The organism is Clostridium sp. Cult1 (assembly GCF_021655095.1).
Taxonomy (GTDB): Bacteria; Bacillota; Clostridia; order Tissierellales; family Tepidimicrobiaceae; genus Schnuerera.
This window is the reverse complement of record NZ_PPXW01000001.1, coordinates 1,951,344-2,000,420: the sequence shown is the minus strand read 5'-3', so window position 1 is coordinate 2,000,420 and position 49,077 is coordinate 1,951,344. Positions and strand designations below refer to the sequence as shown.

Annotated in this window: 50 protein-coding genes, 2 tRNA genes, 1 riboswitch and 1 other annotated feature; of the genes, 17 read left to right on the top strand and 35 right to left on the bottom strand. The window is 30.8% G+C overall.

Going from position 1 to position 49,077, the window contains the following annotated elements:
* The 5 genes from C3E89_RS13525 to C3E89_RS09955 all read right to left on the bottom strand — a co-directional run.
* Window positions 1-226, bottom strand: a 226-nt coding sequence (locus tag C3E89_RS13525; protein ID WP_442870616.1) for a transposase family protein, incomplete at its 3' end; no start/stop codon positions are given.
* A gap of 389 nt (window positions 227-615) precedes the next feature.
* Window positions 616-692 (bottom strand) — tRNA-Lys (locus tag C3E89_RS09970).
* A 112-nt stretch (window positions 693-804) separates the two neighbouring features.
* Window positions 805-1,677, bottom strand: coding sequence for a DegV family protein (locus tag C3E89_RS09965; protein WP_236912633.1), 873 nt, complete (start codon window positions 1,675-1,677; stop codon window positions 805-807).
* 291 nt (window positions 1,678-1,968) lie between these two features.
* Window positions 1,969-2,148, bottom strand: a complete 180-nt coding sequence (locus C3E89_RS09960; protein ID WP_236912628.1) for an aspartyl-phosphate phosphatase Spo0E family protein — start codon at window positions 2,146-2,148, stop codon at window positions 1,969-1,971.
* Window positions 2,149-2,507: 359 nt separating this feature from the next.
* Complete coding sequence (locus C3E89_RS09955; protein WP_236912626.1) at window positions 2,508-3,656, bottom strand: baeRF3 domain-containing protein; 1,149 nt, start codon at window positions 3,654-3,656, stop codon at window positions 2,508-2,510.
* A gap of 235 nt (window positions 3,657-3,891) precedes the next feature.
* On the opposite strand from C3E89_RS09955, the gene C3E89_RS09950 reads away from it, so the two are divergent.
* The 3 genes from C3E89_RS09950 to C3E89_RS09940 are packed head-to-tail and all read left to right on the top strand — an operon-like array spanning window position 3,892 to window position 6,587.
* A complete protein-coding gene (locus C3E89_RS09950) occupies window positions 3,892-4,899 on the top strand; it encodes an ABC transporter ATP-binding protein (protein ID WP_236912622.1) in 1,008 nt (335 codons plus the stop codon).
* A gap of 12 nt (window positions 4,900-4,911) precedes the next feature.
* Window positions 4,912-5,736: an ABC transporter permease gene (locus C3E89_RS09945; protein ID WP_236912619.1), complete on the top strand. Its 825-nt coding sequence runs from the start codon at window positions 4,912-4,914 to the stop codon at window positions 5,734-5,736.
* Between the two features lie 32 nt (window positions 5,737-5,768).
* Window positions 5,769-6,587 (top strand): ABC transporter permease, encoded by an 819-nt coding sequence (locus C3E89_RS09940; protein ID WP_236913467.1) that lies wholly within the window; start codon window positions 5,769-5,771, stop codon window positions 6,585-6,587.
* Window positions 6,588-6,643: 56 nt separating this feature from the next.
* Here C3E89_RS09940 and C3E89_RS09935 read toward each other — a convergent pair whose 3' ends face one another.
* Together C3E89_RS09935 and C3E89_RS09930 are read right to left on the bottom strand one after the other, a co-directional pair.
* Window positions 6,644-7,360 (bottom strand): SIR2 family NAD-dependent protein deacylase, encoded by a 717-nt coding sequence (locus C3E89_RS09935; protein WP_236912614.1) that lies wholly within the window; start codon window positions 7,358-7,360, stop codon window positions 6,644-6,646.
* 26 nt (window positions 7,361-7,386) lie between these two features.
* Window positions 7,387-7,905 (bottom strand): cysteine hydrolase family protein, encoded by a 519-nt coding sequence (locus C3E89_RS09930; protein ID WP_236912611.1) that lies wholly within the window; start codon window positions 7,903-7,905, stop codon window positions 7,387-7,389.
* Between the two features lie 209 nt (window positions 7,906-8,114).
* Window positions 8,115-8,353, top strand: a binding site (T-box leader).
* 98 nt (window positions 8,354-8,451) lie between these two features.
* Here C3E89_RS09930 and C3E89_RS09925 point away from each other — a divergent pair.
* The 4 genes from C3E89_RS09925 to C3E89_RS09910 all read left to right on the top strand — a co-directional run bounded on the left by C3E89_RS09925 (window position 8,452) and on the right by C3E89_RS09910 (window position 11,535).
* Complete coding sequence (locus C3E89_RS09925) at window positions 8,452-9,444, top strand: ABC transporter substrate-binding protein (protein ID WP_236912609.1); 993 nt, start codon at window positions 8,452-8,454, stop codon at window positions 9,442-9,444.
* A 40-nt stretch (window positions 9,445-9,484) separates the two neighbouring features.
* Window positions 9,485-10,387, top strand: a complete 903-nt coding sequence (locus tag C3E89_RS09920; protein ID WP_236912606.1) for an ABC transporter permease — start codon at window positions 9,485-9,487, stop codon at window positions 10,385-10,387.
* Window positions 10,350-11,111 carry an ABC transporter ATP-binding protein gene (locus C3E89_RS09915; RefSeq protein ID WP_236912604.1) on the top strand — a complete coding sequence of 254 codons (762 nt, stop codon included), beginning with the start codon at window positions 10,350-10,352 and terminating at the stop codon, window positions 11,109-11,111. The genes C3E89_RS09920 and C3E89_RS09915 overlap by 38 nt, the downstream gene beginning before the upstream one ends.
* 91 nt (window positions 11,112-11,202) lie before the next feature.
* A complete protein-coding gene (locus tag C3E89_RS09910) occupies window positions 11,203-11,535 on the top strand; it encodes a 4a-hydroxytetrahydrobiopterin dehydratase (protein WP_236912601.1) in 333 nt (110 codons plus the stop codon).
* A 39-nt stretch (window positions 11,536-11,574) separates the two neighbouring features.
* Here the strand turns inward: C3E89_RS09910 and nrdG are convergent, their stop codons facing one another.
* The 5 genes from nrdG to C3E89_RS13450 all read right to left on the bottom strand — a co-directional run bounded on the left by nrdG (window position 11,575) and on the right by C3E89_RS13450 (window position 19,839).
* Complete coding sequence (nrdG, locus tag C3E89_RS09905) at window positions 11,575-12,084, bottom strand: anaerobic ribonucleoside-triphosphate reductase activating protein (RefSeq protein WP_236912599.1); 510 nt, start codon at window positions 12,082-12,084, stop codon at window positions 11,575-11,577.
* An 11-nt stretch (window positions 12,085-12,095) separates the two neighbouring features.
* A complete protein-coding gene (locus C3E89_RS09900; protein ID WP_236912597.1) occupies window positions 12,096-14,423 on the bottom strand; it encodes an anaerobic ribonucleoside triphosphate reductase in 2,328 nt (775 codons plus the stop codon).
* A gap of 246 nt (window positions 14,424-14,669) precedes the next feature.
* On the bottom strand, window positions 14,670-15,839 hold the full coding sequence (locus tag C3E89_RS09895) for a mannitol-1-phosphate 5-dehydrogenase (protein WP_236912592.1): 1,170 nt from the start codon (window positions 15,837-15,839) through the stop codon (window positions 14,670-14,672).
* Between the two features lie 27 nt (window positions 15,840-15,866).
* Window positions 15,867-17,747: a PTS mannitol transporter subunit IICBA gene (locus tag C3E89_RS09890; protein WP_236912589.1), complete on the bottom strand. Its 1,881-nt coding sequence runs from the start codon at window positions 17,745-17,747 to the stop codon at window positions 15,867-15,869.
* 13 nt (window positions 17,748-17,760) lie between these two features.
* Complete coding sequence (locus tag C3E89_RS13450) at window positions 17,761-19,839, bottom strand: BglG family transcription antiterminator (RefSeq protein WP_236912586.1); 2,079 nt, start codon at window positions 19,837-19,839, stop codon at window positions 17,761-17,763.
* 255 nt (window positions 19,840-20,094) lie between these two features.
* On the opposite strand from C3E89_RS13450, the gene C3E89_RS09880 reads away from it, so the two are divergent.
* Window positions 20,095-20,742 (top strand): HAD family hydrolase, encoded by a 648-nt coding sequence (locus tag C3E89_RS09880; protein WP_236912583.1) that lies wholly within the window; start codon window positions 20,095-20,097, stop codon window positions 20,740-20,742.
* A gap of 116 nt (window positions 20,743-20,858) precedes the next feature.
* Here C3E89_RS09880 and msrA read toward each other — a convergent pair whose 3' ends face one another.
* From msrA to C3E89_RS09800, 16 genes are all read right to left on the bottom strand, one after another.
* Entirely contained in the window at window positions 20,859-21,335 is a 477-nt protein-coding gene (gene msrA, locus C3E89_RS09875; protein ID WP_236912581.1) for a peptide-methionine (S)-S-oxide reductase MsrA, read from the bottom strand.
* Between the two features lie 26 nt (window positions 21,336-21,361).
* Entirely contained in the window at window positions 21,362-21,916 is a 555-nt protein-coding gene (gene lepB, locus C3E89_RS09870; protein WP_236912578.1) for a signal peptidase I, read from the bottom strand.
* A gap of 43 nt (window positions 21,917-21,959) precedes the next feature.
* Window positions 21,960-22,655, bottom strand: a complete 696-nt coding sequence (locus tag C3E89_RS09865) for an LrgB family protein (RefSeq protein WP_236912575.1) — start codon at window positions 22,653-22,655, stop codon at window positions 21,960-21,962.
* A gap of 3 nt (window positions 22,656-22,658) precedes the next feature.
* Window positions 22,659-23,027, bottom strand: coding sequence for a CidA/LrgA family protein (locus C3E89_RS09860; RefSeq protein ID WP_236912572.1), 369 nt, complete (start codon window positions 23,025-23,027; stop codon window positions 22,659-22,661).
* A 96-nt stretch (window positions 23,028-23,123) separates the two neighbouring features.
* A complete protein-coding gene (locus tag C3E89_RS09855; RefSeq protein WP_236912570.1) occupies window positions 23,124-23,615 on the bottom strand; it encodes a ferritin-like domain-containing protein in 492 nt (163 codons plus the stop codon).
* A 61-nt stretch (window positions 23,616-23,676) separates the two neighbouring features.
* Window positions 23,677-25,431, bottom strand: coding sequence for a DUF4153 domain-containing protein (locus tag C3E89_RS09850; protein ID WP_236912567.1), 1,755 nt, complete (start codon window positions 25,429-25,431; stop codon window positions 23,677-23,679).
* Between the two features lie 137 nt (window positions 25,432-25,568).
* On the bottom strand, window positions 25,569-26,114 hold the full coding sequence (locus C3E89_RS09845) for a TDE2712 family protein (protein WP_236912564.1): 546 nt from the start codon (window positions 26,112-26,114) through the stop codon (window positions 25,569-25,571).
* 148 nt (window positions 26,115-26,262) lie between these two features.
* Window positions 26,263-27,630 carry an MATE family efflux transporter gene (locus C3E89_RS09840; RefSeq protein ID WP_236912561.1) on the bottom strand — a complete coding sequence of 456 codons (1,368 nt, stop codon included), beginning with the start codon at window positions 27,628-27,630 and terminating at the stop codon, window positions 26,263-26,265.
* Window positions 27,631-27,771: 141 nt separating this feature from the next.
* Window positions 27,772-28,170 carry a nucleoside-diphosphate kinase gene (gene ndk, locus C3E89_RS09835; RefSeq protein WP_236912559.1) on the bottom strand — a complete coding sequence of 133 codons (399 nt, stop codon included), beginning with the start codon at window positions 28,168-28,170 and terminating at the stop codon, window positions 27,772-27,774.
* Between the two features lie 134 nt (window positions 28,171-28,304).
* Entirely contained in the window at window positions 28,305-28,472 is a 168-nt protein-coding gene (locus tag C3E89_RS09830; protein ID WP_236912556.1) for a hypothetical protein, read from the bottom strand.
* Between the two features lie 82 nt (window positions 28,473-28,554).
* Window positions 28,555-29,394, bottom strand: coding sequence for a CvfB family protein (locus C3E89_RS09825; protein WP_236912553.1), 840 nt, complete (start codon window positions 29,392-29,394; stop codon window positions 28,555-28,557).
* Window positions 29,395-29,521: 127 nt separating this feature from the next.
* The gene (locus C3E89_RS09820) at window positions 29,522-30,622 is read right to left on the bottom strand and encodes an NADH:ubiquinone reductase (Na(+)-transporting) subunit F (RefSeq protein ID WP_236912551.1); all 1,101 of its coding nucleotides are present in this window, start codon (window positions 30,620-30,622) and stop codon (window positions 29,522-29,524) included.
* Between the two features lie 10 nt (window positions 30,623-30,632).
* Window positions 30,633-31,223, bottom strand: coding sequence for an NADH:ubiquinone reductase (Na(+)-transporting) subunit E (locus tag C3E89_RS09815; RefSeq protein ID WP_236912548.1), 591 nt, complete (start codon window positions 31,221-31,223; stop codon window positions 30,633-30,635).
* The gene (locus C3E89_RS09810) at window positions 31,223-31,846 is read right to left on the bottom strand and encodes an NADH:ubiquinone reductase (Na(+)-transporting) subunit D (protein ID WP_236912545.1); all 624 of its coding nucleotides are present in this window, start codon (window positions 31,844-31,846) and stop codon (window positions 31,223-31,225) included. Before C3E89_RS09810 ends, C3E89_RS09815 begins: the two co-directional genes overlap by 1 nt.
* Window positions 31,843-32,451 carry an FMN-binding protein gene (locus tag C3E89_RS09805; protein ID WP_236912543.1) on the bottom strand — a complete coding sequence of 203 codons (609 nt, stop codon included), beginning with the start codon at window positions 32,449-32,451 and terminating at the stop codon, window positions 31,843-31,845. The genes C3E89_RS09810 and C3E89_RS09805 overlap by 4 nt, the downstream gene beginning before the upstream one ends.
* Entirely contained in the window at window positions 32,448-33,422 is a 975-nt protein-coding gene (locus C3E89_RS09800) for an RnfABCDGE type electron transport complex subunit D (RefSeq protein ID WP_236912541.1), read from the bottom strand. The genes C3E89_RS09805 and C3E89_RS09800 overlap by 4 nt, the downstream gene beginning before the upstream one ends.
* 236 nt (window positions 33,423-33,658) lie before the next feature.
* On the opposite strand from C3E89_RS09800, the gene rpsD reads away from it, so the two are divergent.
* On the top strand, window positions 33,659-34,258 hold the full coding sequence (gene rpsD / locus C3E89_RS09795) for a 30S ribosomal protein S4 (RefSeq protein ID WP_236912538.1): 600 nt from the start codon (window positions 33,659-33,661) through the stop codon (window positions 34,256-34,258).
* 38 nt (window positions 34,259-34,296) lie between these two features.
* Here rpsD and C3E89_RS09790 read toward each other — a convergent pair whose 3' ends face one another.
* Entirely contained in the window at window positions 34,297-34,791 is a 495-nt protein-coding gene (locus C3E89_RS09790) for a methylglyoxal synthase (RefSeq protein ID WP_236912535.1), read from the bottom strand.
* Between the two features lie 209 nt (window positions 34,792-35,000).
* A complete protein-coding gene (locus C3E89_RS09785) occupies window positions 35,001-36,029 on the bottom strand; it encodes a YeiH family protein (protein WP_236912533.1) in 1,029 nt (342 codons plus the stop codon).
* Window positions 36,030-36,140: 111 nt separating this feature from the next.
* On the opposite strand from C3E89_RS09785, the gene C3E89_RS09780 reads away from it, so the two are divergent.
* Window positions 36,141-37,022, top strand: a complete 882-nt coding sequence (locus C3E89_RS09780; protein WP_236912529.1) for a LysR family transcriptional regulator — start codon at window positions 36,141-36,143, stop codon at window positions 37,020-37,022.
* A gap of 18 nt (window positions 37,023-37,040) precedes the next feature.
* On the opposite strand, the gene C3E89_RS09775 is transcribed toward C3E89_RS09780, so the two are convergent.
* Window positions 37,041-37,379, bottom strand: coding sequence for a hypothetical protein (locus C3E89_RS09775; RefSeq protein ID WP_236912527.1), 339 nt, complete (start codon window positions 37,377-37,379; stop codon window positions 37,041-37,043).
* Window positions 37,380-37,517: 138 nt separating this feature from the next.
* Between C3E89_RS09775 and C3E89_RS09770 the strand changes: the two genes are divergently transcribed.
* Window positions 37,518-37,594: transfer RNA gene (locus tag C3E89_RS09770), tRNA-Val, on the top strand.
* Between the two features lie 36 nt (window positions 37,595-37,630).
* Here C3E89_RS09770 and C3E89_RS09765 read toward each other — a convergent pair.
* On the bottom strand, window positions 37,631-39,091 hold the full coding sequence (locus C3E89_RS09765; RefSeq protein ID WP_236912525.1) for a DUF445 family protein: 1,461 nt from the start codon (window positions 39,089-39,091) through the stop codon (window positions 37,631-37,633).
* Between the two features lie 207 nt (window positions 39,092-39,298).
* Window positions 39,299-41,410 (bottom strand): stalk domain-containing protein, encoded by a 2,112-nt coding sequence (locus C3E89_RS09760; protein WP_236912520.1) that lies wholly within the window; start codon window positions 41,408-41,410, stop codon window positions 39,299-39,301.
* A gap of 225 nt (window positions 41,411-41,635) precedes the next feature.
* On the opposite strand from C3E89_RS09760, the gene mnmA reads away from it, so the two are divergent.
* From mnmA to C3E89_RS09745, 3 genes are all read left to right on the top strand, one after another.
* On the top strand, window positions 41,636-42,748 hold the full coding sequence (gene mnmA / locus C3E89_RS09755) for a tRNA 2-thiouridine(34) synthase MnmA (RefSeq protein ID WP_236912518.1): 1,113 nt from the start codon (window positions 41,636-41,638) through the stop codon (window positions 42,746-42,748).
* A gap of 320 nt (window positions 42,749-43,068) precedes the next feature.
* Window positions 43,069-43,251: riboswitch (Lysine riboswitch) on the top strand.
* Between the two features lie 168 nt (window positions 43,252-43,419).
* The gene (locus C3E89_RS09750) at window positions 43,420-44,829 is read left to right on the top strand and encodes an APC family permease (RefSeq protein WP_236912516.1); all 1,410 of its coding nucleotides are present in this window, start codon (window positions 43,420-43,422) and stop codon (window positions 44,827-44,829) included.
* 12 nt (window positions 44,830-44,841) lie between these two features.
* Window positions 44,842-46,443: an amidohydrolase gene (locus tag C3E89_RS09745; RefSeq protein ID WP_236912513.1), complete on the top strand. Its 1,602-nt coding sequence runs from the start codon at window positions 44,842-44,844 to the stop codon at window positions 46,441-46,443.
* Between the two features lie 83 nt (window positions 46,444-46,526).
* Here the strand turns inward: C3E89_RS09745 and C3E89_RS09740 are convergent, their stop codons facing one another.
* A complete protein-coding gene (locus C3E89_RS09740; RefSeq protein ID WP_005587443.1) occupies window positions 46,527-46,832 on the bottom strand; it encodes a winged helix-turn-helix transcriptional regulator in 306 nt (101 codons plus the stop codon).
* A gap of 109 nt (window positions 46,833-46,941) precedes the next feature.
* On the opposite strand from C3E89_RS09740, the gene C3E89_RS09735 reads away from it, so the two are divergent.
* The gene (locus C3E89_RS09735; protein WP_005587444.1) at window positions 46,942-47,376 is read left to right on the top strand and encodes a Dps family protein; all 435 of its coding nucleotides are present in this window, start codon (window positions 46,942-46,944) and stop codon (window positions 47,374-47,376) included.
* Window positions 47,377-47,509: 133 nt separating this feature from the next.
* Window positions 47,510-47,722: a hypothetical protein gene (locus C3E89_RS09730; protein ID WP_005587446.1), complete on the top strand. Its 213-nt coding sequence runs from the start codon at window positions 47,510-47,512 to the stop codon at window positions 47,720-47,722.
* A 28-nt stretch (window positions 47,723-47,750) separates the two neighbouring features.
* Here C3E89_RS09730 and C3E89_RS09725 read toward each other — a convergent pair whose 3' ends face one another.
* Window positions 47,751-48,560, bottom strand: a complete 810-nt coding sequence (locus C3E89_RS09725) for a DUF2935 domain-containing protein (protein WP_005587448.1) — start codon at window positions 48,558-48,560, stop codon at window positions 47,751-47,753.
* 158 nt (window positions 48,561-48,718) lie between these two features.
* On the opposite strand from C3E89_RS09725, the gene C3E89_RS09720 reads away from it, so the two are divergent.
* Window positions 48,719-48,979, top strand: a complete 261-nt coding sequence (locus C3E89_RS09720; protein ID WP_005587450.1) for a hypothetical protein — start codon at window positions 48,719-48,721, stop codon at window positions 48,977-48,979.
* Window positions 48,980-49,077 lie beyond the last annotated feature (98 nt).

Genomic DNA, 49,077 nt, shown 5'->3' with positions numbered 1-49,077 from the left:
CGTTGGCCACTTTAGCTACAGAAGTTAGACTAGTTAGCTTGGTAAGCTCTTGGCAAATAAAAAATGCTAAACGGTTAGTCATGCGGTGATAGCGAGGTAGAAAGTCATAAGACTCATAAAACCTCTTTCCACAAGAGCAAGCATACCTTCTTTTTCGAAGTACAAGATATGTGTGCTTAAATTGAAAAGGTAAATCCTTAATTGTCTGTTCTCTGTAGTCATGAATTTTTTTAGTTTAGCACCACAAGCAGGGCAAGTATGCTCTTTTGGATCAGTTGTAATGTAGATTTTAACGAAAGAATCCTCATGCGATATTTTAGTTACTTTAACCCCTTTTAAATCTAATAATTGTGTGATAAAATTAGATTGCACTTGTGAATAAACCTCCTTTGTATATTTTTTTTAACCAATTAACATTTTAGCAGGTTTATTTCACGAGTGCATTTTATTTTTAGAAAAAATAAATGTTAGGGTAAATTATTTTCCACCCCAACATTTATTATAGAACCTTTAAGAAAATCCCACCCCAAATATTGACAAAGAGCCAAAAAAAAGACCTACAGAAAACCTCTGTAAGCCTTGATTTCATTTCCTCATGGAAACATATATTTACTTTGGTGCTCCTTCAGGGACTCGAACCCTGGACACCCTGATTAAGAGTCAGGTGCTCTAGCCGACTGAGCTAAAGGAGCAAAATAATACCCAATCAACATTATTTATTATACTACTATTGATTGGGTTTGTCCATACTTTTTTTAAATTATTGACATAAAAGACTCCAGACATATAGCCTGGATTCTTTTACTATTCTTTATATTTTTCATTTAGGAAAAACACTGATAATGTCCCTGGCCCTGAATGAGCGCCTATAGCACATCCTATAACATTTATAATAAAGTTAGTACAGCCAAATTTCTCTTCAATCATCCCTTTCAACTTCATAGCCCCTTCAATATCATCTCCATGATTGATTCCTATAACCTGTTTTTTTAAATCTGCATGGTCTGCCCTTTCTTCCATTATCTCAATCATCCTAGTCAAAACTTTTTTTCGTCCTCTCACCTTTTCTCTTGGCTGTAAAGTACCGTCCTCTGGTATATCTAAAATAGGTTTTATATTCAATAACCCCCCTACAAAAGCTTGAGTACGAGTAACCCTTCCTCCTCTAAATAAATATTCTATATTATCTACTGTAAATATATGTTCAATATGCCTAATATAAAAGTCTAACATTTTTAATATTTCTTCTTTACTTTTCCCTTCCTTAGCCATTTGAGCAGCTTTATGGACTAATAAACCAAAACCTACGGAAGCAGATTTGGAATCTACTATATCTATATTCATATTAGGATATTTATCTTTTAATGAATCCCTCGTTAGTACAGAAGTTTGGTAGGTGCTTGAAAGTCCTGATGAAAAAGCTATGTATATTACATCTTCACCATTTTTAGCATATTCCTCAAATTTTTCTTCAAACATTTTTGGTGGTATTTGTGCTGTTTTATAAACTTGTCCCGCTCTCATATTATCATATAAATCTTTAGGGTCAATAGTCACACCATCTAAATACTCTGTATCATCTTTTATTACTATAATTGGAAGTATATCTATATTGTATTCATCTATTATTTCTCTAGGTAAATCACAAGCGCTATCACTAAGTATCTTTACTGACATAAAAAATCCCTCCTTAAATTATTCCGTATCTATAATATATCATTATAGTACAATTATTAAAACTATAAATGCTTGCATATATTATATATATTTTAAATAGATTATAATACCATGATTAATAAGGGGTGGTTCTATTGAAATTTTTCTTCATACAGAAAAAGATATTGTACTGGATTATAGGTATATTAATAGCTTTGATTGCGCTATCAGTTCTATATTCTTTAATTTAATTATTATTAGTTGAAGCCATTAGTCCTTATGAAAAATGAGCAGATGAATATTATATACTGCTCATTTTTTATCTAGCTGGATACTATAATATTTTTCTATAAGTTTATCTAACTCTACACTAAATTTTAATACTTCATCTTTATTTATGTCTTCTACAACTAAAAGGTTTAATTCTTTTCTTTTAGTTTCAATTTCTGTTTTTAGTTCTTCTAATACCTGTTCGCTACACATCTTCCCCATTCCCTTCAGTCTTATTATTTACATAGTCAAATTAATTGACTCCCCCGTTTTCTAATAAAATTAAGAAAACACTATCATTAATTCTACCATTAGATTAACTATTTTCCAATAAATATTTTAGATTGTCTATATTAATATTTCTAATATTAATTTTATTAGAAAATTTATTTATATATTTCTCCTTCTTTATTCTATTTTATACCATAAAACTTGTCCGCAAAACATATATTATAATGAATATCTACCACTCAAAATAGGTACTAAATTATTTTTTTATAATTATTATATCAAAATAATTTCATAAAATGGGAAAATTATAGATATCAATAATTAAGAACCTTATATAGGGTTCTTAATTATTAATATCTATATATAGCAGCAGCTCCTGTAGCTGAAGGCATTCTTTCCTTTGGTAAAACTACCACTTCACCCTTTGATTTAAATACCATCTCAGCTAAGTCGTCTAAAACATCTCCCACTAGTGGATTTTCTAAATTACCTTCTTCTATCATATTTGTATCTGGATTTATTTTTCCAGGAATTATCCTATTATCCTCTACTAATATAGTTTCAACTCTATTTTCTAAAGCTGCTCTTGCTATTTGGGCTAAATCGTCTGAACCCAAAAATTGAGCTCTAGCATTTTCAAATCTATCTATTAATTTCTTTGTCTTATTTAAGTAAACCGATTCTATTTGCTCCCATGCTTTATCTCTCAATTTAGCTAAACTTAGAGAATCAAAGTCTACCTTAATACCCTCTTCCATTAAATATGGGTTATGACTTAAGTTTTTAAAAACTGTATGATATTCAGGTAAAGCAACCAGCATTAAAGGCAGTTTAGAGGGTTTAGAATACCTATCAAGTACTATTCTATCTACAGATCTAAAAAACCTTTCTATATCGATTTGGATTTCGTCCTTTTTAGAACCATGACCATGAAACATAGCTCTATCTCCTCCACCATAAGAGGCTGCTTTTAAATAGGATTCCGTATATTCATCTCCAAGAACGTCTTTTATAGTTCTAGGTATATCTGCAGGTAACTCTATCTCATCCAAGATATATCTATTACCTTCAAATAACTTAAACTCTTTCCTATTTAATCCTAATAGCTGATAACCATCTGAAGACTGAAACTTTCTTATTAAAGGTTTAATATAAAAGCTATCTGATACTAAGGCCATTTCTTCAACTTTTCTTTGTAGCTTATAGATCACACATTTGTCCTCAACCATCAATATAGCTATACCATCATAACTATGCAACCAAAATTCATTATCTTCTGCTAAGGTATATAACGGTTCCAAAATTGTCTCTATATCTCGTTTTGAATATTCTAGTTTTAGTGATTCCTCTATTTTCTTTACTAAGTTTTTAAACCTAATTATATCCTGTTTTATTTCTGAACTTTGTCTATGGGTAGGTTGATATAAAGATATATAGGGTCCATGACTTTCTGCATTTAGAATTTCATTTGGAAAATCATTAACAATTTTATATAACAATTCAATCCCCCCTAAAATTTGAAATACATCCTTAATTATCTTGTACCCAAAATATTGTTTTTGAACTAGTTTTTAATTTTTCGTAAAAACATTTCATATTTTTAATAATTATATTAAGTTTATTAATGTAATTATTAATATTTTTAAGTTTTGCTATTGACTTTTTAATTTTTTTAACTTATTATTAGATTAAATCCATTATTTAGAAAAATAAATCGATCCTAGGGGGGTTTTTATGACTAATTGTGCAATTGAAGTAAATAATCTAAGAAAAGAATTCGAAATAAAGAAAAAAAATGGTTTTTTACGACGTAATAAGGAAAAAGAAATATTCGTTGCTGTTGATAATGTAAGTTTTAATGTAGCAAAAGGAGAAATATTTGGTTTTTTAGGCCCTAATGGCGCAGGTAAAACTACTACTATTAAAATGATATCTACTTTACTTAGACCAACTTCTGGTACAGCTATTATTAATGGCATTAATTGTGTAGAAAGGCCTAAAGAAGTATTGAAAATTTTAGGTACTGTGTTAGCAGGAGAAAGGAGTACTTATTGGAAACTAACAGGAAGAGAAAACTTAGAATACTTCGCTGCCATGAACGGTATAACTGGGAAAAAAGCCAATTACAAAATAGATTATCTTTTAAAACGATTTAATCTGGATAAGAGAGCAGATGAAACAGTGGAAAAATACTCTACCGGAATGAAACAAAGGGTTGCTTTAGCAAAAGCTTTAATTTCAGATCCAGAAATATTGATTTTAGATGAGCCGACTTCAGGCTTAGATCCCCAATCTGCTCGAAACCTAAGAGAGTTAATTTTGGAAATAAAAGAAGAAGGTAGAACCATATTATTAACCACCCATTATATGGAAGAAGCAGATCAACTAAGTGATAGGATAGCTATAATAGATCATGGTAAAATCATTGCCATGGATACGCCTTATAATTTGAAAAAAAGTTTAAATAAAACTAATGTAATAGTACTAGAGTTAAAAGATTGGAATGATAATATTCAAGGAAAAATCAACGAAATCTCATCCGTTGGAAATATTCGATCAGACTTCAACGACACAACTCAAAGATGGGAGGTTAAAATCCATATTGCTAATGGTTCTGATACTATAAACGATTTAATATCTAATATCATTTCATCAGATAATAAGATTATCAATTTTAGTGTAGAAGAACCTACTTTAGAAGATGTATTTATTGATCTAACAGGAAAATCATTAAGGGAATAGGAGGAATATATTATGAATACTTTCGCCCCTATATTTGCAGTAGTAAAAAAAGAATGGAAGATAATGTTAAGATATCCATCTTGGTTTATTGCACTATTAATATGGCCTATTATATTTCCTTTTGGATATTTATTTACTGCAAAAGCATTATCCGGTGTTGAAGCCAGTTCTTTAGCCCAGTTCCAAACTGTTGCAGGTACTACGGACTATACAACTTATATGTTAATTGGAACCACAGTATGGATGTGGATTAACACTATGCTTTGGTCTTTCGGCTCTAGTTTAAGAATGGAACAAATGAGAGGTACTTTAGAATCCAATTGGCTATGTCCAATACCAAAGATTAGTATATTAATAGGTTATTCTATATCCCAGTTGTTGTCTAGTATAATTTATATGATAGCTTCAATTATAGAATTCAAAATATTTTATAATTTTAAATTCATTGGGAACCCTTTGTTAGCACTGTTCATAATATTAATATCTATACCTGCTGTATATGGAATTGGATTTATCTTTGCATCCTTAGTTTTATGGGCTAAAGAAGCTAATTCAATGGTATTTTTAGTTCGAGGAATTATGACTATATTTTGTGGAATAACCTATCCACTGGCAGTACTGCCTAATTGGATGAGAAAAGTTTCTGAATTTATTCCTGTAACCCATAGCATTAATGCTTTAAGGTCAGTTATTGCATCTGGTGCTACATTGGGGGATATTACCAAAGAAATAAATTTCTTAATAGTATCTGGAATTATCTTAATGATCTTAGGTATATTATCCTTTTTCTACACTCAGAAAAAAGCAAAAACAATTGGTTCTTTAGGACATTATTAGTTTAAGAATTGGAGGGAAATAAAGTGAAATTAATGAACTATTTAATAGCTATGAAAGCAATAATAAAGAAAGATGCAAAAATATTTTTTAGATATCCAGCCAATGCAGTGTTTATAATAGTTGAGCCTATAATGTGGATTACTCCAGTATACTTTCTTTCCAAAGCCTTTCAGATAAATGGTGAAAATATAGGGTTTAGCCAATATTCAGGCACTACGGATTATATGGCTTTCTTGGTAATTGGAAGTATTGTAAGCAGTTTTATAAGTTCAGTATTATGGGGTATGGGATTTTCTTTGAAAAATGAAATGGATGTAGGAGTAATTGAGTCTAATTGGCTTACTCCTATTCCCCTTTGGGCTCAGCTAATAGGAAGGTCTATTTTCTCATTAATTATGACCACCATAAATGCCTTAACTGTAGCCTTTTTAATTTGGATTATGTTTGGATTCAATATAGGAAATGGAATACTTCCAGCAGTATTTACACTTTTACCTATGCTAATAGCTCTATATGGTTTAGGTTTTGGGATTGCTTCTTTAGTACTTATAACTAACAATGCTAATAATATTATAGATATAACCAATTTTTCTTTGAACATGTTATCTGGTGAGTCCTTTCCTATTATAGTATTACCAAGAGTTATAATACCCATATCCTTATCTTTACCTATAACCTATGGCTATGATTCTATAAGAGGGATATTGTTGGGTACGAATACATTGCTACCAATCTATATAGAACAGCTAATTTTGGTTGGATTTATGGTAGTTGGAACATTTTTAGGATACAGAATACTGAATAAAGTAGAAGAACACTGTAGAACTGTAGGAAATATCGGTTTTCATTAATTATATTCCCTAAATATAAAGGCGGTAGGATTATATAAAGCCTACCACTTTTATATTTATAATAATATATCCTTTAATTCAGCTAGAACTTCTCCTGCCTTGCCTATTATCTCAATATCAAAATCATATCCTTTAGCCTGTTCCATATTAATATATACTGTCTTTCCTCTTGTCATATAGGGCATCTGATTTACTGGATATACTTGTAGACTTGTACCTATAACCATTAAAACATCTGAATTTTCCACATCCCTCATGGCCTTCTGCCAAGTATTAGCAGGTAACATTTCTCCAAATAATACTACTCCTGGTCTTAAAGCATTCTTTCCGCATTTATTACAGTTTTTCTTATCTAAAAACTCTTCAATAGAATGGCTCGTATTGCATTCATTGCATCTTATTTCCCTTATATTGCCATGGAGTTCATAAACATTTTTACTCCCTGCAATAGCATGTAATCCTGAAATATTTTGAGTAGCTAGGCTTTTTATATAGCCTTTTTTCTCCAGTTCTGCTAATACATAATGGCCTTCATGGGGAGTAATATTCTCCAAGTTTTTGATTCTGGCTGAATAAAATTCATGGAATAATGGATAATTTTGGTATAAGGCTTCTACAGTGGCTACTTTTTCTGGATCTACTTTATACCATAACCCATCTTTAGATCTAAAGTCTGGAATATTACTTTCCGTATCCATTCCTGCCCCAGTCATCACTACCATATTATTTGAATTATTAATAATATGGGCCAGTTTTTTTATATTATCCTTCATTGAATCAACTCCATTTTTATTCATTCTCATTTTATTATTCTACAACCTAAGGTATTTCCCATTTCCTTTAATGCAAAATTATGAGCCTCTTCATCAAAAGAAGCTACTCCCTCTTCATAAATATTTACTTTATATTCTAAATTCCTAGCATCTGCAGCTGTATAGAGAACACATATATTAGTACATACTCCTACTAAATAGATTTCATTTACTCTTTTTTCCCTTAAATAGAGGTCCAAATCCGTACCAAAAAATGAACTATACCGTCTTTTCCTTATGATTTTATCTTCATCTGTTACAGCTAAATCCTCAATTATCTGGCTACCCTTCGTATTAGCTACACAATGAGGTAAGAACATTTCAAATTCTTTATCATCTTTTTCATGGTTATCGCATATATAGATAATCGGATATCCATTTTTTCTAAATTCATCTGCTTTGGTTTTAATAAATTGGATTATTCCCTTTCCTGCTGATCCTGTAGTCAATGCTCCATCCTCATCTATGAAATCCTTCAACATATCGATGATTAATAATGCTTTCATCTACAACACCCCCATCTTTATGCTTTTAATTATCCCTAAATACAGTATACCATATTAATTATTCTATTTTTTCTCTGAAAATTTCTCTAATAATTCATATTCAATGTCAATGAATAGATTTATTACTTTAATTTTATAAAATTCCCAAAAATATTTCAAAATAAAGTATTGACATTATCCCTTTAAAGTATTATCATATTACCTAATACTAAAAAGCATCGATGGAGAAAAAAATATCCTAACTTAATTACAGAGAGTTGGATTAGGTGAAAACCAACATTAAGGGGATATGTAATATTCACTCCTGAGCTGATTCGTTAAAAGTCTAATCGAGTAGACGAATCCGAAAGCCCATCGTTATAAGGGATAGGACTGTTAGGTCTGAATGAGCGATGACTTTTTGTCATAATAAGGGTGGTACCGCGGATAATAATCTTTCGTCCCTATAAGTATAGTTTAAAGCTATATTTGTAGGAACGAAAGATTTTTTTTACCCAAAATTCAAACCTAACTCCTTTTTTAAAAAATTTTTTGAGGAGGATTTAAATGAAAAGAAGAAAAATTTGGATTTTACTAGCATTTGCATTAACATGTATAACCATCTTATCCGGGTGTAATTCTGAAGATAAAGAATCCATTAGTAGTCCACAGAAAGAAGTGTTTAAAATTGGCATCAGCCAATTAGCGGAACATCCAGCCTTAGAAGATACCAGGAAGGGATTTGAAGATAAGTTAAAGGAGCTAGGAGTAGAAGCTGAAATATATTATCAAAATGCCCAAGGTGATATACCAACTGCAACTAGTATTTCACAAAAATTTGTAAAAGACCAAGTAGATTTAATATTTGCCATTGCAACGCCAGCTGCCCAAGCTGCTAAACAAGCTACTTCAGATATACCCATACTATTTAGCGCTGTAACGGATCCAGAAAAGGCTGAAATAGTAGAAAGTTGGGAAAATGTTGGAAGTAATATAACTGGAACCTCTGACAAGGCGCCAACTGAATCCCAATTAGAAATGTTCAAACAGATTGACCCAAATATTAATACTATAGGTATATTGTATAATACTAGCGAAGCCAACTCAGAAGTTCAAGTAGAAGAAGTAAAAGATATAGCACCTAAACTAGGTTTAGAAGTAGTTACAGTTGGAGTCAGTAATGTAAATGAACTGCCTCAAGCATTAGATTCTATAATAAAAAAAGTGGATGCTTTATATATGATTACAGATAATATGGTTGCTTCTTCCATAGAATTAGTCAGGGAGAAAACCTTAGAAAACAAGATGATAACAGTATCTGCTGAAGAGACCCAAGTAAAGGGTGGGATATTGATTACAAATGGCCTTAGCTATTATGAATTAGGAAAACAAACAGCTCAAATGGCAAAGGAAATACTAGTAGATAAAAAGGATATATCTTCTATACCAGTTAGATTAGCTGCAAAAACCGTTATAACAGTAAATGAAAAAACTTTGGAAGCATTAGGTTTAGATAAAAATTTACCCTTATTTAAGGATAGTATAAAAGTTGGTAATTAAGCTTAAATCTAGGATCATGTAGGAAATGGAGGTTTTGACGATGAATTCATTGATTATGACTTCACTGGAACAAGGACTTATATTTGGAATTCTAGCTATGGGTGTACTTCTAACTTATAAGATATTGGATATTGCAGATCTTTCAGTTGAAGGTACTTTCCCCTTTGGTGCTTTCATATTTGCAAAATTTATATCTATTGGAATCAATCCAATAATTAGTACCCTATTTGCTTTCTTTTTTGGTACCTTAGCAGGATTGTCAACAGCAATTCTTTTTACAAAATTAAAAATTAAACCATTATTGTCAGGAATTTTGACTATGACTATATTATATTCTGTAAATCTCAAAACAAATGGGAAAGCCAATATTCCATTATTTAGTTATAGTTCAGTTTATGATTTAGGATCAACTATTGTCATACTAACAGTATTGATGCTAATAATTAAAATAGCTTTAGATGAATTCTTTAAAACTGAAATAGGTTATTTGTTAATTGCTACTGGCGATAACGAATCCTTAGTAAGGTCCTTAGGTAAAAATAGTAATAGATACAAGGTTCTTGGTCTAATGCTAGCTAATGGTTTAGTAGCCTTAAGTGGCGCTTTAATGGCACAAATGCAAGGTTTTGTAGATATAACCATGGGCAGCTCTATTATAGTGGTAGCTCTTGCCTCTATCATAATTGGAGATACTATAGGTAAGAAGTCAAATAGAATTAAAAATACAACGAGAGCCATTTTAGGAGCTATAATCTATAAACTGATCGGTGGTATAGCCATCGATTTAGGATTAGAACCTTCTGACCTAAAGGCAGTATCGGCAATAATAGTAATAGTATTTTTATCCTATAACAATTTTTTTGCTGATCTAATAGATTTTAGAAAGATTAAAGGTGGGGAGAAATATGCTAAAAATAAAAAACCTATCAAAGAGCTTCAATAGGAATACAGATAATGAATTAAATATATTCAGCAGTTTTAATTTAGAAATAGAAAAAAATAAATGTACCGCAATCATCGGGCCTAATGGTTGTGGCAAAAGTACCCTTCTTAATTTAATAGGTGGAAGTATAAAGGCAGACAAAGGTGAAATAATATTGAATAAAATGGATATTACTAGTTTTCAAGAAGAAGAAAGGGCTTTATATATAGGTCGAGTTTACCAAAATCCATCTATGGGAGTATCCCCTTCCTTAACAATTTTGGAGAACATGGCTTTAGCTGATAAAAAAGGAGAAAGATTTGCTTTAAGAAGACTAATAAAAAAGGATAATATGAATAAATATAAGGAAGTTTTAAAGGATTTAGACCTAGGGTTGGAAAACATACTCCACACTAAAGTAAAGTTTCTATCTGGTGGTCAAAGGCAATCACTATCCTTAATTATGGCCGCAATGAAACATCCTGATTTATTATTACTTGATGAACATACAGCTGCATTAGATCCAAAAACCTCCAATGTAGTGATGAAAAAAACAAAAGATCTAATAGAAAGATATTCTATTACTACTATAATGATATCCCATAATATGAAAGATGCAATAAAGTATTCAGATAGAATAATAATGCTAGATAAGGGATCCATAGTATTGGATAAAAGCAGTAAAGATTTAACGGAAAGTCAATTGATAAAGATATATAGAGAAAAATTGGAGAATATAATTTAGTTAAATATAAGGATAATGGGATACAATTGATAATCCTCTTCTTTTATGGGTATAGTTTTATATAATACCTTTAGGAAAGGTTGGTGAAAAGATGGAAAATTTAACTGCTAAAAAATGTATCCCTTGTAGTATTGGAGCTCCAACTTTAGAACTAGATGAAATCAAAGAATACCATAAATCTTTAAAAGATGGTTGGGAAGTAATAGATAATAAAAAAATAGAAAAAACCTATAGGTTTAAAAATTTTAAAGAAGCACTAGATTTTACTAATAAAGTAGGGAAACTTGCTGAAGATGAAGGCCATCACCCTGATATCTATCTTTCCTGGGGAAAAGTAATCGTTCAACTTTGGACCCATAAAATTGGTGGTCTTCATGAAAATGATTTTATATTAGCTGCAAAAATTGATGAAATTGAAGGATAAGGTAAAGAGGCAACTAGTTTAAACTAGTTGCCTCTCATTTCACACTTCTGCAATAATTACTTTATTCTTTTCTAAGGAACTTTTCACATCGATTATTCTTTGGTTTTCTGAACCTCTAAATTTCAATAATAAACTCTTTTTTTCAATATCAAATTTACCATCTATTAAAATATCCGTCTCGAATAATAATTCCTTCCAACCACTATTTATGTCTATCTCTTTCATTAAATCTTCAAAGGTATATCCAGTATAAGTTACTATATTTAAACCCATTTTTTTGACTTTTTTAGCTAGAATAGCACAACTCTTTCCTTGATGGAAAGGCTCACCTCCGCTTAAAGTTATACCATCTAATAGAGGATCACTTCTTACCATTTCTACTATTTTTTCTATATCCATATAATAACCATTACTGAAAGAATGGGTTTCAGGATTATGGCAACCTATACAGTTGTGAACACATCCTTGAGTAAATATTACCAGCCTTATACCTGGCCCATCGACTATAGACTCTTTTACAATTCCTGCAATTTTTATTTTTCCTTCCATATAAGCACCTCTTATTCATATGAACAGGATAAATGTTTCACTCTATCCCTTTCTTCAGCCCGTTTTGCATCGTTAAATCTATCTAAGGTACCTACTAAATATCCGGTAATTCGTCTAATCCTCTCAAATTTTATATCACCTTCAACTCTACCACATTTAGGGCATGTATCATTTATTATTCCAGTATATCCACAGACTGGATCCCTATCTACTGGATGATTTATTGAACCATAGCCAATCCCTGATTCCTTCATAAATCTTACTACCTTTTCAAAGGCATCTAAGTTCTGTGTAGGATCTCCATCCAGCTCTATATATGTAATATGGCCTGCATTGGTTAATTCATGATAAGGTGCTTCTATACTTATCTTTTCATAAGCTGTAATTTCATAATACACGGGTACGTGAAAACTATTAGTATAGTACTCCCTATCAGTAACCCCTTCAATAGTCCCAAATATTTCTCTATCCATCTTAACAAATCTTCCAGCAGTACCTTCTGCGGGTGTAGCTAAAAGGGTAAAATTCATATTATATTGACTGCTTACATCATCCATTCGCCTTCTCATATGCTGGATTATTTCCAATCCTACTTTTTGGGATTTTTCACTTTCTCCGTGATGGAAACCTGTCAAAGCTTTCAAACATTCAGCTAGTCCTATAAAACCTATAGAAAGAGTTCCATGTTTTAATACTTCCCTTATATAATCATCTTTATTAAGTTTATCTGAATCTATCCAGATTCCCTGTCCCATTAAGAATGGAAAATTGTGTACTTTTTTACTTGCTTGGATTTCAAATCTCTCTATTAATTGTTCTATTATTAGATTCATAGTTTCATCTAATTCTTTATAGAAACTTTCTAAATTCCCTTTGTTTTTAATTCCCAACCTTGGTAGATTAATAGTTGTAAAACTTAAATTGCCTCTTCCATTTACTATTTCCCTAGAAGGATCATAAACATTTCCAATAACTCTTGTTCTACAACCCATATAGGCAATTTCTGTTTCGGGATGGCCTTCTTTATAATATTTAAGATTATAAGGAGCATCAATAAAGGAAAAATTAGGAAATAACCTTTTAGCACTTACTCTACAGGCTAACTTAAATAAATCATAATTAGGATCTCCCTCATTGTAGTTGATACCTTCTTTTATTTTAAATATTTGTATAGGAAAAATAGGAGTCTCACCATTTCCTAGCCCTGCTTCTGTTGCTAGTAGTAAATTCTTCATAGCCATCCTACCCTCTACAGAAGTATCCGTACCATAGTTAATAGAACTAAAAGGTATTTGAGCTCCTGCTCTAGAATGCATAGTATTTAAATTATGCACTAATGCCTCCATTGCCTGATAGGTCCTTATATCTGTATCCTTATAAGCATTCTTTTCTGCAAATTTTTGAATTTTTTCTACAAGTTCTTCATCGTTTAATAATTCATTTAGATATTCTGCTTCTCTTCTCTTATATTCATGATTCTCATTTAAAGTGGGAACAAGATTATATTCTTTCTCTAGAACTTTGAATATATTATTTAGATTATCACTCAAATCTAGATTGTCTACCAATAATTCAACACTTTTAACTAAGTTTTTCCTATAGAATTTAATATAAGTTTTCTTTACTCCCAAAGCCATTCCATAATCAAAATTTGGAATACTTTGACCGCCATGCTGGTCATTTTGGTTGGATTGAATAGCTATACAAGCAAGCGCTGAATAGCTTTGAATATCTTGAGGTTCCCTTAAATATCCATGGCCTGTACTAAAACCACCTTTAAATAATTCTACAATATCTATTTGACAACAAGTAGTCGTTAATGTTAGAAAATCCAAATCATGAATATGAATATCTCCATTTTTGTGGGCTTTGGAGTGAGCTGGGTTTAATACAAATAGGTCATAGAATTGTTTAGCTCCTTCAGAACCGTACTTCAACATAGTCCCCATAGCAGTATTACCATCGATATTTGCATTTTCCCTTTTAATATCCACATCTTTTGCATCCTTAAAAGTTAAGTCTTCATAGACTTTCATAAGCCTAGTATCCATTTCTCTAATCCTAGTTCTTTCGGCCCTATATAATATGTACTCTTTAGCAGTTCTAGCATGACCATTTTCTATAAGTACCTTTTCTACCATATCCTGAATATCTTCTACTTCAGGAGTATTATCCTTGAATTTTTCATTTAAAAGAAATGTCACATTTTCAGCTAATTTTAAAGAAGTGTCATAGTCATGTCCACCAGCAGCTTGAGCTGCTTTAAAAATTGCATTTGCAATCTTTTCTATATTAAAAGGCACTTCTCTACCATCTCTTTTTCTAATTTTTGTAATCAATTTTTTACCCCCTATATACTAGATGTTTTACAATATATTGCACTTCTATATTATCAAACCTCAATATATAGTGTCAATAGATAGAGAAATAAAAAGCATTTTAATGCTTTTGTACTACATTTTTGATTTAGTATAGATTTTAATGTATATTTATATGGAGAAGCATTGAACAACATCACTTATTATATTAAAAATGTAAATATAAATCAATTAAAGAAAGTAAGTTTTAAATAGAAAATGGGAAGCCTAATAAGCTTTGGCTTCCCTATTTATTTTATTGTACTCCTCATAAATTTTTTGCACTTCCATTAGATTAGAATCTAACCCAGTTATTTTTGCTATTCCTTCTTCTATTGGATTATCCTTTAAAATTTTTTGCATTTTAACAGCTTCCTTATCTCCTGGATAATCATAGGAAAGGGCAGCAGCAATACCTTTGATTAAATTTTCGTTTTCCAAACCATATTCAATTGTCCCTTTTAATGGTTTGATTAATCTATCGTTATTACCTAATTTTCGTAAAGGTTGTCTACCTACCCTAGTTACATGATCTTTTAGATAAGGATTAGAAAATCTTCCTAGTATCTTCTGAATGTATTCTTCATGTTTATCCTTTTGAAAACCATGTCTTTTAATTAAAACTTCTCCACTTTCTCTCATAGCACCTAATACTATTTTTTGAATATCCAAATCCATAATGCTATCTCTAATAGTCTCATGATTATTCAAATAACCTAAATAAGCACCAATGGCGTGGCCAGTGTTTAGTGTAAATATTTTCCTTTCTATATATCCTAGTAAATTATCGGTAAGTTCCATGCCTTGTATTCTAGGTATATCACCCTTAAATCCTGTTACATCTGCTACCCATTCACTAAACTCTTCTACCATTACATGAGTAATATTATTTGTTTCCCCCGCCATAGGCGGAACAATCCTATCTACTACACAGTTAATAAATCCTACATAAGTATTGGCAAATTTCTTTTCTTCTTGATCTAAAGACTTTTGAACTTCTACTTTCAAACGATCTGCTGCACCAACTAAATTTTCACAAGGGATAATATTTAAATACTCTGTGTTCTTTTTTTTATATTTTCTTTGTATTCCTTTTGCAATAGTAGGTGCTATTGTTTCTAATACATTTGGCCCAACTGCAGTAGTTAATATGTTTACCTCGCTTATATCATCAATTAACCTTTCATCTAAAGAATATATAGCAGAAATATTTTCTACATCTATCTTTTCAACCTTATCTCCTACTATTTCTACCATGTATTTACTATCCTTATTTAGCGCATCTACTAATTTCCTATTTATATCTGCAAATATTACATGATATCCTGAATTTGATAACAGATATCCAATAAACCCTCTTCCTATGTTTCCTGCACCAAATTGTATTGCCTTTCTCATAACTGTTCCTCCCTCGTAAAAGAGCTATTAATCCACATCTATAATGGATTTATATACTATATCTTTGTCAACTTCCTTAACAATTGCTTCAACTAATTTTTCATTTCCTAGAATTGAAGCTATATTAGACAGTATACTTAAGTGTTCATTATCCTTTCCTGCAATTCCGATTACTAGATAAGCTATATTATCATCTCCGAAATCTATACCCTCTGGAAATTGGAGTATCACTATTCCAGATTTAATAATGCAATTTTTTGAATTCTTATCTCCGTGAGGTATTGCAACACCATTTCCTATATAAGTAGATAATTTTTCCTCTCTTTTATGCATTAAATCTACATAATCGGGTTTTACATAGCCACCATCTACCAATAATTTTCCAGCTAAATCTATTGCTTCTTTTTTGCTAGTACTTTCTAAACCTAATAGAATATTCTCCTTTTTTAATATATTATTTAACTCTGCAGAATAATTAGTTTCTCTTTTTTCATCTTTCTTCATTGGCTTTTTTTTTACTAATTCTGTAACTAGTTCATCATATATAGGAGTAGATACAAAGTCGTCTATAGATATATGCCTTTTGCCTGGAGCTTTCCTTTTAGCCCTATCTGTTAGGTTTTTATGAGTGATAATTACATCTGCATCATTTGGAATATCTTCAATGGCACAATTTATTACTCCTATATCTAAACCCGCCTTTTTTATCCTATCCTTTAATAAACTTGCACCCATTGCACTAGAACCCATTCCTGCGTCACAAGCAAATATTATTTTATTAATATTATCATCTAATCGAACCTTATCTTCTTTATTTTTTAACTCTTTCATTTTTTGTGTAGCCTTTTCCAGTTCTTCTTCATCTAAATCTTTACTAGATGATTTAACAAAAATAGATGCTACTAGAAAAGATACAGCAATAGAAATCAATACTCCAAATAATACTCCAATAAAGCTTCCTTTAGGAGTCATAGCTAATAATGCAAATATGCTTCCTGGTGAAGGTGTGGCAACTAACCCTGCATTGAAAATACTAAATACAAGAACTCCACTAGCACCTCCTGCAATAACTGCAAGTATTAATGCTGGATTCATTAATACATATGGAAAATAAATTTCATGTATACCTCCAAGGAAATGGATAATAATTGCACTAGGTGTAGATTGTTTCACAGATTTTTTGCCAAACATCAAATAAGCTAATAGAATCCCTAATCCTGGTCCTGGATTTGTTTCAATTAAGAAAAATATTGACTTCCCTACTTCTTGTGCTTCTTGCATCCCTATAGGTCCTAACACTCCATGGTTTATTGCATTATTTAAAAATAGTATCTTTGCGGGTTCAACAAATATTGATGACAATGGTAATAAACCTGCATTTACAATGGCATTTACCGCATTCCCTAATGCAGTATTAAGAGCTGATACTACAGGCCCTATTGCCAAATATGCAACTATAGCCAATATCATTCCTATAATTCCTGCTGAAAAGTTATTAATTAGCATTTCAAAGCCAGTTTTAATTCTGCCTTCTATATTTTCATCAAACTTCTTAATTACATAGCCTCCTAATGGCCCCATAATCATGGCTCCTAAAAACATAGGTATATCTACGCCTACAATCACCCCCATGGTTGCTACAGCACCAACTACTCCACCTCTCGTGCCACCAATCATCTTGCCTCCAGTATAGCCTATTAAAAGAGGAAGTAGAAAGTTAATCATAGGATCCACTAAAGCTGCTAGTCTTTCATTAGGAATCCATCCTGCTGGAATAAACAATGCCGTTATAAGTCCCCAAGCTATAAATGCACCGATATTAGGCATTACCATTCCACTTAAAAACCTACCAAAATTTTGTACCTTTACCTTAAAGCTATTGTCCTTCTTTGCATAAGATTCTGTCATTTTATTTCCCCCTTCATTTTATATTGTTATAAAAACTCTCTAATATATTGTTTAGATTTCTATAAACTTCTTCCATTTCAATTGTTTTTATTAACTCCCCTTTAAAAATACTTTGAGTTATATAACTCATTACCTCAATATATTCAGCATCAATATCCTTGGGAGCTAGTAATATAGCTGCTGTTTTTATAGTTTTATCGCTAATTATTAGCGGTTTTAGTAGGTTAAATATTCCTATTTGTAGTTCTTCTACTTCTTTAGTCCTGCAGTGAAAGATTGCTGTATTTGATTCTTCCAATATAACTTGCCCTAATTTTTCTCTTTCCAGAATATCTCTTTTCAAATTATTAAAACCTGACTGATTGGCAGTATAAGTTTTACTTATTTTATCAATCAGCTCTTTATAATTATTTACCATTACTTCATGGTATCTATAATTATCTAGTACTTGAATGATTGCTCTAGAATAGTTTATTTGCTTTGTCAATAACTGTTTCAACCCTTTTTCTTCTATATTTTCATTTTTTATTTCTTTATTCCCTAAAGGTATTTTAGTCATAATGGTCTTTATTTTATCTTTATCCTCTTCCAACAATAGAGGATTTACTAAAATCCAATGAACCTTTTTTACATTTATAGGAACCGTTGTTATTATAAAATCACATCTGCTGAAATCATATTTATTGGCCTCTAGTGCAGATACTGTATCCATTACCTCAATATTAAAAAATTCATTGCTTATTTTGGTGGATAATAATCTAGAAGCTCCAATTCCACTTGGACATATTACAACTACCTTATAAATATAATTATTAACTCTTTCCAATGCGCCACCGATATGAAGTGCTATGTATCCAACTTCAGCGTCTGGGACTTTTACATTAAACTCTTTTTCAATTATAGAAGAAGCCTTTTTAGACAAGTTAAAGATTTGTGGATAGTTTTCCATTATTTCGTTTAATAAAGGATTTCTTATTTCCATTCCCATTATCATTCTTTTAATTGCAGGTTCTAGATGAATAGCTAAATTAACTAAAATCTTATCATCTTGTAGTAAATAAGTATTTGATTCCTTTTGAACATATTCAATCAAAGCCTTTGATGTTTCTATTATCTGGTAATTGTCTATTAGGAAATCGTTTAGATCGCTGTTTTTATAATCAAAATATTTTTTAGACCCTAACAAATGCATAGTAATATAGCCTATTTCATCATCTGGCATATTAATTCCAAAGCTATTTTCAATTTCATTAGCTAATCCCCTTGCCATATTAAATTCTTTCTTTTTCTTAAGATTATTTAAATGCTGCTCCCTCATATAAATCTTATCACCATTTTTTATGCGTTCTACTACTAAAGCTAAATGGACGATTAAAGCTACATATTGACTATCGTTCAACACTAATTTTTTATCATTCTCAAAATAATGGACAACCTTTTCCACTTCACTAATAGTATCTTTATCTATCATATTTAATAATTTATTTTTAGTACTAAGCCTTATTGATTTATTAATAATATTTTTATTTTGTATAGCATTTCCGAGTATTTCTAATAATTGGTTTTGGTAATTGTTTTCATATATTATATTAATTATTAGTCTTCTTAAATTGGATTCTTCTCCTTCAATATACACCCCTACCCCTGGTCTTCTTATTAACCTTATATTATATTGACAAAGAATATCTTCAACTTTATCTAAATCAAAACTTATAGTGCCTTCAGTAACATTTAAATCAGATTTAAACTTATACATCTTAATAGGTTCTTTGCCTTTTAGTAATTCTATTAAAATATATAGTTGTCTTTCTTCTGGTGTATATTTTTTTTCAAATGTTTCTTCATTTATTAACTGTTTAAGTCTATTTTTTTCATTTAAATCCCCTTCAATTTCTACACCATATCCGGGTTTTGTAATAAGCTTAAATCCATGCTTTATTAAGTAATCTTCTATTTCTGTCATCTTACGTTTAACAGTTCTTGAGCTAACATTTAGTTTATTACCAATATAGCTCATAGTTAAAGGTTCTTTACTCTCTGCAAGCATAGTCAATATTCCCTTGCTACGCCTATCTAATAGTATTGTTTTCACCCCCTTCGAGAAAATTTCTTGAAATATTTACCACTATCTTTAATATCATAATACCCCATAACCCTCAGTATTACAAAGGTTAGTTAATGCTAACTTGTCAGTATTGAATAGTGACATAGTTAAACAATGCTTACAATTTTATCTACTTGGTAATTTCCTCTTATTCTAATAAAATTCATGGAAGTCTTTGACTTATTCTGGTTTATAATGTATATTCATTTACAGGGATATAATAATGTATAAAGGAGAGATATTTTGAAAGCTGTAATTTTTGATATGGATGGAGTAATTATTGATAGTGAACCATTGCATTTTGAATTGGAAGTGGAGTTGTTAGAAGAACTTGGAGGCAAAATCACCAAAGAAGAGCATAAATCCTTTGTAGGTACTACAGACTATCATATGTGGAATACTTTTAAAGACAAATTTAATCTAAAACCTTCCGTAGAAGAAATGGTTGAGATGAAGAAAAAAAGGTTTTTAGAAAACATTGATAAAGTGCAGTTAATAGATAATTTTAAAGAATTTATGTTAGCTCTATATGATGAAGGATATCCTATGGCCTTGGCCTCATCAAATAATAAGAAAGCAGTAGATGCTATTGTAAAAAAATTTAGTTTAGATAAATATTTAAAATTCTTTATAAGTGGTGAAGAAGTGAACAAAGGAAAACCAAACCCAGAAATATTTTTAACTGTAGCTGAAAAGATGAAAGTAGAACCATCTTACTGTTTAGTCATAGAAGACGCCAAAAATGGTGTAAAAGCAGCAAAAGGGGCTGGAATGAAATGCATTGGTCTTCAAAGCCCAAACTCTGGCAACCAAGATCTGTCTGAAGCAGATTTAGTAGTAAATAATTTTAAAGAATTAGATTTAAATCTTATTAAAAACCTATTTAAATAAGAGTTCTCTTTTTTGTTCAAAAGAAAGTCCCAACCAATACCCTGCCTTCTTTGCAAGGGAAATTCAGGTTGGACCTAGACAAAAAGAGAACTTTTTAAAATGTACCTATAGTATAATTAGGCATTTAAATCTATATGACAATATCCATTTGGATTCTTCTTTAGATACTTTTGGTGATATTCTTCTGCTTCGTAGAAGACCCTTAACGGTTCTACTTCTGTAACTATAGGTTTATCATATTTGATTTTTTGTTCTTCAAAAGTTTTCATTATAGTTGGTAGATCCGATTCATCTATATAATATATTCCTGTCCTATATTGACTACCTATATCTGGCCCTTGCCTATTTAATAATGTTGGATTAATTATTTTCCAAAACCTATTGAGTAAATCCTCTAAGGATAATATATTTTCATCATATTTAATATAACAAGCCTCTGCATGCCCAGTAATATTAGTGCATACTTCTTCATAGGTAGGATTTTCAGTAGTACCATTTGCATAACCAACTGTCGTTTCTTTTATGCCATCAATTCTTGACATATATTCTTCTACTCCCCAAAAGCATCCTCCTGCTAATACAATCTCTTTCATTTTTTCAACTCCTTTGTTCTTAATAATTACTTGGCTATACCAAACTTAGAAAAAGGATAAATACGAATAATAGCTTTCCCCATCACATCATCTATATCCACTAATCCAAGCTCTTTATTCCTACTGTCAAAGCTATTTCCCCTATTGTCTCCCATAACAAATATTTTATCTTCTGGGATCTTCTCTATTCTTAAATCGCCAAAGGTTTCATTCCCTCTAATATAATCTTCCTTTAGTTCATAGCCATTCAAAAAAACTTTACCTTCTTCAATTATTAAGCTATCTCCTTCTGTAGCTATTACTCTCTTTACCAGTTTTTTAGTCTTCCCTACTTTCCATTTGCTTATAGGATTTAATCCTTCTAAGTCTTGGGGAGTAATTTCTAAGTCCGTATTAATTATTACAATATCACCATTGCTAATGTTCTTGCTATTAAACATTACTAATATATCACCTTGATTCAAAGTAGGGTTCATAGAACTACCATGAACCTTTGTCCCCCCTATGAAGGAAGTAAAGATAAAACCTAATATTAAAGCTATGCCTATAGATTTTATCCATTCTTTAATTTCATTCTTCATATTATCTTCTCCTTAAATTTAATTATAAATACAACTAGAAATTCTATATTGACAATAGGTTCATAAACCAAGGAATTAAAAATACGCTAATAACACCGGCAAGACCTATTGATAGTGAAGCTAAGGCGCCTTCTGTCTCTCCCATTTCCATTGCCTTCGCCGTCCCTAAAGCATGGGAAGCGGTTCCCAAGGCTACTCCTTTTGAAACTTTATCATCTATTTTAAATAATCTTAAAATACTTTCTCCAATAAAATTTCCCCCTATTCCAGCCACTGCTGTAAAAGCTACAGCAAGAGTAGGCAATCCTCCTATTTGGTTTGCTATTTCCATGGAAATAGCTGTAGTAGTAGATTTTGGAAACATAGAAACCATAATCCTATGGTCTATTTCTAAAAACTTACTCAATAAAAGTATAGTGAAAAGTCCAGCCAAGCTCCCTACAATTATTCCAATTAATATAGACAGCCATCTTTCTTTTAGCAATTTAATATTTTTATACAATGGTACTGCTAAAACTACTGTAGCAGGTGCAATGAAAAAGCTTATAATACTACCGCCTTTATTATAAGTTTCATAGTCTATATCAAAATACAATAGGAAACTTATTATAATTATTCCAGATAGAAGCAAAGGATTGAAAATAGCTATTTTACTTTTCTTGTTTATGTATATTCCAATAATAAATACAACTATTGATAAAGTCATACCAAATAGTGGAGTATCCAAATACAATGCCATGTTTTATGCTCCTTTCCTGTGTTTGTTTACTATATGCTTATCTAAAAATTGAATAGTTAATCCTGTAACTACCATTACGACGATAGTAGATATAAATAATATAATCAACAAATAAACCCAAATACCTTTTACTTTATCAAATAAATTCATAATTCCTACAACGGAAGGTACAAAAAATAGTGTTAAATGCTTTAACAATACATCTGATATTTTTTCGATCCTTTCTATCTTTAAAACCCTAGTAATTAGTAATAACAGTAGAATTATCATCCCTAATATGGTTCCTGGTACTGGTATATTATATTTCTGCTGTAAAACTTGACCTATAAAAAGTATTATTAATATAAGGCTAAATTCTTTTAAAGTTTTCAATATATCACTCCTATTATTCTTCCTATTTTATTATAAAATCTATAACAGTATTTTAAAAGAAGAAGAAGGTTGCTGAGCAACCCCCTATGTAGCATTTTAAAACGGTGCGTATCCCTGTTCTGCCCACCAATCTTCTTTATACATATTATACTGTTCAGTAAATTGTTCTAAATGGACTTGTTCCCATTTTACTAATAAATCGTATAACTCCTTTGCTGTTTCAATTTCAGTCTTAGCCTTTGCTGCTTCATAAAAATCAATAGAAGCTTTTTCCATCTGCATACCGATACCAAAAACTGACATTGCTAAACTTACATATTCTTTATCTACCTTTTCCCAGGTGTAAATTCCTGGGGAAGGTGGCATATCCTCGAAAGCTAATTTTATATCGTCATCATTACTATTTTTTATTTTCTCAAATAATGCCTCTAAATAACCTACATGCTTTAATTCTTCATTGGCTAGCTCCATGAAAGCCCCTTTACTATCACTAGTACCTGCTTGATTCGCAGCCATTCGATAAAACTCATAGCCTTCTATTTCGTTTAAAATAGCTTGTTTAATAATACTTAATTCTTCCTTTAACATATTATCCCCCTTTTTTTGTTTTTCTGTTATATTTAATTTACCCTTACCAACTAGAAGAAAACTATTTTATTTTAATTAAAACATAGTAATCTATATTTCTCAACATAGTATCATCAATAGAGCTACGTCTTTCCCCATTAATGCTATTAATAACGAATTTAACCTTTATTTTCTCATTTTCATCTATAAAAATCATTTTATCTGCTTCTATAGTATTGTTGCCCTTTATGTTTAAATCTTCAATATTTTTTATGATATCTAATGCATACTTCTTTAAGTTGGTCTCATATATTATATTATCCTTTTCTTCTATTTTAAAATTATAATTTCTATCATTATATGAAACCATGACATTGTCCTTTATTTGAGTACTATCCACTATACCATAAGATTCTAATAGATAATGGTATTCTTTTACTTCAAGGACTTTACCCTTTTCCTCAGACTGATAGTAGAAATAATCATATCCATATAAATCTTTCTCTGTATATGGAAAACCAAATACCCTATTCATATCCTTTATTTCAAAATCCTCTGGCAGTTTTTTAATATTCTCTAAAGAATGATGGTTCTCAAAATATCTAAGTATTGCACTAATTTCTTCCTTATCCTCGATAGATATGTCTTCTGGTGCCTTCAATATTTTACTACCTTCTAACATATGATTTCTAGTTAAAATAGATTTTAGTCTATTGTTCTGACTTAGTTTAGATATTGAAAAACTACTCAATGGCCCAAAGACTGAATTTAATGCTATTATGGATAAAGATATAGGAATGATGATATTATTCAATTTCCTTGAAAAAGCAAAATAAAGCATTATACCTAATACCCACAACCCTAGAACTAGAATAAAATATCTATTTTCAGTAATTCCATAGGTTTTAACCCTAATACCTATGGAAATAAACATCATAATTAGAATAGGTAGAATCAACTTAGAAAGCCAAAATTTAAATCTATAGGCCCACCTATCCATATCTAAAATAGGCGTTATAAAAAATATTACTGCAACACTTAAAACTGAATACCATAACACTAAATGAGAAACTAGTCCTTGAGGCCAAATTCGAGTTATAATTATCTTTAAAAAATAAGCATATAAAATAGTTGAATATATTGCAATTAATGGAATTACAATATATAACAATAATACCTTTAGGGATTTAGGGTATTCATATTCGCTAAAATCCTCATCTATTTCAGGAATCCGAGCTAAGAATAGAGAAGGAGCAAATATTCCTGCAATAATTAAGAATGTATAATAAAAATATTTTCCAGGTATATTAGCATTAAATAATTGATCAATAGTGAATAAAATAGCAGAAATACCTAAATAGAGAACAAATGAATATATTGCTGTGAGAAAAAAACTAGAAAACACCTTGATTATATAAGATTCATAATCAGCTTTTCTCCCTATCCAAGGTATATAAGCAAAAGCTAAATATAAAAACAATGAAACTCCAATATATCTTACCATACTTGTCATAGAAAAATCTTTTAATAAGAAAAGATAATATAATATTAAAATAACTCCTCCAAATATATATCCAATTACTTCATAAACTCTATTAGAATATTTTTTCTTTTCATATATTAATTTAACACATAGAGACAAGGGTATTCCTAGAGCAATAATCATATTTATTCGTTGTAAAATTTCCCTAGAATTTTGAGTTAATTGAGAACCTTTTTCTGATAAAATAACCAACATAATAACTAAAGCAGTAGATACCCCGATGGTTATTGGAAATCTTCTAAAACTATTCTTAATACTTCTAAATACATTTTTTATCCTTAAAGTAAAATTCATTATTTCACCTCTTTCTTGTTTTTGTTTCATAATTATATTATACTATTTTTTATATTAAATGAAAATCTAATACGAAAAGGCAACTACATTATAAATAGTAGCTGCCTTTTCATAATCCTAACCCTGCAATCTTAGTACTAATTTTTACTAACCATTTCTACTAATTTTTCTTCAATATATTCATTAAAATCTTTATCTCCTATATTTACCTTACCCTCTTGATATAAATCTGGCATTACTCTAAAGAAATTGATTATTAGTTTATTTTTATCTATAATGTAATCATCTAAATGACCAGGCACAAAAATTACTTCTATTTGTTCATGTTGAAAGCTATCATTTATATCATTTAATTTGTCTATCAATCCACTTAAATTTAGTTTTTTTACTGGCTGTATCATCATATTGGTAAATTCTAAGTCTTCCAACATCCACATATTATTATTCCAAAATTTTCTTTCCTTCTTGCTCTCACTATTGAGCATTTCTCTATTAGAAATGGCACTAAGAACTTTTCTCACCGATTCTTTGTCAAATTCCTCACCATATATGTATTCCATTTCTGGAAAATCAGCTATACTTAATATATATGGTTCACCTACTTTTTCTTTTTCACTAGTAGCCTGCCAATAGTATAACATTGCTTCTACAACGTCTAAGTTTGTTTTAATTCTTTTGATCATACTATCACTCCTTGTAAATTTATATTGTTATTTCTTTTACTATTATACACCTAAAAGAAGTTTATTTTTCACTTTTTTATAGAAAAATACCCATGAAATAAAAACCCATGGGTATTAAAAATTTATTCTATTAACTTATATACTTATTTTATTGTTCTACATTAATCACTCTTTTCTGCCATTTGTCCATTTTATAGATTATATAACCATATACACATATAAAAAAGTTACTGGAGCTCATAGAAATCCATATACCAACAGGGCCTAAATCAGTAAAATGCTTAAATAATAAAATCATGGGAATCCTAATACACCAAAGGCGTCCAATGGCCATGGTCATAGAGTACTTAGTATGGCCTGAACCTTGAAATAATCCTTGGAATATACTAAATAAACCCATCAAAGGCATAGTTATAGATATATATCGTAAATATGTAACTCCTTGTTCAATTACTTCAATATCGTCTTTAGAACGCATAAATAAATCAATTATTTCTGTATCCTTCCATAACATGAATATTACACCTACAAATGATATAGTTAATGATATTATCACAGATTTCTTAAATGCGTCATGTACCCGATCAAATTGATTTGCTCCTATATTTTGTCCAACTATAGAAGTCAAACCTGCCCCTATACCCATAGGTGGTTGCATTATTAATGATGTGATCCGATTAACCATAGCAAAGGCAGCTAATGTAGCCGTGCCATAAGAAGCAATGAAACTATTTAAGACAACAAAACCTAATGCTGCTCCAGATTGACCAATACTAGCAGGAAATCCTACTTCCACTATTTTATTAAATTTGTCTTTGCTAAACTTGAACCCTTTAAAACTTGGTTTTATCATAGGGGAATGATTTTTTAATAAGTATATTCCCGCAAATACTAGTAGTGCTTGAGAAGCTACTGTAGCTATAGCAGCACCAGCTACTCCCATATCTAATGTGAATATAAAAACAGGGTCTAATATTACATTAATAATAGCACTTATAGCACTTAGAATAGTTGGAGCCAATGTGTTTCCTTGAGCAGTCATAATAGAATTAAAATTGAAAAATAAAAATACAAAAGGAAAGCCTAAGAAACTTATTTTTAAATATGTATTACTATATATTGCTAAATCCCCAGTCCCTCCCATTAGCTTGATAATGTATGGACTTAATATATACCCTAATATAGCAAAACAAATGGAAAATACAGTTGATATCACCATTAGTTGACTAGCATAAGCATTAGCTTCTTCATATTCTGAAGCTCCTACCAATTGAGATAATATAGAGGTTCCAGCAATAGAAACTCCAATTCCTAAGGATATAAATAAAAATATTACTGGCCATACAAAAGAAGTAGCAGCAAATTGGACTGAACCTAATTTGCTTACCCAAATTGCATCTGCTAAATTATATAAAGTTTGAATAAAATTGTTTATCATAATTGGTAAAGATATTACTGTAATGGCCTTATACATATTCCCTTCCAATATCAATTCTTTTCTATCTAATTTCTCCATAAGCTTTCACCTCATTCTGTTTTCTATAAATCTAATATAGATTATATCATCAAATAGCATTTTAAAAAAGTACTTAGATACTCGAAACATAATTATTTCAAATTAAAAAAGGGGATTGTATTTAAACATCCCCTTGCTTTATTAACTAAACCATAATTTTAACTCTCTTTCTGCACTTTTAATAGAGTCTGAACCGTGAACAATATTTTGAGTCAGTGAATAAGCAAAATCTCCTCTAATAGTGCCTGGTTGAGCCATTTTAGGGTCTTTATCCCCTATCATAATTCTCATTATTTCTATAACGGATTCTCCTTCAACTTCCATAGCCATAACCGGACCTTTTGTTAAATATTCTATTAGTTCTTCAAAAAAAGGTTTTTCTTTATGTTCTATGTAATGTTCTTCTACCAATTCTTTACTAGGTTGAAATAATTTTGCCTTTGTAATCTTAAAACCCTTTTTTTCTATTCTTCCAATTATTTCTCCAATGAGCCCTCTTTTAACCCCATCGGTTTTAATCATTATAAAAGTCTTTTCCATCCTATCACCTCGGTAGTTTTTAAATATTATAACATACGTTTCTATTATAGCCAATATCTATATTTAAAACCATATTATGTATTTATTGTTATATGCTATAATACTCCACTATCCTGGTAAATTAAATAAGCAGATTATTCTCTTTCCAAATATGTGATTGTGGCAATATACATATTACCATGTTGGTCATATTCGATATCTATAATCTCTAATAAGTTTTCTTCATTTGATAAAATCCACTCATTTACCTTTTCCTCTAAACTTGAACCATCTCCATAGTCAACCATAGATATGTGTTTCATTTTATCACTCCTTAAAAACATATTCATATCTAATATATTCAATAAATGGAGATAGTTTCATATTTTTCATGAATTATTTCCTCTATAATATTTTTATACCCTTCTCAACAAATTCAATCTTTCCCTCTTTGAGTAGCCTACCTACAGCTTTTTTAAATGCTGATTTACTAATGTTTAATTCATTTCTTATTTCTTTTGGAGAGCTATAGTCATTTAATAAAAGTATACCACCATTTTCTTTAGCTTTATTTAATATTAATTCTGCATCTTTATCTATTTCCATATAGGATTTATCCCTTAAGCTAAGATCTAATTTCCCATCTTCTTTTACATTTATAACCCGTAAATTTACTTCTTCTCCTGGCACATAAACTCCTATCAATTCATTTTTCGGTATAAGACCTTCGTATTTATTATCAACTGCTACAAAAGCACCTATTTCTTTATTTATACTATATATAGTTCCCTTTACCCAATCATTCTCTCTATAAGGCGAATCATTTTTCAAAAAATCCTTAATTTTCATAGTGCCACAAAGCCTATCACTTTTATCTAGATATAATCCTATTAAATATTTTCTTCCTTTTTCTAATTTCATAGTTTGCTCTTTAAAAGGTAGAAAAAGGTCCTTTTCTAACCCCCAGTCTAAAAATGCACCTATTTTTGTAATATCTACTACTTTTAATAAGCCTATTTCTCCTAAAGTGACCTTTGGCTTCCTAGTTGTTGCGATTAGTCTTTCTTTTGAATCCCTATAAATAAATACTTCTATTTCATCACCTATATTAGCACCTTTTGGTACTTCCTTATTAGGTAATAGTACATCTTTATCTTCTTTCCTGCTTCCTTTGCTATTTAAATATACTCCCACTGAAGTTTTTCTTTTTATCTCCAATTTCTGGATTTCACCAATTTCAATCATAAAAACACCTCTTATCCTATTCATTATAATTACGATTCTATCATATATATTATATATTTACCCATATTTTTTAAAACAATTATTAAATGGGACATTAATTAATGTCCCATTTAATTGAGATACTATTCTAAAATTTATCATAATATATATTTTCTTCAAGTATACCCTTTTCTTTTAATACTTCGACTACTGTATCTATCATGGCAGGGCTACCACAAAGATAGGCTTCCTTATCATCGGGAGATTTTATATGTTCATCCAATAGTACATTTACTCTTCCTCTTGCCCCTGTCCAATTATGCTCATCTAATGCTCTAGAAAGAGTTGGAATGAACTCAAAGTCATATAAGGTTTCCTCTAATTCCTTCAATTCATCTATTAAAAATAGATCCTCTGGAGTTCTAGCTCCAAAATAAAACCTTGCCTTTCGTTTTATATCCTGATCTTTCATATGATAGAGGATAGATAGAATTGGAGCCATACCGGTACCAACTGCCACTAGAATCATTTCGTTATCATACTTATCTTGATAATAAAAATCTCCATAAGGTCCATTAATATCAACGGTATCTCCTACTTTAATATGTTTATGAACATAGGTAGTAGCTATACCATCAGGTACATATCCTATAATAAGGTCTATATAGTTTTTTTCAGAAGGAGGAGAGGCAATTGAATAAGCTCTATATACTTCTTCATCATTTCCTTCATATATTGGAGCTTTTAGCTGAATATATTGACCTGGTTTAAAGCTAATCTCCTCTCCTTCTTTAAATCTTAATCTTAATTTTTTTATGACTGGAGTCATATCTTCAATGGATTCTACTGTAACTTGATATTCCTTAACATTAAATAATTCTTCTGGAATCTCAATCCTAATATCTTCTTTTATTTTACATTGACAAGAGAGCCTTACCTTTTCTTCTAATTCTTCTTCAGTAAGCCAAGGCATTTCTGTAGGTAAAACAGGCCCTCCACCTTCCAATACTTTTACCTTACAATAACCGCAAGTTCCTTTACCTCCACAAGCAGAGGGGATGAAGATCTTTTCATCGATTAAGGCAGCTAATAAAGTATTTCCACCATCTACTATGTATTCCTGATCATCATTTATCGTTATCTTCATCTCTCCATAATTGGCTATGGTTCGGTCAGCTAGGGTCAATAAAAATGCTAATATACCAGTAAAAGCCGTTACAGTAACTGTAGTAATTAATATAGTCTCCATAGTATCCCCCCTATTGAATCTGCACTATGCCAGAAAAACCAATAAAAGCTAAAGCCATTAAACCAGTTATAATCAATGTTATCCCTGGCCCTTCAAGCCCTTTTGGTAATTTAGTTCTCTTAATTCTTTGTCTAGCTCCAGCCATAGCAACAATTGCTAAAGTCCATCCAATTCCCGAACCTACTGCAAACCCTACAGATTGAAGAAAAGTATATTCTCTAATAACCATAAATAGGGAAACCCCTAATATAGCACAGTTAACAGTAATAAGTGGTAAAAAAATACCTAAAGCATAATAAAGGTTTGGGAAATATCTTTCTACTATCATCTCAATTAATTGGACAAAAGCAGCTATACTTATTATAAATACTATAAACCTTAAATATTCTAAATTAAGGGGTACTAGTATATTATGATAGATTATATAGTTTAACATAGTAGTGAAGGTTAATACAAAAGTAACCGCTTGTCCTAGCCCCAGTGAAGTAGGTATTTCATTAGATACGCCAATAAAAGAGCACATGCCTAAAAAGTAACTAAAAATCATATTATTTGTGAATATGGCTGCAAAAAAAATCACTAATGGATTAAGTTCTATCATCAGTTAATAGCACCTCCTTCTTTTTCTTCCTCAGTGGTTTTGCTTCTAGCCCACCAGACTATTACTCCCAAAATGAAGAATGCTGCAGGCGGCATTACCATTATTGTCCAGTTAGTCCACCAGTCGCCAAATACCTTGTATCCAAAAATAGTTCCAAATCCAAATAGTTCTCGAATGAAAGATATAGCAAGAAGTATTATTGTATATCCTAATCCAGATGCAATACCATCTAAGAAAGAATTTAATGGAGGATTGTTCTGGGCATAACCTTCACATCTTCCCATTATTATGCAATTTGTTATTATAAGCCCTACATAGGGTCCTAAAGCTTTACTCATTTCAGGATAGTAAGCTTTTAGAAAGATATCTACCATTATTACATAAACAGAAATTATAAGTACTTGAACCATCATCCTAATATGTTTTGGGGTGAACTTTCTTATAATAGATACAGTTAACTCAGAAAAAGCCGTAACAAATATTAATCCTAACCCCATTATTAATGAATTTAACATTAAATTAGTAACTGCTAATGCAGAACAAATTCCAACTACTTGTTTAAATATAGGGTTATCTTCCCAAATCCCTTTCTTAAAAATTTTCTTCGGACTATCTCCTATCATTTATTTCTTCCCCCCTTTTTATTTATGAATTCATAAATATCTTCATTTAAAAATTTACTGACAGAATTAGAAGTTTGTGTTGCACCGGCTATAGCATCTACATTCCCATTAGGGGCTGGCCTATAGATAATATATTGTTCATCCTGGGCTTTAGTTAAATCTAAACCTCTAAATTGTTCTTTGAACCAGTCTTCCGATATTCTACCACCTAAGCCTGGTGTTTCACTATGGGAGACGAAATCTATTCCAAGAAGCTTACTATAATCTTCAGATATAGCAACATATCCTTGGACTGTGCCCCAAAGAGCAGTTCCTCCAACTGGAAAGGCATATCCTGTAATTTTCTCTCCTTCCTTAATAAAATATATAGTTTCATCTCCTATTTCTTCTTTTCCTACATATTGATTAAATACCTCTTCTATTATTTTAGGATCATCAGAAGGTACTTCTATATCAAATACATAAAGTAAAGTCTTTCGCAAGTCGGTTTCTTCATTAAAAGCAATGGCATCGGTTGTAACATAGTTTAGATAAGCAAGGATTAAAGTAAAAAATGCAGTAATCATAACCATAAAAACAATTGGAAAACTAAAGGATTTTTTCATGCTGTCACCCCTTTCTTCGCTTCCCTCTTATGTTTCTTATAATAATTTACCCCTTCATCTATAATAGGAGCAAAAGTATTACCTATTAGTATGGCAAACATCATTCCTCCTGCAAATAATGCATATCCTCGAATTATAACTGTAACTATACCTATTAGAATCCCATATATCCACTTTCCTTCCTTAGTCTTTGGAGAGGAAATAGGATCTGTAGCCATAAATATCATCCCAAATAAAAAACCTCCAGATAATATACCGAAAATAGGATTTGGAATTTGAGGATTCCCTAAAAAGTATAAAGCACCACTTAAACCAGTAAATCCAATTAGCACTCCTGCCATAGTTTGCCAAGCTGCTACTTTCTTATATATTAAATATATTCCTGCAAGGATGATTAAAATAGCACTAGTTTCTCCTAAAGAACCTGAAACATTGCCTAATAATAATTTTAGTGAAGAAACCATTTCTCCCGTTTCACGGAAAATCAACATTGGAGTAGCTTGAGTTATGGCATCAATATTTTCTGTTATATATGTAGTAAATCCGCCTGGAAATCCTGCTGCAGCTTTCGACCACTCAATAGTCAATGGTTCAGGAAAGGTTACGTATACGAAAGCCCTAGCTACTAAAGCGGGATTAAATAAATTCCTTCCAAAACCACCAAATACTTCTTTCCCAAAAAAAACTCCAAAAATTATTCCCACCACAGCTATCCATATAGGCGTTCTAGGTGGAAGAGTTAATACATAGAGTATACAAGTGACAAAAATTGCTTCTGATATCTTTTTCCCCTGTTTTTTTTCGTAAATCCATTCCATAGCGACTCCAAATAAAGTTACCCAAAAAAGTAAAACTAAAGATCTCCATCCAAAAAAATAAATAGAAGATATGATTAGAGGAACTAAAGATATAATTACTGTCCTCATCATCTTTTGTGTAATAAAATACTTTTTCATAAAGTTAGATATCAAGATACCACCTCCGAAAACTAATCTATTATGTTAAAATTGTTTACTTATACTAATATATTCCCCGAATTTTCAAAAAAAAACATCTATAATACATTTTTGAATTCTATATATTGATTTGAGATGTGCAGTATGTTTTTAAAATTGATAATAATTATCATTTACAATTAATGTTTTTTATGGTATATTAATATTGGCTTAAAATTATCGCGGCAAATTTATAGATGGAGTTGATAATTTTGGCAAAAAAAATGAATCCTAGATTCAAAGAATGTAGAAGATTAGGATTAAATGTATGTGGCCATCCAAAAGCCATGAATAGAGCTAAAAAAGGTACTTCTAGAGCAGACAAAAAACTCTCTAATTATGGTATGCAATTACTAGAAAAGCAAAGATTAAGAGCTTATTACGGTGTTATGGAAAAACAATTTTTAGGATATGTACGGGAAGCTAAGAAGGCTAAGGATCAAACTGGTTATGCTTTAATTAAGATATTGGAATCCAGATTAGACAATTTAGTATATAGGTTGGGTTTTGCTTCCTCTATTAGACAGGCAAGACAGATGGTAGTTCATGGTCATATTAGGGTGAACGGGAAAAAAATAGATATACCTTCATATAGAGTTAATGTAGGAGATACAATTGCTCTAAAAGAAAGATCTAGAAATATAGAAATGTTTAGAGAGAATTTTCTTTCATCCTTCCCTAACCTGTATCCTTATTTAGAAAAAAATGAATCTAGTTTTTCTGGGAAATTCATTAGATATCCAGAAAGAGAAGAAGTACCAATTGAAATTGAAGACCAATTAGTAGTTGAATTTTACTCAAGTATTATGTAGTAATATTTGGCACCTAGCATTAGGTGCCTTTACATATTTTAATTTGATTCTTTAACTTTAAATTCCTTAACCCTATCATCTATCCCTTTAGAAAAATCTACTAATTGTCTTACATATTCTTCTTCCATTAGAGGTGAAGATAGTAAAAAATCTGCTGTAGATTGGTTGTTAGCTACAGGTATATCATACAAAACTGCAATTCGTAATAGTGCTTTGACGTCTGGATCATGTGGTTGAGCCTCTAAAGGATCCCAGAAGAATATCATAAAATCTATATCCCCTTCAGCAATTCGCGAACCTATCTGTTGATCTCCACCTAAGGGGCCAGACTTGAATGCTTTAACAGGTAAACCAGTAGTTTCTGCAATTAGAGTAGCAGTTGTACCTGTTCCACAAAGATAATGTTTGTTAAGCTTATCCCTATTAGCGTTTATCCATTTAATCATATCTTTTTTTCTATTATCGTGGGCAATTAGAGCTATCCGCTTTCGTTTTTCCATTTTTATAGTTGCAAAATCCTTATCAATAGCCATTGTAACAACTCCTTATATTTTTAGTTATACTATTACTTTACACAAATTTTAATTATATGGCAATCTAATTAAACTATTTTCTTGGACTCTACTTTAATAGTTTTTAGTTTCTTCAACTTTTATTTTACAGCTATAATAAACTTATCAAATTTTATATGCCCATTTTTAATTACAAACATACCTTAATAAAATTAATGCTCTTTACTTCATTATATTTGACCTAATAAAAACTGAACACCTATTGATACAATAACAACTATAGCCGATATTATAAATCCATGTAACATTGGAGCAAGTCCAGAACTTTTTACTTCCTTAAGATTAGTTTTAAGTCCTATTGCACCTAAAGCCATTATCATCAAAAATTTACTAGCATTTTTCAATATTAATCCTAATTTAGTAGGAATTATACCTACACTATTGAATATAGCGGCCAAAATAAAGAATATAATAAAATAAGGAAAAATAGAATTAATGGACACTTTACTCTTTGAAAATTCATCACCACAACCATCATAAATCCCTAACTGCCTATGTTTTACTTTTTGTGCTATATAAGAAAATACTATAACTGTTGGTATAATTGAGAGAGTTCGAGTTAATTTAACAATAGTTGCAAATTCTCCAGCCGTATTAGAATAAGCATAGCCTGCTGCTACTACCGATGAAGTATCATTAACTGCTGTTCCAGTCCAAAGTCCGTAAGCTAAATCGGAAAGACCTAATTTACTTCCCATGACTGGAAAAAGTATAATCATTAAAATATCGAATATAAAAGTAGCAGATATGGCATAAGTTATGTCACTATCCTTAGCCTCAATGACTGGTGATAATGCAGCTATAGCAGAACCTCCACATATTCCAGTTCCTGCTGAAATAAGGCTTGACAGTTTCCAATCCATCTTTAATAATCTACCAAATAGGTATCCGAATCCAAATGAAGCCGCTAAAGTAAATATCATGACTATAAGAGAAATCTTGCCAACCTCCAAAATTTGCCCTATGCTAAGACTAAATCCTAATAATATAATTGCAAATTTCAATACCCTTTTTGATGTAAAATTTAGACCTAGAGAAATAATTTCACTAGGCTTGATAAATAAATTTAATACTATTCCTAGCAAAAGAGCAAAAACCGGGCCTCCTACCAAAGGAATTTGATTGCCTAAATAAGAAGAAATACTTGCAATAATCATACATACTAATATTCCAGGTAAGTATTTGTTTATCCTTTCCATATTATCCCTCCAAAGCCGTCATTGAAATTAGCTTAACATTTGCTATTCTATTTGTAAAATATTATAATCTTATATAATTAATAGGTATTTACCTATACCAAGGAGGAGATTATGAATATAAGACATTTAAAAGTTTTCATTACTGTTGTAGATACAGGAAGTATGACAAATGCAGCTAAAAAACTTTTTATAGCCCAACCTTCTATAAGTCAAACTATAAAAGAAATTGAAGAATACTATAATATTAGACTTTTTGAAAGATTGTCTAAAAAACTATATATTACGAAAAAAGGAGAGGAGTTCTTAAGCTATGCTAGACATATAGTTTCTTTATTCGATGAGATGGAAGAAAAGATAAGACAAAATAGTAAAAGTGGTATACTTAGAATAGGAGCATCTATAACAGTAGGGACTTGCATTTTAAGCCAATTATCTAGTCGATTCATTCATAACTATCCTAATATTCATATAGAATCAGTAATAGATAATACTATGGTTGTTGAAGATATGGTACTAAAAAGCAGACTAGATTTTGGACTTGTAGAAGGACCCATTCATAGTGAAGATATAATATCCAAACCTTTTATGGATGACGAACTTATTCTTATATGTGGAAGGGAACATCCCTTTAGAGAGAAACCTTATATTACCCTCCAAGAATTATCTCAATCAGATTTAATACTTCGTGAAAGTGGCAGTGGTACCAGGGAATTATTCGAAAATTTTATGGCATCAAAAGGTTTCAGTTTAAATATAAAATGGGTATGTAACAATTCTGAAGCTATAAAAAATGCAGTCATATCTAATATTGGGGTTTCTGTTATTTCTAAAATGGCTGTTGAAAATGAATTAGCTAGTAATAAGTTATTTCATATAGAACTAGATGATATTAAATTTAAACGCCAATTCAATATCATCTATCACAAGAACAAGTATATTACAGAATCAATGGAGGCATTCTGGAACCTATGTTATACAGAACAAAGGAGATAGTTTAGCTATCCCCTTTTTCTACAAGGTAATAATTTCATAACCCTCTTCAATAAATTTAGTCATTGAAGGATGTCCATTTAGTTCCCCGTTTATTGGAATACCTGATTTCTCATTATATGTAAGGACACCCATTTTAGCCGAACATGCCTTACAGATGGAATCAAATAAATTCAATTCTCTGGCCTTTTTATAAACATTGCTTCCACTAGAATCTAATTCTCTTATTAATTTAACCGCTTCTCCTTCCATGACAATCTTGACTTTCATTCCCTTTTCATGCATATCTATAGCGTTTAAAAGTACGTGCATAAAACACATCCGTTCTCCCTTAAAGGCAAAAAATGCAATCTTTTTCAAATCAAACACCCCCTGTATCTTCATATTATCTCATTGGAAAATCTATGTCAAGGAGGTTGAATTCTATGATTATGATCTTTTGAATAATAATTTTGATTGAATTTTAGTTAAAATTATGCTAGAATAATAATTGTTCATGGGCGATTGGTTCAGTTGGTTAGAGCGCCACGTTGACATCGTGGAGATCGTTGGTTCGAGTCCAATATCGCCCACCATATAAAGAGAGCATCTACATGCCATGTAGATGCTCTTTAAATTGACTGTAATATTGGTAGTATAATACCCATTATCCCACCTAATAAAGCCCCAAGCCAAGTTATAGCTTTCAACTCTTTATGGGCTATTCCAAGTATAAGCTCTTCTGCAAAAGCCACATCATAACTGTTTATCTGATCTTCTACCACCCTGGAAATATTAAATACTTTAACAATATGAGGTAATTTATTTCTAGCAAAATCATTAAATATATCATTACAAAAGTTGGCAATATTTATAACTGTCCTCTCATCTATATTAACAACAATAGATGATATAGACTTATTTAAAATCCTTTCGAAAATATCATCGATAATGTAATAAATATTTTCATTTAATAATTTTGAATCCAATAATGATTCCAGTTCTTTGGATATAAAACCTAATAGATTATCCCTAAGATAAGCTTCTTCCCCTTTAAGTCTTTTACCAATTAAACTAATAACCTTCTTTTGGTTTTCCTCTTTAGATATATATCGGATTATAGTATTGGATAATTCCAAAACCTGGTCTTCTTCCAACTTGGTTGAAATTACGGCGGCTATATTCCCTACCTTATTCTCCAAGATTTTATCAATCAAAGTTATAATAACCATTACAATGTTCTCATTTATTTCAGGTTTATTTACAGATTCCTTTATTGCATTAAATACTTTATCCGATATTGTTTCTGGACTCATAAATATTGCCACCAATTTATTCATATTATTAGATACAATATCTGTAATCCATCCTTTTAATTTTAATTCAATCTTTGGATCATTGATGATATTCCACAATGCTTTTACAATATCTTCATCATGTTGAATAACCGTATCCTTGATTTGGAAAACAATATTTTCTGGAATGATTTCAGATAATGGTATTTCATTAGTGCTTAAATCATTTAGCTTTCCAGTAATAATATTCTTTAGCCCAACAATTGTTTCTTCGGATGTAGTTACTCGCTGGAGATATACTTCCATCTTCTTATTTATTGTTTGGTATAATTCATCTTTGGAATTGATGAAAATATATTCATCAATTAACTGGATTAATTTCTGTTTAAATTTGTCTTTACGTAATTGTAAACAGATAGCCTCTGTAATTTTCAACTTCATAATATTTAGTATTTCATTATACTTTTCATGTCCTAAACCTATAATCAAATTTTTTAAGGACCGATCTTCCTGCTGCAACCTACTTATATAGGATTCCACCCATTTTTTTATATAATCATTCTTATCATTAGATAGGGATTTTACTACTACCTCTGGAGATAATAGATATACTCCTACTGCTTCTCCTATACTCTTTGCAATTCTATCCCTTTCTTTAGGTATAAGTCCTGGAGTAAAGGGAACATGCATATTAAAAATTTTCTTCTCATAATGAGGTCTAAACAACATTTTTATTGCAATCCAATTGGTTATATAACCTATAGTTCCTCCTACTAATATTGGCATTAAAAATTTCACATTTTCACCTCTTGCATTATTTTTTACATTTTTCGATAAAAAGACTCCTTAGTATATTCTAAATCAATTTTGATTAATGTCAACAGAAAGGAAACTAAAAATAAAATATGTAGCCATAAAGACTGCATCTGCTAGATTTAAATGTATACTAAAATATTGAAATATATAAAGACGGTCCTATCTACAATAAGAACCGTCTTTAATATATTAAATCTTTGTTTTATCTAACTCTTGTAAATTATATTGTTTAATAATTCTCATTAATTTTAAGGCATATTCCGGATCAGTAGCATATCCAGTCCTTTTTAGGGCCCAGGCTCCTTGAGCACTGTTATGCATTACTTGTCTAAAGGGCTCATATCTTTCAGAATTTAATAAGAAACTCTTATGGTCAGCCCAACTTTCTTCCACATTATTATAAGCCCGAAACTCAGCATCAACGTAGTAGGTCTGTCCATTATATACTTCCCAAGTATTATAGGTTACTGAACCCTTAGGACCTTTTCCTTTAATTCCAAATAGGTTATAGGATAATTTCCCACTATATTTATCTACAGGTACACTTTGTCCCCATCCAGTTTCAAGTATAGATTGGGCTGTTTGTAAAGCGGCAGACATACCTGTTTTATTCCATGAATCTTTTGCTAATTTTGATGCTAAATCAAGAAATTTATCTTTCTCAATTATCGGTAAAGACTTATGTGTTTCTCCTAGATAAACTCTAATTGGAACATTTTCACTGATAACTTCTTTGCCTTTATATTGGCCAATAGCTTTAATACTCCAATATCCAATATCTTCTCTTGCAGGGGTATAAACTTGCTCAACTAACGGATCTTTGTCCTTAGCTACTATTTTTTGTTTCCCAGTTTTTTGGTTTGTAAGTACATAACTTACACTATCTAAATCTACATTACTCCTTACTTTTAACTTGGTAGGATCTCTTAAAACTTGATTTGGTCCTACTCCTTCTAAAAGTATTAGAGGCTTTCCTGTTAAATTAACCTTTATTCCCTTACTTTCATATAATATTCCTTTTGAATCTTTAACTCTTACTAGTACTTCCTTTTGGCCAGAAAGTTCTGGTTCTGGAAACCAACTATAACTACCATAAGGCATTCGCTTAATGATCTGTTCTTCTCCAGATTTGGGATCCTTTAAAATATATTCTGTTTCACTTACATCAAAATTTCTAGAAGCCAAGAGATTGACTGGTTTTTCTATAGTTTGTCCCTCATAAATTCCTAATAATGCTAATTTAGGATTGACTTCAACTTTTGCTGAAATGCTCTCACTTTCATAAGCTTTGTTTTCGCTATCATAAGCAATTACTTTAAAGGAATAATTACCATTTTCCTTTAGTTCAGGTTCCCATTTATATTGACCATAAGGATCTAATGGAATTTCTTCACCAATAATCTCAATTGTCTCTGTATCTAAATTGGTTATTACATATTTTATATGGGATGCAATGAAATTTATATCTGCCTCTAAACTTATTATATCGTTTAATGTTTCACCTTCTCTTACTCCTACTAAAGATACTTTAGGAATAATGTTTAAATCTAGATATATTGCATCACCAGCTAAAAATTGTCCATTTTCATCGTAAATAGCAGCTACCAGAACTTTTTCACCTTTTTCCATTAAATTAGGTATCCAAGTATATTTATCCGTTAATCCATTACCTCTTGCAATTATAAATCCTTCTGATGTATTTGGATCTAATAATAGATATCTTATCTCTTTCCCACCAGATAAATTATCCTCAATAGGTTCTATTTGCAAGTCGGTTTTTCCAGTAATAACTTGTCCAGAATTTAATGTGGAAATTTTTATATTAAAAAACGGCTCCACATCTGATGTTTTGCTGGAATCAACATGAACTATTCTTTCAGTACCATCCCATTCAATACCTATCCCAAAGGCATTGCTAATGAAGCGAAGAGGTACAAAAGTACGTCCATTTATAATTTTGGGTGCTACATCTATTAAGTTATATTGTTTTTCCTCTCCTTGATGTAGTACTAAACGACTATCTATTTTCATACTTACCAATTGATTATCCTTTCTTATGGTAACTCGTCTATCTTTTTGATTCCAACTAACTTCTGCCCCCAACTCTTCTGCTACAAATCGAATTGGCACCAAGGTTCTGCCATTTTCTACTACAGGGCTAGTTAATGAAGTAATATCCTTACCATCGACAACTAATCTAATAGGTTGTGCTGCTAAAAGATGTAAACTAAACCATGGAGAAAAAACCAAAGGTATAACTAGTAGAAAAAACAAAGTTCTATTCAATACCTTTTTCTTCACCTATTCCACTCCTTCCTTTTTTATGATATGCTTTTCTATTATTTACATTATACATTAGAATTTTGCTTTTCTTAACGGTTTCCAAATTAAATTTATATTACAAATTCAACAATACTATGAAAGATTCTTAGCAACATAGGAAGTTTTGCTATAATTACTAGAATTAATGATATAATATTGATACGGACTTATGATCAGATTTAGTATAAATTTAAGGAGGATTATATGAAAAAGAGAGTAATTTTAGGTATGAGCGGTGGAGTAGACTCATCTGTCTCTGCTTTATTGCTAAAGGAAACAGGGTATGAAGTAATAGGGCTTTTTATGAAAAACTGGGATGAAAAGGATGAATTTGGGGTATGTACCGCAACAGAAGATGCTGAAGATGCTAGAAGGGTAGCCAACCAATTGGATATTCCTTTTTATACAATAAATTTCGAAAAAGAATATTGGGATAGGGTATTCACCTATTTTTTAGACGAATATAACAAGGGAAGAACCCCTAATCCAGATGTAATGTGTAATCAAGAGATAAAATTTAATGCTTTCCTAGATTATGCTTTAAAACTAGAAGCGGATTATATAGCCATGGGGCATTATGCCCAAGTACAGGAAAGGAGTGGAAACTATTATCTTCTTAGAGGAAAAGATAAGAATAAAGACCAAAGCTATTTTCTATCAAGAATTGGACAACAAGCCCTTTCTAGGACTATGTTTCCTATAGGTCATCTTGAAAAAAAAGAAGTTAGAAAATTAGCCGAAAAAAATAATTTATATACTGCTAAGAAGAAAGACTCAACAGGTATATGTTTTATAGGTGAAAGGGATTTTGATGAATTTTTAGATAGATACCTTTTAACAAAAGAAGGAGATATAATAGATGTGGAAGGTAATAAATTAGGTAAACATACAGGATTAATTCATTACACCTTAGGTCAAAGAAGAGGAATAGGAATAGGAGGAATTGGTACAGGAGAGCCTTGGTTTGTGGCAGGGAAGAATTTGAAAAAAAACATTCTTTATGTGGCTCAAGGTGAAAATCATCCAGCCCTTTATTCCGTTTCTTTAATCGGAGAATCTCCTTCATGGATACTGGAGGAAGCTCCTAATATGCCTTTAAAATGTACTGCTAAATTCAGATATAGACAATCGGATATTCCAGTAACGGTAGATATATTAGAAGATGGTAATCTTCATATAAAATATGATGAGCCAGTAAAAGCAGTAACCCCTGGTCAAGTAGCAGTATTATATAAAGATGAAATATGTCTTGGTGGTTCTATTATTAAGTCTATAGAGCCTTTGGATAACAAATATGAGTATTTAAATGAAGGTTAATGGGACAGCAATAGCTGTCTCCACTGTTCCATTATATAGTAGTGAATACCCCAAGTACTATATACAATTTATATTCTAAAGTCCATTTGATATTGCTCAGAAATTCTATTTTATATAGGACGTTTGTTTCTATTAATTAAGACCTTAACTCCATATCTATAATTATCCATAATATGGTAAACTTTTTCCAATACTTTAACTACATTTTTATATTTATACTAATATACCAGCAAACTTATTTTTTATTTTATCTTTACTTGACAATATTTGCAGTTAATGCTATCATATATAAAATTTCATAAAAAATCCTCATCCTCCAAGGGTGAGGTAGAGGCGCGATTACTAAGAGTACCTATATTAAGGCCGGAAGCCAATGATATATAGGAAAAGGAGTTATCGCCGAAGTGTCAGATACCAAAATCTGATGCTGGGCCTGCATCTAATAGGTGTAGGACTGTCATCATTGTATCTGCCCGATACTTTGATGTTGAGCTATCTCACTATGGGCCAGAAAGGGGGAGAGGATGTCTTTAGCTTTGCTATTTACAAAAGCATTTGGCATGCCTGTCAAATGCTTTTTATATTTTTTGTATATACAAAACTTATTAATATCATAATTAAAAGTTAGTTTTAAATTTGTTTCACAGAATTAGATTTAGGAGGTAAAAATATTGTTAAATCGATCAGACGAATTAATTAATGCAATGAATTCGAGAGGTTCAACGCATTCAACGGATTCAGGTTTTAAAAAAGAAATTAGTTTATTTGGCGGAGTTAGTATTCTAGGTGGAATAATGGTAGGATCAGGTATTTTCTATCTAGGTTCATATGTATTAATAAGAACAGGCATGAGTTTAAGCTTAGCCTTATTAAGCTGGATTTTAGGGGGAGTAGTTTCACTACTTGGGGGTATTTGTTATGCAGAGCTAGGTGCTTCCGATCCCCGAGCTGGCGGTATGACTGTATATTTAAATAATGCTTATTCACCAGTTGTTGGATTTTTGAATGGATTTACCAGCTGGTTGATCGGTGGCCCTGGTTCTATTGCTGCTATAGCAATTGCTTTGCCCAGCGCTTTTACAGTTATTATTCCTATGGGAGAATGGACTATTAAATTTGCAGCTATTAGTTTGATCATAGGACTAACCATTGTAAATTATTTTGGTGTAAAATTTGGTTCAAAATTGCAAAATATTTCTATGGTTGCAAAATTAATACCTATTGGTATTATAATGGTATTAGGATTGTTATTCGGAGAAGTATCCCCAGATTTAAGCTTAACTCCAGAAACAACGGATATAAGCTTTGGATCAATTATTAGTATGGTATCCTTTGCAGTAATCGCTAGCCTATGGGCTTATGAAGGATGGACTAATTTAAATACTGTAGCTGAAGAATTAAAAAATCCAAGAAAAAATCTACCTCTTGCTATCATTATATCTATAGTTTCTATAACTGGTTTATATACCCTATTCAATTATTCTATATATAGGGTTATACCTTTTAATGAAATTGAAAGTTTAATAGCAAATAATGAGTACTATCTAGGAAGTTATGCTGCCGAAAGGTTGTTGGGTAAATCTGGTAGCCTTCTAGTGGTTATAGGTATGGTAATTGCAATGTTTGGAGCCTTAAATGGATGTATATTAGCTTTCCCAAGGATGTACTATGCCATGAGCGTAGAAGGCCATTTTTTCAAAAGTTTTGGTAAGTTACATCCAAAATACAAAGTTCCCTATGCTCCTTTAATCGCACAATGTCTAATATCCATTATACTTGTATTATTTAGAAACCTAAATCAATTAACATCTTTAGTGGTATTTTCAGGAATGTTATTCAATACTTTAGGAGTATATGCAGTTATAATTTATAGAAAAAAGTTTCCTAATTTAGAAAGACCTTATAAGGTAGCTGGTTATCCTATTACCATCATTCTAACAACCTTAATATTTATTGGTTTAATGATCAACACATTTATCGAAGATCCTCAAACTTCAATAATAGGCTTAGCTATCCCTGCTATTGGCATATTATTTTATATTTATTTTAGTAGACAAAACAAAAATGAAGAACAAATATAAGGAGATGATTTTTTGAGAACAATTTTAAAAAACGGTAAAATTTATGTTGAAAAAAACAATTTTCAAGAAGCATTACTCATTGAAAATGGGAGGATTAAACAGGTTGGTTCTAATGGAGAAATCCTTAATAATAATGCTGACAATGTAATGGATCTTCAAGGAAAAACTGTTTTGCCAGGCTTTAACGATAGTCATATGCACCTTGCTTCTGTCGGCGCTGTAATGTCATGCTGTAACTTAACTTCCGGGAAATCAATAGATGAAATTATTCAGTTGGGTAGAAAATTCTTAGAGGAAAACAAAGGTTTGACTGTCCTATATGGTCGTGGATGGAATCAAGATTGTTTTACCACTGGTGAAAAACGTCTACTAAATCGATTGGATCTAGATAGAATATCTACAGAAATCCCTATAGTATTCGATAGAGTGTGTGGACATGTTTCTGTAGGAAATACAAAAGCTTTAGAAGTACTAGGGATAGATGAAAATACTTTTGTAGATGGTGGAACTATAGAATTGGACAGTGAAGGAAAACCTAATGGGATTTTTAATGAAAATGCTGTAAGTCTGATTAAATCAGTTATACCTGAAAAAAATCATAAGGATATAGAAGAGGAATTTTTAAAAGCAGCCAACTACGCTTTAAGTGTTGGAATAACTTCTGTTCAATCCTGTGATGTATCAAATAAAGAATTTAAAAATATGTTCAATATTATCCATAGTATTTATGATAATAAGAAAACCAAGTTAAGATATGGGATTCAATTTAATTTTCAGGATATAGAGGATTTGAAAGACTACTTAGAATCGGAATTTAAGGAAGGTCAATATGATGAAAACTTCCTATCTAAAGGGGCTTTAAAACTATTTAAAGATGGTTCTCTAGGAGCTAGAACTGCCTTAATGTTAAAGGATTATGAAGATGCGCCAGGTATTAAGGGCGTAGCAGCATTAACTGATGAACAATTACAGGAACTATGCGATTTAGCAACAGAATATGGTATCAGGGTAGTAACCCATGCCATTGGAGACGGGGCTGTAGAAAGTGTTATTAATGCCTATGAAAAAACTATGAAAAACGGGAAAAATAATCTACGCCATGGAATTGTTCACTGTCAAATTACCAGCATGGAACAACTAGAAAGAATAGCTAGATTGAATATACCTATTATGTATCAACCTATATTTTTGGACTATGATCTTAAAATTGTAGAATCTCGTGTTGGAAAAGAATTATCAAGTACTTCTTACGCTTTTAATACATTATACCAATTAGGTACTCCTATAAGCTTTGGTACAGATGCTCCAGTAGAAGATTGCAACCCATTCCCTAATATTTATTGTGCAATAACAAGACGAGGGATGGATGGCAACCCTAAGGGGGGCTTTTATCCAAAGGAAAAAATGGAATTACAGGATGTTATTGACGCCTATACAATAGGTAGTGCCTTCAATGAATTTAAAGAGAATTTTAAAGGAAGACTAAAACCAAACTATGTAGCTGACTTAATTGTATTAGATAGAGATATCTTTACTATTGAAGAACTTGAAATTAAGGATATTAAAGTTGAAAAAACCATGGTAAACGGAGAATTCGTCTATGAAAAATGGTAATGTGTATATATAGATTTAGGGGAGTTGTTGAATCCCCTAAATCTATATTATCTTACTTTTTCAACTAGAATTAAATAATTATTCTAAGAAGTTTGAAAATATTTATCTTCTAAATCTTCAAGATGATAAAAAATATGTACTAAATCATCTCCAAAGTTAAGTAAAGAATAATAAGTATTGTTCCCATTAATGGTCTTCTCTATAACTTTTTTATCTATAAGGATGTTTAATTTCCTATTTAGCTCTGTATGGCTTAGATATGGGATGCTTTTTAAAATATCACTATAACGTTGATTACCAAGATGAATAGATTTTAAGATTTCAGGTACCCATCTCAACTTAATTAAATCTTGTACAATTTGAAATCCATTAAAAATCTTTGTTTCCATTATTTCACTCCTACTAACATATTTGTGCCTTTTTGTATCTTATATTATATCATATAATATAGTTAATAGAAGATAATAATTAATATATAAATATTTGGAGGGATATAGAATGAAACATATTGATCTATTACAAAAATATCTAGCCAATCTAAGTGTGCTAAATATAAAATTACACAATATCCATTGGAATGTAGTAGGAAATCAATTTATGGAAGTCCACAAATTTACAGAAGAAATTTATGACCAACTATTTGAAAACTTTGATGAAGTAGCTGAACTATTGAAGACTAAAAAAGTAACACCTTTATCTACAATGGCAGAATATCTAGAAATAGCAACTATTGATGAAATCAAAGCAAAAGACTTTTTAGTAAAAGAATCTCTAGAAATTATTAAAATGGATTTAGAATCCATGAAAGAACTAGCAACAGAAATTAGAAATACAGCAGATGAAGAAGGAGATTTTGAAACTGTTGCAATGTTTGAAGACTATGTTGCCGATTTAAGCAAAAACATATGGTTCGTTGAAGCTATGCTACAATAAAGTATTTTGAAGCATCCTTGTTGAAGGATGCTTCTTTCATTGCGTAAAACATTATGCTCTAAATGGTATTCTTTGAATAATATTTGAGTTGTTGATCAAAATAATAAATATAGCATATGAAAGGAGTAATTTAATGAAAAATCACAATAAAAGAGACGATATTTCTGTAAATCTTATTTCTGCTCCAAATAGAATAAAATCAATTTCTAAACAACCCGTTGGTAATGCGGAAAAAGACCCTTTTTGCATATATGCAGGTATGAGGCATGCAGTTGGCTCTATTATTACAAAAGACGATGGTTCAAAGCTAATATGCACAAAAGATGGTTCATGGCAGAATATTTAATATTGCCTTAAACCATCTTCAATATTTTTTAGTCCTTCACTCTTGGTTTGGTTGGATCACAGTCGGGCATATCTACTTTAGACACTTTAGATAGTTTAGTTATATAATAACATTCTTCTCTTAACATATGGTCAACCATAAGAGGCATCAGTGTACCAACCGCCTCTTTAGATAATCTTAACTCTTCTATTTCCTTCAAAAATTCCATAAATAACTGTATTTTATATTCAGCTTGATAATTTAATCTATGTAGAGCAGGAAAATCTTGAACACAGGTTCTCAGATAACCCGAAAACTCATTTGCTTTAATAAATAGATTATTAAACTCCACAACAAATTTTTGGCTCTTTTCCCTTAATTCTGTTTCAACACTATCTAATTCGCATTTAACAGCGTCAGCATGACCAGATGCATCTGGTAGCCATAGTTTATGGTAATGTATAGGATGAGCTGTTGGTATTTTATCAGATATCAAACATTGTAAAATTCGAAGATATTCTTCCACTTCGTTTACCATATGATTTACAAATGTAGGTGAAAGACCAATAATTATATTTCCTACTAAATGCTCTTTTATTAACTCTAATTTAAACTCCCTTATGTCCTTAGAATGATGCTGAGATTTTAACATTAATTCATAAACCTGTCTTCCATCTAAAGACATCCTTGCTTCTTCTAACAATTCATCAAATATACGTATAAAATAAATAGCCTTTTCAATCTTCTCTTTTTCAGAAGACGATAAAGTGTTATAAATAAACCTGGCATGATCCCCTAAAATTTGGAGCCAAAACCGTTGCTCAAATAATGCTTCCTTTTCAAAACTAATATAGTCCAAAAAATCCCCTCCTTGTAAAATAATTGACATTATTAAATAATATGTTCATAATAATAATTTTGTGATATTATTGATTAAAATTATATTAAACTTAATAGAAATTTCCGAATAATGATCTGCTTTTTGGCTATGATAACTAGGAAAAGGAGGTTGAAAATGTGGAAAAAGCTATTAATAAAATAAAGATACTTGAATGCCCAACAGGAGAGTTAGAAGAACGGATTATTAATATACTTGAAAAATATAAAATTGCTAATAGAAATGAAGTAACTGTAAATAGGGATGAAAGCTTAGATGAAGATGGTTTTAAAGCTTATAGGATTGAATTTTTAGGTAATAAAATACCATCTATTGTTCTATTAACAAAATCTGGACTAGATGACTATGTTGTTAAGGTATTTAGAGTATACATAAATTAAGGTACCCTTCATAGTCATCTTTATCTTAGCTTACAACTCAAAGGTGGAAGAATCTATCCACTTCCAATCCTTTCTTAAGTTTTTTATGGACTCTACAA

Bases quoted from the DNA above. Each gene is read 5' to 3' on its own strand.
- C3E89_RS09965 (WP_236912633.1), bottom strand. From the start codon at position 1,677: ATGTCAGTAAAGATACTTAGTGATAGCGCTTGTGATTTACCTAGAGAA.
- C3E89_RS09960 (WP_236912628.1), bottom strand. From the start codon at position 2,148: ATGGGGAAGATGTGTAGCGAACAGGTATTAGAAGAACTAAAAACAGAA.
- C3E89_RS09950 (WP_236912622.1), top strand. From the start codon at position 3,892: ATGACTAATTGTGCAATTGAAGTAAATAATCTAAGAAAAGAATTCGAA.
- C3E89_RS09945 (WP_236912619.1), top strand. From the start codon at position 4,912: ATGAATACTTTCGCCCCTATATTTGCAGTAGTAAAAAAAGAATGGAAG.
- C3E89_RS09940 (WP_236913467.1), top strand. From the start codon at position 5,769: ATGAACTATTTAATAGCTATGAAAGCAATAATAAAGAAAGATGCAAAA.
- C3E89_RS09935 (WP_236912614.1), bottom strand. From the start codon at position 7,360: ATGAAGGATAATATAAAAAAACTGGCCCATATTATTAATAATTCAAAT.
- C3E89_RS09930 (WP_236912611.1), bottom strand. From the start codon at position 7,905: ATGAAAGCATTATTAATCATCGATATGTTGAAGGATTTCATAGATGAG.
- C3E89_RS09925 (WP_236912609.1), top strand. From the start codon at position 8,452: ATGAAAAGAAGAAAAATTTGGATTTTACTAGCATTTGCATTAACATGT.
- C3E89_RS09920 (WP_236912606.1), top strand. From the start codon at position 9,485: ATGAATTCATTGATTATGACTTCACTGGAACAAGGACTTATATTTGGA.
- C3E89_RS09915 (WP_236912604.1), top strand. From the start codon at position 10,350: ATGCTAAAAATAAAAAACCTATCAAAGAGCTTCAATAGGAATACAGAT.
- C3E89_RS09910 (WP_236912601.1), top strand. From the start codon at position 11,203: ATGGAAAATTTAACTGCTAAAAAATGTATCCCTTGTAGTATTGGAGCT.
- nrdG (WP_236912599.1), bottom strand. From the start codon at position 12,084: ATGGAAGGAAAAATAAAAATTGCAGGAATTGTAAAAGAGTCTATAGTC.
- C3E89_RS09895 (WP_236912592.1), bottom strand. From the start codon at position 15,839: ATGAGAAAGGCAATACAATTTGGTGCAGGAAACATAGGAAGAGGGTTT.
- C3E89_RS09890 (WP_236912589.1), bottom strand. From the start codon at position 17,747: ATGACAGAATCTTATGCAAAGAAGGACAATAGCTTTAAGGTAAAGGTA.
- msrA (WP_236912581.1), bottom strand. From the start codon at position 21,335: ATGAAAGAGATTGTATTAGCAGGAGGATGCTTTTGGGGAGTAGAAGAA.
- lepB (WP_236912578.1), bottom strand. From the start codon at position 21,916: ATGAAGAATGAAATTAAAGAATGGATAAAATCTATAGGCATAGCTTTA.
- C3E89_RS09865 (WP_236912575.1), bottom strand. From the start codon at position 22,655: ATGGCATTGTATTTGGATACTCCACTATTTGGTATGACTTTATCAATA.
- C3E89_RS09855 (WP_236912570.1), bottom strand. From the start codon at position 23,615: ATGTTAAAGGAAGAATTAAGTATTATTAAACAAGCTATTTTAAACGAA.
- C3E89_RS09850 (WP_236912567.1), bottom strand. From the start codon at position 25,431: ATGAATTTTACTTTAAGGATAAAAAATGTATTTAGAAGTATTAAGAAT.
- C3E89_RS09845 (WP_236912564.1), bottom strand. From the start codon at position 26,114: ATGATCAAAAGAATTAAAACAAACTTAGACGTTGTAGAAGCAATGTTA.
- C3E89_RS09840 (WP_236912561.1), bottom strand. From the start codon at position 27,630: ATGGAGAAATTAGATAGAAAAGAATTGATATTGGAAGGGAATATGTAT.
- ndk (WP_236912559.1), bottom strand. From the start codon at position 28,170: ATGGAAAAGACTTTTATAATGATTAAAACCGATGGGGTTAAAAGAGGG.
- C3E89_RS09830 (WP_236912556.1), bottom strand. From the start codon at position 28,472: ATGAAACACATATCTATGGTTGACTATGGAGATGGTTCAAGTTTAGAG.
- C3E89_RS09825 (WP_236912553.1), bottom strand. From the start codon at position 29,394: ATGATTGAAATTGGTGAAATCCAGAAATTGGAGATAAAAAGAAAAACT.
- C3E89_RS09820 (WP_236912551.1), bottom strand. From the start codon at position 30,622: ATGGAGACTATATTAATTACTACAGTTACTGTAACGGCTTTTACTGGT.
- C3E89_RS09815 (WP_236912548.1), bottom strand. From the start codon at position 31,223: ATGATAGAACTTAATCCATTAGTGATTTTTTTTGCAGCCATATTCACA.
- C3E89_RS09810 (WP_236912545.1), bottom strand. From the start codon at position 31,846: ATGATAGGAGATAGTCCGAAGAAAATTTTTAAGAAAGGGATTTGGGAA.
- C3E89_RS09805 (WP_236912543.1), bottom strand. From the start codon at position 32,451: ATGAAAAAATCCTTTAGTTTTCCAATTGTTTTTATGGTTATGATTACT.
- C3E89_RS09790 (WP_236912535.1), bottom strand. From the start codon at position 34,791: ATGGCTATTGATAAGGATTTTGCAACTATAAAAATGGAAAAACGAAAG.
- C3E89_RS09785 (WP_236912533.1), bottom strand. From the start codon at position 36,029: ATGGAAAGGATAAACAAATACTTACCTGGAATATTAGTATGTATGATT.
- C3E89_RS09780 (WP_236912529.1), top strand. From the start codon at position 36,141: ATGAATATAAGACATTTAAAAGTTTTCATTACTGTTGTAGATACAGGA.
- mnmA (WP_236912518.1), top strand. From the start codon at position 41,636: ATGAAAAAGAGAGTAATTTTAGGTATGAGCGGTGGAGTAGACTCATCT.
- C3E89_RS09740 (WP_005587443.1), bottom strand. From the start codon at position 46,832: ATGGAAACAAAGATTTTTAATGGATTTCAAATTGTACAAGATTTAATT.
- C3E89_RS09735 (WP_005587444.1), top strand. From the start codon at position 46,942: ATGAAACATATTGATCTATTACAAAAATATCTAGCCAATCTAAGTGTG.
- C3E89_RS09730 (WP_005587446.1), top strand. From the start codon at position 47,510: ATGAAAAATCACAATAAAAGAGACGATATTTCTGTAAATCTTATTTCT.